This is a genomic window from Streptomyces sp. 3N207, from assembly GCF_052246355.1.
Classification (GTDB): Bacteria; Actinomycetota; Actinomycetes; order Streptomycetales; family Streptomycetaceae; genus Streptomyces.
Map to the genome: position 1 here is coordinate 1 of NZ_JBQQBV010000037.1, position 49,317 is coordinate 49,317.

At 67.7% G+C, this 49,317-nt stretch carries 45 protein-coding genes and 12 pseudogenes; 25 read left to right on the forward strand and 32 right to left on the reverse strand.

All coding sequences use genetic code 11. The features are described 5' to 3' along the window. Positions 1-124: 124 nt before the first annotated feature. Together ACTWP9_RS34395 and ACTWP9_RS34400 are read right to left on the reverse strand one after the other, a co-directional pair. A complete protein-coding gene (locus tag ACTWP9_RS34395) occupies positions 125-1,129 on the reverse strand; it encodes a metallophosphoesterase family protein (protein WP_443250265.1) in 1,005 nt (334 codons plus the stop codon). A 682-nt stretch (positions 1,130-1,811) separates the two neighbouring features. After that, the gene (locus ACTWP9_RS34400; protein ID WP_443250266.1) at positions 1,812-2,084 is read right to left on the reverse strand and encodes a hypothetical protein; all 273 of its coding nucleotides are present in this window, start codon (positions 2,082-2,084) and stop codon (positions 1,812-1,814) included. A 1,035-nt stretch (positions 2,085-3,119) separates the two neighbouring features. Here ACTWP9_RS34400 and ACTWP9_RS34405 point away from each other — a divergent pair. Further along, the gene (locus ACTWP9_RS34405) at positions 3,120-3,941 is read left to right on the forward strand and encodes an alpha/beta fold hydrolase (RefSeq protein WP_443250267.1); all 822 of its coding nucleotides are present in this window, start codon (positions 3,120-3,122) and stop codon (positions 3,939-3,941) included. Positions 3,942-4,414: 473 nt separating this feature from the next. After that, positions 4,415-4,954: pseudogene (locus tag ACTWP9_RS34410) on the forward strand (hypothetical protein). Here the strand turns inward: ACTWP9_RS34410 and ACTWP9_RS34415 are convergent. Beyond that, on the reverse strand, positions 4,911-5,702 hold the full coding sequence (locus ACTWP9_RS34415) for an IS5 family transposase (protein ID WP_443250268.1): 792 nt from the start codon (positions 5,700-5,702) through the stop codon (positions 4,911-4,913). The pseudogene ACTWP9_RS34410 and the gene ACTWP9_RS34415 sit on opposite strands and share 44 nt — an antisense overlap. Before the next feature lie 602 nt (positions 5,703-6,304). Here ACTWP9_RS34415 and ACTWP9_RS34420 point away from each other — a divergent pair. Further along, entirely contained in the window at positions 6,305-7,201 is an 897-nt protein-coding gene (locus tag ACTWP9_RS34420) for a hypothetical protein (protein WP_443250269.1), read from the forward strand. A 100-nt stretch (positions 7,202-7,301) separates the two neighbouring features. Here the strand turns inward: ACTWP9_RS34420 and ACTWP9_RS34425 are convergent. Beyond that, positions 7,302-7,370: pseudogene (locus ACTWP9_RS34425) on the reverse strand (transposase); the annotation flags it as partial. A gap of 681 nt (positions 7,371-8,051) precedes the next feature. After that, positions 8,052-8,195: a hypothetical protein gene (locus tag ACTWP9_RS34430; protein WP_443250270.1), complete on the reverse strand. Its 144-nt coding sequence runs from the start codon at positions 8,193-8,195 to the stop codon at positions 8,052-8,054. Positions 8,196-9,144: 949 nt separating this feature from the next. Here ACTWP9_RS34430 and ACTWP9_RS34435 point away from each other — a divergent pair. The 4 genes from ACTWP9_RS34435 to ACTWP9_RS34450 all read left to right on the forward strand — a co-directional run bounded on the left by ACTWP9_RS34435 (position 9,145) and on the right by ACTWP9_RS34450 (position 10,075). Beyond that, complete coding sequence (locus ACTWP9_RS34435; protein WP_443250271.1) at positions 9,145-9,300, forward strand: hypothetical protein; 156 nt, start codon at positions 9,145-9,147, stop codon at positions 9,298-9,300. A gap of 131 nt (positions 9,301-9,431) precedes the next feature. Beyond that, on the forward strand, positions 9,432-9,611 hold the full coding sequence (locus ACTWP9_RS34440; protein ID WP_443250272.1) for a hypothetical protein: 180 nt from the start codon (positions 9,432-9,434) through the stop codon (positions 9,609-9,611). A 39-nt stretch (positions 9,612-9,650) separates the two neighbouring features. Then, positions 9,651-9,854: a hypothetical protein gene (locus tag ACTWP9_RS34445; RefSeq protein ID WP_443250273.1), complete on the forward strand. Its 204-nt coding sequence runs from the start codon at positions 9,651-9,653 to the stop codon at positions 9,852-9,854. A gap of 35 nt (positions 9,855-9,889) precedes the next feature. After that, entirely contained in the window at positions 9,890-10,075 is a 186-nt protein-coding gene (locus ACTWP9_RS34450) for a hypothetical protein (RefSeq protein WP_443250274.1), read from the forward strand. A 311-nt stretch (positions 10,076-10,386) separates the two neighbouring features. Here ACTWP9_RS34450 and ACTWP9_RS34455 read toward each other — a convergent pair whose 3' ends face one another. From ACTWP9_RS34455 to ACTWP9_RS34470, 4 genes and pseudogenes are all read right to left on the reverse strand, one after another. Then, complete coding sequence (locus ACTWP9_RS34455; protein WP_443250275.1) at positions 10,387-11,628, reverse strand: PP2C family protein-serine/threonine phosphatase; 1,242 nt, start codon at positions 11,626-11,628, stop codon at positions 10,387-10,389. 52 nt (positions 11,629-11,680) lie between these two features. Beyond that, positions 11,681-12,450: pseudogene (gene istB, locus ACTWP9_RS34460) on the reverse strand (IS21-like element helper ATPase IstB). Between the two features lie 47 nt (positions 12,451-12,497). Next, positions 12,498-14,206: pseudogene (istA, locus tag ACTWP9_RS34465) on the reverse strand (IS21 family transposase). A 350-nt stretch (positions 14,207-14,556) separates the two neighbouring features. Continuing rightward, a complete protein-coding gene (locus ACTWP9_RS34470) occupies positions 14,557-15,030 on the reverse strand; it encodes a hypothetical protein (protein ID WP_443250276.1) in 474 nt (157 codons plus the stop codon). 107 nt (positions 15,031-15,137) lie between these two features. Between ACTWP9_RS34470 and ACTWP9_RS34475 the strand changes: the two genes are divergently transcribed. The 3 genes and pseudogenes from ACTWP9_RS34475 to ACTWP9_RS34485 all read left to right on the forward strand — a co-directional run. Then, entirely contained in the window at positions 15,138-15,770 is a 633-nt protein-coding gene (locus ACTWP9_RS34475; protein ID WP_443250277.1) for a DEAD/DEAH box helicase family protein, read from the forward strand. Positions 15,771-16,023: 253 nt separating this feature from the next. After that, positions 16,024-17,694, forward strand: coding sequence for a Helicase associated domain protein (locus tag ACTWP9_RS34480; RefSeq protein WP_443250278.1), 1,671 nt, complete (start codon positions 16,024-16,026; stop codon positions 17,692-17,694). 3 nt (positions 17,695-17,697) lie between these two features. Beyond that, a pseudogene (locus tag ACTWP9_RS34485) lies at positions 17,698-18,271 on the forward strand (transposase); the annotation flags it as partial. Between the two features lie 286 nt (positions 18,272-18,557). On the opposite strand, the gene ACTWP9_RS34490 reads toward ACTWP9_RS34485, so the two are convergent. Further along, positions 18,558-19,322 carry a hypothetical protein gene (locus ACTWP9_RS34490; protein ID WP_443250279.1) on the reverse strand — a complete coding sequence of 255 codons (765 nt, stop codon included), beginning with the start codon at positions 19,320-19,322 and terminating at the stop codon, positions 18,558-18,560. 485 nt (positions 19,323-19,807) lie between these two features. Further along, a pseudogene (locus ACTWP9_RS34495) lies at positions 19,808-20,160 on the reverse strand (IS701 family transposase); the annotation flags it as partial. A gap of 394 nt (positions 20,161-20,554) precedes the next feature. Between ACTWP9_RS34495 and ACTWP9_RS34500 the strand changes: the two are divergent. From ACTWP9_RS34500 to ACTWP9_RS34510, 3 genes are all read left to right on the forward strand, one after another. After that, positions 20,555-20,908, forward strand: coding sequence for a hypothetical protein (locus ACTWP9_RS34500; protein WP_443250280.1), 354 nt, complete (start codon positions 20,555-20,557; stop codon positions 20,906-20,908). A gap of 250 nt (positions 20,909-21,158) precedes the next feature. Further along, positions 21,159-22,118, forward strand: coding sequence for an immunity 49 family protein (locus ACTWP9_RS34505; RefSeq protein WP_443250281.1), 960 nt, complete (start codon positions 21,159-21,161; stop codon positions 22,116-22,118). Between the two features lie 399 nt (positions 22,119-22,517). Then, positions 22,518-23,339 carry a hypothetical protein gene (locus tag ACTWP9_RS34510; protein ID WP_443250282.1) on the forward strand — a complete coding sequence of 274 codons (822 nt, stop codon included), beginning with the start codon at positions 22,518-22,520 and terminating at the stop codon, positions 23,337-23,339. A gap of 37 nt (positions 23,340-23,376) precedes the next feature. Here the strand turns inward: ACTWP9_RS34510 and ACTWP9_RS34515 are convergent, their stop codons facing one another. The 4 genes from ACTWP9_RS34515 to ACTWP9_RS34530 all read right to left on the reverse strand — a co-directional run bounded on the left by ACTWP9_RS34515 (position 23,377) and on the right by ACTWP9_RS34530 (position 25,278). Then, complete coding sequence (locus ACTWP9_RS34515; protein ID WP_443250306.1) at positions 23,377-23,436, reverse strand: DUF6207 family protein; 60 nt, start codon at positions 23,434-23,436, stop codon at positions 23,377-23,379. After that, the gene (locus ACTWP9_RS34520; RefSeq protein ID WP_443250307.1) at positions 23,426-23,614 is read right to left on the reverse strand and encodes a DUF6207 family protein; all 189 of its coding nucleotides are present in this window, start codon (positions 23,612-23,614) and stop codon (positions 23,426-23,428) included. The genes ACTWP9_RS34515 and ACTWP9_RS34520 overlap by 11 nt, the downstream gene beginning before the upstream one ends. 76 nt (positions 23,615-23,690) lie before the next feature. Continuing rightward, the gene (locus ACTWP9_RS34525; RefSeq protein ID WP_443250283.1) at positions 23,691-24,119 is read right to left on the reverse strand and encodes a hypothetical protein; all 429 of its coding nucleotides are present in this window, start codon (positions 24,117-24,119) and stop codon (positions 23,691-23,693) included. Positions 24,120-24,495: 376 nt separating this feature from the next. Further along, the gene (locus ACTWP9_RS34530) at positions 24,496-25,278 is read right to left on the reverse strand and encodes a recombinase family protein (protein WP_443250284.1); all 783 of its coding nucleotides are present in this window, start codon (positions 25,276-25,278) and stop codon (positions 24,496-24,498) included. Between the two features lie 448 nt (positions 25,279-25,726). On the opposite strand from ACTWP9_RS34530, the gene ACTWP9_RS34535 reads away from it, so the two are divergent. Then, positions 25,727-26,617: a helix-turn-helix domain-containing protein gene (locus ACTWP9_RS34535; protein ID WP_443250285.1), complete on the forward strand. Its 891-nt coding sequence runs from the start codon at positions 25,727-25,729 to the stop codon at positions 26,615-26,617. Positions 26,618-27,252: 635 nt separating this feature from the next. Here ACTWP9_RS34535 and ACTWP9_RS34540 read toward each other — a convergent pair. Together ACTWP9_RS34540 and ACTWP9_RS34545 are read right to left on the reverse strand one after the other, a co-directional pair. Further along, entirely contained in the window at positions 27,253-27,462 is a 210-nt protein-coding gene (locus ACTWP9_RS34540) for a hypothetical protein (RefSeq protein ID WP_443250286.1), read from the reverse strand. Between the two features lie 11 nt (positions 27,463-27,473). Beyond that, the gene (locus ACTWP9_RS34545) at positions 27,474-27,983 is read right to left on the reverse strand and encodes a hypothetical protein (protein ID WP_443250287.1); all 510 of its coding nucleotides are present in this window, start codon (positions 27,981-27,983) and stop codon (positions 27,474-27,476) included. A gap of 37 nt (positions 27,984-28,020) precedes the next feature. Here ACTWP9_RS34545 and ACTWP9_RS34550 point away from each other — a divergent pair, with 37 nt between their 5' ends. Beyond that, on the forward strand, positions 28,021-28,656 hold the full coding sequence (locus ACTWP9_RS34550; RefSeq protein WP_443250288.1) for a GNAT family N-acetyltransferase: 636 nt from the start codon (positions 28,021-28,023) through the stop codon (positions 28,654-28,656). A gap of 44 nt (positions 28,657-28,700) precedes the next feature. Here the strand turns inward: ACTWP9_RS34550 and ACTWP9_RS34555 are convergent, their stop codons facing one another. From ACTWP9_RS34555 to ACTWP9_RS34565, 3 genes are all read right to left on the reverse strand, one after another. Further along, entirely contained in the window at positions 28,701-28,946 is a 246-nt protein-coding gene (locus ACTWP9_RS34555) for a hypothetical protein (RefSeq protein WP_443250289.1), read from the reverse strand. A gap of 314 nt (positions 28,947-29,260) precedes the next feature. Beyond that, entirely contained in the window at positions 29,261-29,602 is a 342-nt protein-coding gene (locus ACTWP9_RS34560) for a hypothetical protein (RefSeq protein WP_443250290.1), read from the reverse strand. Positions 29,603-29,900: 298 nt separating this feature from the next. After that, positions 29,901-30,398 carry a DUF6207 family protein gene (locus tag ACTWP9_RS34565; protein WP_443250291.1) on the reverse strand — a complete coding sequence of 166 codons (498 nt, stop codon included), beginning with the start codon at positions 30,396-30,398 and terminating at the stop codon, positions 29,901-29,903. Between the two features lie 138 nt (positions 30,399-30,536). Here ACTWP9_RS34565 and ACTWP9_RS34570 point away from each other — a divergent pair. Further along, positions 30,537-30,952 (forward strand): annotated as a pseudogene (locus tag ACTWP9_RS34570) (transposase); the annotation flags it as partial. A gap of 51 nt (positions 30,953-31,003) precedes the next feature. Here the strand turns inward: ACTWP9_RS34570 and ACTWP9_RS34575 are convergent. After that, positions 31,004-32,263: a DUF6973 domain-containing protein gene (locus ACTWP9_RS34575; RefSeq protein WP_443250308.1), complete on the reverse strand. Its 1,260-nt coding sequence runs from the start codon at positions 32,261-32,263 to the stop codon at positions 31,004-31,006. A 10-nt stretch (positions 32,264-32,273) separates the two neighbouring features. Beyond that, a complete protein-coding gene (locus ACTWP9_RS34580) occupies positions 32,274-32,756 on the reverse strand; it encodes a hypothetical protein (protein WP_443250292.1) in 483 nt (160 codons plus the stop codon). Positions 32,757-33,047: 291 nt separating this feature from the next. Here ACTWP9_RS34580 and ACTWP9_RS34585 point away from each other — a divergent pair, with 291 nt between their 5' ends. From ACTWP9_RS34585 to ACTWP9_RS34600, 4 genes are all read left to right on the forward strand, one after another. Further along, positions 33,048-33,479 (forward strand): hypothetical protein, encoded by a 432-nt coding sequence (locus ACTWP9_RS34585; protein WP_443250293.1) that lies wholly within the window; start codon positions 33,048-33,050, stop codon positions 33,477-33,479. Positions 33,480-33,871: 392 nt separating this feature from the next. Then, positions 33,872-34,126, forward strand: a complete 255-nt coding sequence (locus ACTWP9_RS34590) for a helicase associated domain-containing protein (RefSeq protein ID WP_443250294.1) — start codon at positions 33,872-33,874, stop codon at positions 34,124-34,126. A 263-nt stretch (positions 34,127-34,389) separates the two neighbouring features. Further along, positions 34,390-34,797, forward strand: coding sequence for a transposase (locus ACTWP9_RS34595; protein WP_443250295.1), 408 nt, complete (start codon positions 34,390-34,392; stop codon positions 34,795-34,797). A 103-nt stretch (positions 34,798-34,900) separates the two neighbouring features. Further along, positions 34,901-35,734 carry a hypothetical protein gene (locus ACTWP9_RS34600; RefSeq protein WP_443250296.1) on the forward strand — a complete coding sequence of 278 codons (834 nt, stop codon included), beginning with the start codon at positions 34,901-34,903 and terminating at the stop codon, positions 35,732-35,734. Between the two features lie 162 nt (positions 35,735-35,896). Here ACTWP9_RS34600 and ACTWP9_RS34605 read toward each other — a convergent pair. The 4 genes and pseudogenes from ACTWP9_RS34605 to ACTWP9_RS34620 all read right to left on the reverse strand — a co-directional run. Next, a pseudogene (locus tag ACTWP9_RS34605) lies at positions 35,897-36,079 on the reverse strand (DUF2071 domain-containing protein); the annotation flags it as partial. Positions 36,080-36,101: 22 nt separating this feature from the next. Beyond that, complete coding sequence (locus ACTWP9_RS34610; RefSeq protein WP_443250297.1) at positions 36,102-36,866, reverse strand: YqjF family protein; 765 nt, start codon at positions 36,864-36,866, stop codon at positions 36,102-36,104. 191 nt (positions 36,867-37,057) lie between these two features. Beyond that, on the reverse strand, positions 37,058-37,702 hold the full coding sequence (locus ACTWP9_RS34615) for a LysE family translocator (protein ID WP_443250298.1): 645 nt from the start codon (positions 37,700-37,702) through the stop codon (positions 37,058-37,060). 431 nt (positions 37,703-38,133) lie between these two features. Further along, positions 38,134-38,463 (reverse strand): hypothetical protein, encoded by a 330-nt coding sequence (locus ACTWP9_RS34620; protein WP_443250299.1) that lies wholly within the window; start codon positions 38,461-38,463, stop codon positions 38,134-38,136. A gap of 181 nt (positions 38,464-38,644) precedes the next feature. On the opposite strand from ACTWP9_RS34620, the pseudogene ACTWP9_RS34625 reads away from it, so the two are divergent. Beyond that, positions 38,645-39,889, forward strand: a pseudogene (locus tag ACTWP9_RS34625) (serine/threonine-protein kinase); the annotation flags it as partial. Between the two features lie 337 nt (positions 39,890-40,226). Further along, a complete protein-coding gene (locus ACTWP9_RS34630; protein WP_443250300.1) occupies positions 40,227-40,460 on the forward strand; it encodes a hypothetical protein in 234 nt (77 codons plus the stop codon). A gap of 365 nt (positions 40,461-40,825) precedes the next feature. Here the strand turns inward: ACTWP9_RS34630 and ACTWP9_RS34635 are convergent, their stop codons facing one another. Beyond that, a complete protein-coding gene (locus ACTWP9_RS34635) occupies positions 40,826-41,539 on the reverse strand; it encodes an AAA family ATPase (protein ID WP_443250301.1) in 714 nt (237 codons plus the stop codon). A 1,585-nt stretch (positions 41,540-43,124) separates the two neighbouring features. On the opposite strand from ACTWP9_RS34635, the gene ACTWP9_RS34640 reads away from it, so the two are divergent. After that, positions 43,125-43,472, forward strand: a complete 348-nt coding sequence (locus ACTWP9_RS34640) for a hypothetical protein (protein WP_443250302.1) — start codon at positions 43,125-43,127, stop codon at positions 43,470-43,472. A 41-nt stretch (positions 43,473-43,513) separates the two neighbouring features. Here the strand turns inward: ACTWP9_RS34640 and ACTWP9_RS34645 are convergent, their stop codons facing one another. Beyond that, entirely contained in the window at positions 43,514-43,678 is a 165-nt protein-coding gene (locus ACTWP9_RS34645; protein ID WP_443250303.1) for a hypothetical protein, read from the reverse strand. Between the two features lie 545 nt (positions 43,679-44,223). Next, a pseudogene (locus ACTWP9_RS34650) lies at positions 44,224-44,386 on the reverse strand (IS5/IS1182 family transposase); the annotation flags it as partial. A 119-nt stretch (positions 44,387-44,505) separates the two neighbouring features. Here ACTWP9_RS34650 and ACTWP9_RS34655 point away from each other — a divergent pair. After that, entirely contained in the window at positions 44,506-45,057 is a 552-nt protein-coding gene (locus ACTWP9_RS34655) for a hypothetical protein (RefSeq protein ID WP_443250309.1), read from the forward strand. Positions 45,058-45,413: 356 nt separating this feature from the next. Here the strand turns inward: ACTWP9_RS34655 and ACTWP9_RS34660 are convergent, their stop codons facing one another. After that, a complete protein-coding gene (locus ACTWP9_RS34660) occupies positions 45,414-45,908 on the reverse strand; it encodes a GNAT family N-acetyltransferase (RefSeq protein WP_443250304.1) in 495 nt (164 codons plus the stop codon). Positions 45,909-46,074: 166 nt separating this feature from the next. On the opposite strand from ACTWP9_RS34660, the gene ACTWP9_RS34665 reads away from it, so the two are divergent. Next, entirely contained in the window at positions 46,075-46,551 is a 477-nt protein-coding gene (locus ACTWP9_RS34665) for a DUF7919 family protein (RefSeq protein ID WP_443250305.1), read from the forward strand. A 13-nt stretch (positions 46,552-46,564) separates the two neighbouring features. On the opposite strand, the pseudogene ACTWP9_RS34670 reads toward ACTWP9_RS34665, so the two are convergent. Both ACTWP9_RS34670 and ACTWP9_RS34675 read right to left on the reverse strand, forming a co-directional pair. Continuing rightward, a pseudogene (locus ACTWP9_RS34670) lies at positions 46,565-47,338 on the reverse strand (IS5 family transposase); the annotation flags it as partial. Between the two features lie 229 nt (positions 47,339-47,567). Further along, a pseudogene (locus tag ACTWP9_RS34675) lies at positions 47,568-48,939 on the reverse strand (IS1380 family transposase). Between the last annotated feature and the right edge of the window lie 378 nt (positions 48,940-49,317).

Genomic DNA, 49,317 nt, shown 5'->3' on the forward strand with positions numbered 1-49,317 from the left:
GCGCCTCACCTCTGTCGGCGGGACAATCCGCCGGAACAGCGCCCATAACTCGTCCGGCACCAACCGCTCGACAAGATCCGTCATGCACGGTTCAACGAACGATCACGCCATAAGAAACGACGTCTTAGTTGGGCACATCGTCCAGTATCAGCCCCAATGTGGCTGCCAGTTCGATTGTCCTGCGAGGTGTCGGGCACTGCCTGGCCAGACTGGCCTGGTCGAGGCGGCCGTTACGGGCTTGGAAGAGAACCTTCGCAGCAGGATGCTGGCGCATTTCGTCCGTGGTGAGCTCGTCGGCGACTCGATGCGCTGTGGCGACCAGGGTGGGGAATGTCGACTGCAGACCCGCGGCCCACTCCAGGAGCGCCTCCAGCCACTGATGTGTCGCTTGGTCACATGTTGAGGAGAACCGCTCTATCGCCTGAGCTAGCTCCAGCCAGGTGGACTCGTGCCAAGGCTTGGTCTTCAGGACGGGCAACTGCCACTGGCGCTTGATGGCCGACCAGTGGTCCGCTTGCGCCTTCACCGAGTGGACCGTGAATCCTGGGAGACACAGTGCGGTCAGGTTCCAGCCGTGGCAGGCACCAGTGTCGAGTCCGAAGATCCTGCCGTCGCGGATCATCGGATCCCGGCCGGTTACGTGATGGCCGAACACCACCGGCTTGGCATCGGTGTAGTGCTCGTGCCAGTAGCTATCCGGGAACAGTGCCGTGAGCTCTCGTTCACCCCTCGTCGAGCCACAGAGGATCTCCTCCCGCTGGTCGGACAGCGGAATTCCGGACAATATCGCGGCGTGGACAACACGGACGTGCTCGTTCTCGAAGTAGTACGGCAGAGTCCGCATCCAGTCGACCGTTTCGGCGTAGTGGTCGCCAAGCTGCAAGCGCGTGATCTCCTGCGCGTAGGAGCAGATCCCGCGCACGTGCTTTCGCTCATGGTTGCCCATGACCACGACCGAGTTCGGGCGCTCACGGAAAAGCCTGACCACGGCACCGGGCGCTGGACCGCGGTCGACCAGATCACCGACGCTGACCAGCAGGTCGTCCGGCTGGATGTCGACTTCATCAAGCAGTTCGATCAGCTCGTCGAAGCAGCCATGGATGTCGCCGATGATGATTGTACGCCGCATGCGGGCGACCTATGGAGGCAGCGGTGCGGCATACAAAGGACTTTGCGCGGCAAGACGGCTCCCTTAGTTGTGAAGGTCGCCACGCATCACGCTCGCAGAAATGAGTAGTTCTGAGAGGTCGAGGATCCTCGCCGGACCGCGTCCGGTTTGCCCCTGATCTTCATTCTCATAACCTCTCGCAAAGCAGCTTTCGCACAATGCCCCTCGCGATAGGTTCTGCGACATGCCAGAGCTCGCCGAACCGGCCACCGCCGTGAACACGTGTGGACCAAACTGCTCGACCAGGCGAGGCTGGCACAGATCACCGCCGAGATGCTGCCCGGGGGAGAGGGGCCACGCGCTGCCGACACGTTGCTGATAACGGCCCACCGCCCGAGGTGAAGCGCACACCTGAACAGCTACGCCTCAGGCGCAGGAACTGGCCAGACAGCTGAACCGGACTGCTCCTGGGAGCTGATGGCGCGCTGGGGCCGTTGCCGCACGGGATGCCGGACCGTTGAGAAGCAGGTCTCCCGGAACCCGGCAACAGCTTGGATTGGAGCAGGTCCGCAAAGACGGGCGCTACACCCCGCACGAAGTCCTCGACGAACGCTCTCCACCGCCCTGGCCGACGCCTGCCTCCCCCCCCGCGGGAAGCGACCGACACGGCCGCACGCCGTCGGCGGGCCGTGACCGGTCGCGTTCACGCTGGCAGGTAGGCGTCATGCTCGGCGTAGTGAATCACCGCCTCGCACCGCTCCTGCGCACTGGGAGAGGCGCCATCGCGCCAGGCCGACCAGACCTCCAGCACGTCGCGGGCGAGCTCCACTTCCAGGAGATAGGCCAGCCCGCGGGGCGGCGCGTCCCAGCTCGCGACCACCACCGTGGAATCTGCCCTCCAGGGTGTGGCCGCGTAGATGGCAGAGTCGGTGGGCTGCTCCTCGAGGGCCATCAGCACCTCGTTCAACGACGGCATGGGGGAGAACGTATCCCCGTCGGTCTTGAGAGAGGCGGATGGACCCCGGCGGTCTTCATCTCGAACGAAACCAGCGCGGCAGCCGCTGATGAGCACGCCGAGCCACTCTTCGCCGGTACGCAACGGTCGGCCGCCCCGTGTCCATCCAGGCGACGCCCGCTTTGTGGTTGGTGACGCGGCAGGCGGCCGCGCCACCCGGGGCGGAGGCACGACTGGCTCCGTACTTCGCGGGTGACTGAATCGGCTGGTTCGGGGCCTGTGGGAGCGTCTGTTGGAGTCGTGGCCGCGTTGGTGGGGTGTGACGAAGTCTTCCCGGCCCCCGCGGCTACGGACGGTGCGTCCGCGCATGCAGTGCGTGGTCAGCGCTGCCGTGGTGGAGAGGTGTCTGGGCGCTCTGCCTATCGCTGCCGAGTTTCTGCGCCGGCTGGACGTGGCCGGGACCGTCGACCGGTTGTGCCCGGGCCGGCATCACCAGCAGCCCTCGCCGCTGGTTGTGCCGTACCACGGCGACCTGAACTCACCGTTCGGCCTCGGCAACGATCTCTTCTCGCAACCCCGCCTCAACCACGTCCGCCGGAACGTCCGCGCGGCCTTCGGCCGGCCACCGCTGCCGCAGCGTGACCTCGCCAGTCATCGTGCGCGCCTCCTACGGGTCCATGGGAACGGTGGCCGTGCCGAGGCCACGGGACCGTACGGACCTGACCCGCCACCCCTCTCATGCTCGCCGACGCGCCAGTGCGCCCCATCTGCTTTGTCGGAATCCGTCCCGTTTTTGAGGGTCCGCTTGGTCGCCGACCGGCTTGCGAGTCAGCTCGACCAGCGGCCTTGCTCAATGGCTTGATCATTACCTTGCTCATTGCCTTGTTCATACGCGCGCAACATGCCCTGAGCCGTGAACACAAGGGCTCGGCGATGTGACATCCAGCGGGCCCCGGAAACCTTGACGCCTACCAGCCAGTAAGTGACCATTCCGCTGCGGTTCGGCATTGTCGACCCCGGTTCGATTCACGGACCGTTGCGAGAAAGGTTCACGCCATGCGTCTGCGCACCCGCCTCCAGCTTCTGACCGCTGCCACCGCCGCAGCGAGCCTTGGCTTCATGGGCCTCGCCGCCACGGCTCACGCCGACGTCACCGATATCCCCCCGGCGGGAGCCAACGACTGGTCGTGCAAGCCGAGCTCGGCGCACCCCGAGCCGGTCATCCTGGTCAACGGCACGTTCAAGACCATGGCCGAGAACTGGGCCACACTGTCTCCAAAGCTCGCGGACGACGGCTACTGCGTCTTCGCCTTCAACTACGGGCATGCCGCCACCGACCCCATCCCCGACTCGGCGGCCGAGCTGCGTGACTTCGTGAACGCCGTACTCGGCTCGACGGGCGCCAAGAAGGCTGACCTCGTCGGGCACAGCCAAGGCGGGATGATGCCGCGGTACTACATCAAGTTCCTCGGCGGTGCGACCAAGGTCGACGACCTCGTCGGCATTGTGCCGTCCAACCACGGCACCTCGAACCCGCTGGCCCTGGCGGCCGGAGCCACCGTCTGCCCGTCCTGCGCGGACCAGACCACCGGCTCCGACCTGCTCAAGAAGCTCAACGCCGATCCCGAAACACCCACGGGCCCGGAGTACACGCAGCTCGCCACCAAGCACGACGAGGTCGTAGTCCCCTACACGAGCTCGTTCTTGAGCGGCCCTGCGGACCATGTCACCAACGTCCTCCTGCAGGACAAGTGCCCGCTCGACCCCACCGAGCACGACCAGGCCACGAAGGACCCGGTCGTCACGCAGTGGGTGGTGAACGCCCTGGGCCGCAAGGGCCCGGCCGACCCGGGCTTCCAGCCGCACTGCGTCGGATGAGCCGGCCGGCTCAGGTCTCCAACCCCTCGAACAGCAGCGCGACCCCGATGCGCCCCTGCCCCTGGCCTTCACCGAGTTCACCGCTGAGGTCCTGGCCTGGACGACCTGGTGGAACACCACCCACCGCCCTACCCAGATCGAAATCTTCGACCCTGCCGGCAACCACCTCGGCTCCGCCCACCTCGCCGACGCCGCCCCCCCCGAACGACTCGACGCCCTACGGCCCGCCCGCACAACCCGGGCCCGCCGCCCGCGCGAGTAGAGCAAGAAGGCACAAGCCCTGCTTGTCCTGGGATTACTGCAACATCCGTATTCGTGGCCATGGTCGCGTGTTGCGCTGGTCTGTGATGCCTTGAGGTTTTGAGAAGCTGTTGTCTTTCCGGACGTGATCGACGCGTTTCCGCTGGTTGGGGGTAGGGGGGGATCCGTGGGAGTGGTGGCCTGTCGGGTCGTTGCTCCCGGGGAGGTTGCGGATGCCATCGGTTGTTGGACTGCTGGAGCAGTACGAGCTCGCTGCCGGCGTCGAGTCGCGGGGCTGCGGGAGGAGGCTGACCGCATCCAGGCCGAGCTGGGCCGAGGCCGAGCAGGAATGGTGGGAGTGGGCGATTGCCCGCACGCGGGTCGATACGGTCCTGGCTCCAGACGACGTCACCACCCCCGAGGCGGAGGTCACCGAGGATCCGCGCGGGGAGACGGAAGCGCAGTCGGCGCCCCGGGGCGCGGCGAAGGCGAGGTCGCAGGTGCCCCTGTGGCGTCAGGAGCTGGCCTGGTCGGTGCTGTCGGTGGACTGCCAGCGCATCCTCACCGTGCTCGCAGACCGGGTCCGGCTCCATCAAGGCCCGTTGACCTGCCAGGAGATGGCTGCCGCGTTCGGTATGGACGTGGTGCCGGCGCGGGTGGAGGCACTGCGGTCGAAGGCGAAGCGCCTGGTTGCCCGCGGTTGGCTGGCTGAGCAGCAGCCGGGCCGGTTCACGCTGGCTGCGGGCGTGGCCGGGCCAGGCGGCGGGTCATGAGCGAGATCATCGACCAGTAGACCATCGCTTCGGCGCTGGCGGTGCGCCGTTCGAAGTCGCGCACCAGGCGCCGGGTGCGCATCAGGTGGGCGAAGAAGCGCTCGACGATCCACCGCTTGGGCACCACCACGAACCCCTCGACGTCATCGCTCCGTTTGATGATCGCCAGGACCAGGGCGAGCGTGGCCAGGCAGTACTCGACGAGGCTGCCGGTGTAACCGCCATCGGCCCAGACCAGAGCGAGCCGGTGATGCGCGCCTGCCACCTGCTCGAGCAGGACCTGGGCGGCGGCGTGGTCGCCGATGTCCGCACCCGTGACCACCACGCCCAGCAGCAGGCCATGGGTGTCGACCACGATGTGCCGCTTACGGCCGTTGATCAGCTTGCCTCCGCCGAACCCGCGGCTGTCACAGCCGACGACAGCGTCCGCCTTGACGGACTGCGAGTCGATCACACCCGCACTCGGCTCCACCTCGCGGCCCGCCCTCTGGCGGACCTGCCCGCGCAGCCGGTCGTGGAACTCCATGACCAGCGCGTTCTCGCGCCAGCGGCGGAAGAAGGCATAGACACGGTCCCACGGCGGGAAGTCAGCCGGCATCGCTCGCCACTTGATGCCGTTGTCGACCAGGTAGCGGATCGCATCGAGTATCGCCCGGTGGCAGTACGCCTCCGGCTGCCCTCCCCGGCCGTGCATCCAGCCCAGCACCGGCAGCAACGGCCGGACCGCTGCCCACTCTGCGTCCGCCATGTCCGTCGGATAACGCGGCAGCCGACAGCCGTTGTCGGCGGCGTTTCCGAACCGGTGAGCCAGGCAGTCACACTCCAGCATGATGGAACTGGACTGCCCGGCCATCGACACGGAACACTCGGCGCCAGGGCCTCCTGTTGCTGCTCGGTGATTCGACACCAACGAGCTGTTCAGGAGGCCCTGCTCGTTTGCACCGAACACCCCGCGACCACCCAATCGGGACTCACGTTCGACGGACATCGCTCAAGATCGGAACGACAGCTTCGTAACGTAGATGCTGGCTCCCTTCGCGAGATGGCGGCGGTTTCCTGACTGGGTCGACATTCGACTCAGCACCGTTCACGGTCGCCGTGTGCCCACGCAGGCCACCCGTGCGACCGCCTGGCTCCGGTGCGCGTGGCGTACCTGGATTCCTGGATGTCAGAGGGTGCTGACAAGATGGGGCATGACAAGCAATGAGCCGCTCAATCAGCAGCCTGTCCCCGTCCGGCAGTCACATGTACGACTTCGATCTCGTCACCCTCGACGGTCAACTGCTCGTCGTCGGCACCCCTGACGAGGACTGCCGTGCCTGCACCTGGGATCCGGGAGCAGACCGTTGGATGACGTACGAGCTCGACGCTCCGGACGAGGACGAGGGCACCGAGCTCACCTCGCTCTGTGCGGCGGTGGTGGACGGACGGATCGTCATCGGCGGTGGCGGTGAACACCAAGGCTTCGCAATGTGGGACTTGACGACTGGCAGGGTACGGCTGAGCCCACAGGAATACAGCACGAGCTCCGCGGTCAGGGCCGACTTCGGGGGGTATTCAAAATTCGTCGTGGCTTCGAACTACATGGAGGTAGAACTCTGGGACCCGTCCCTGGCCGAGCCTGACGACGACGGCAACGAGGGCGACGAGGACAAGCCGGAGCAGCCTTCACCGCACGACTCCCTGGTCAACATCAGGATGGAGTGCCAATCGAGAGCCAGTAGCGCTGCCGCGGCGGGGCTGCTGGACGGCCATCCTGTGGTGGTCGGCGGTCACCCGAGCGGAGTCGTGGCCCTATGGGATGTCCAGGGAAAGCCTCTGGCCGAGTTCGACAGCCTCGATCGCCTTGCCGGCTCCGAGGACTCGGATCGCTTCCCCGGGGCGACGCTCACTGACTTCGCCCTGGCGTCGGTAGACGGTCGTACCCAGGTCGTGGCGGCGGGCCTGCAGCGGCTCCTGGTGGGCGATCCGAGGTCCGGCGAGTGGGGAGAGGAGCTCACCGTGCCCGGTGACGAGATCGTGTGCCTCGACGCTGACACCGTGCACGGGGTCCCGGTCGCTGTCACCGGGGCCGAGGACGGCACCATCTGCGTCTGGGACCTGGCGGAACATCGGATGCTGGGCCGGCCGTTCCAGAAGTACGATGCCGAGGTGTTCGAGGTACGGCTGGCCGAGCTCCACGGTCGCCCTGTGGTCATCAGCAGTGCTAAGTGCAGTTCCGTCGACGTCTGGGAGATTCCGTCGTAGGAAGGTGGCGCTGCCCGGCCTCTGCCTCGAGCTGTCCCGTTCGCCTTCCCGGCTCAGGGGCGGTCCGTGGAACGCTGCCTCGGTGGACTGTGCGGCAGTTCCCCCGGCCGCGCCTCCAGCCCGGCACCGGCAGCAGCGACCGGACCTGGGCCCACTCCGCGTCCGTCATGTCCGAGGGATACCGCCGAACACGTTCCGGTGATCGGCCGCATTCCCGAACCGGTGAGCGACACAATCACACGTCGGTGCAGCCGAGTCCCTACGGCTCTCTCTGCCGCGTCAGCCTCCGATTTCGGTGTCCTCCAGTAGCTCGCGGGTGATGTTTTCGCTGCCGTCTTGGATGGCTGTCATGGAGGCCTGGCAGATGAGTTGAGACAGCAGCTTGAAGTAGCCGCCGGTGCGCTCATGCGGGTACTTCGCCTCGCTCGCCAGGGCGTGCGGGGAGAGGTGGTGCAGGGCGAGGTCGTCTTCGAAGCTGCGCAGGATCTTCGGCCAGGTCTCCTGGTCGCCGGCGTACAGAGGGACGGGGTCCGAGCCAGGTCACCGGCAGACGGCCGGGGTCGGACTGGGGGAGGAGCCGGTTCCACAAAAGAGCGTGGTGAGGCCGAGCTTCTCCCGCAGTTTCCCCAAGTCGGTGAGGAAGGGAAGGGGGCGAGTTGGCCGGGGTGAAGTCGCTGCAGGCCGTCGACCAAGAGTAGTTGGGGCGAGCTTCTCTCCATGACGCGCCGGACAGGCTGGGAGAGATCCGCCGGGCGCCGAGGCTGCAGCAGCTCGTCCAAGTCTTTGGGCCGGCCTCAGCCCGAGGAAGTCAACGAATTCCCAGACCCAGTTCAGTACATTCTCCGGGTCCTTAAGGGGCGGTGATGTGCACGACCGGGATACGGCTCTCGTCGTCGGGATACCGGTCTTCGACGGATCGCTGGAAATCCCTTCCGATGACCCGCAGCAGGAAGGTCTTGCCGGTGCAGGGAGGCCCGTCGATCGCCCGCTCCATGAGCCCCTCACGCCGGTCTCCGTTGGCCAGGCGTGACGTCCTCCTGGATGAGGCGGGCTGAGGGCCGGGCTTCCCGGCGGTTGACGGGACCTGAAGGCTCGGCGTGCCGCGTCGCCGGGGGCTGGTCGTTCTTCGAGACAGAGGGCTCGGTGCTGTCGTCGGTGGGCGGCGCTGGGGACTTTCCCGGCCGGCGAGAGGGAGCGACGGGTAGGCGCTGACGGCATCGACGTCGACGGATACGCCCCCGTGTAGGGGACCTTGGCGGCGGTGTGAATGTGTGTTGCTGTGGCAGTGGTTTGGATCGGCAGTGGGTTCCGGCGTGATGGGTGGTCTGCTGACCAGCATGTTGAGTGGTAGGTACTGCTGGATCTCGGCTGTCATGGAGTGACTAATTCACTGTCATGGCACGCGAGATCGGCCTATTACACCGGGTCTGTGGCTGTCATGGGGATGTCCAATCCTGTGTTCTGGGTCAGGACGGCGGGTGTGTGCAGGAGGGCATGACTGCTGATCCGTCATCTTCACCGTCGTCGCTGCCGGTGGTGGCCGAGAACTCGGCTACGACTTCTCGGGCGTGGGATCGGGCGATGGCTCGGCAGGTGGTGGTGCGTCGCCTGCTCGCACTCGATGAGGCGGGGACGCTGCAGACGGTGCATGTCCGGATCGCCGCATCGACGGCAGGGGTCAACGTACGGACGGTGTGGCGTCGGCTGGGATGTGGTGAAGGAGACGGGCCGGATCGAGCCTGCCGCACGACGTGGGGTGTTCACGTTGACGGATTCGTTGTGGGCCCAGCTGGGGGAGGTGGGCGGGAACGTGAAGGCCTTGCATCGCTGGATGGCCGAGCACACGCCGATGACGTGCTTCCCGCTCTGGACCGGGACCGACTGCCGTCGTTGACGACGCTGCACCACGCGGTGACCCGGGAACGACGTGCAGGGTGTGTCCCTTGACCTTCCCCGTCCCTGGCTACGCCCGGATGGATCCAGACCGCTATGACCGGGCGTTGGCCGAGCTGGCGTTGCCGGGCACCATCGACGAGTCCGGCCAGGCCCAGCCCGCGGTCGCCGACCCGGCCCCCGAAGGACGGCGCCGATGGTGCTGATACGCCCAGCACGTCTTCGTTCACCGAGGGCGTGCGTCTGTATGTGCCCAGCGCGCATGTCGTGGCGACGCGGCAAGTAGGGGAGGTGACCGAGGCGATCGGACACGGCCGACCGCGCCCTGATCGATGCCTTGAAGACGCCGGGTGTCCTGGTCATCGACGACGTGCAGCGCATCGCCGCGCCCGAGCTGGGCTACCTGCGCCTGCTCATCGACGCCCCTATCACCGAGACGGCGATGGTCTTGTGCGGCGCGGGCGCCGAGCGGACCCTCGCGCGTGCTCCCGCGCTGGCCTCCCGGGTGCTGATCTGACAGCAGACGCCACGCCTGGACACCGAGCAACTCCCCACCGTGCTGCGTCTGTTCCATCCGCTGTGGGACACCGCGGCCGAAGCCGGCTTGCTGCACGCTGATGCCACGTGCGCGAAGGGGAACTTCCGTACCTGGGCGAAGATCACCTCCCACGCGTACGCGGCTCTCGCCCGTAGCCCCGAGAGCGCGGTGGACCGGGCTCTGCTGTCGTGTGCTTGTTCCCGCCTCGGCCCCACCTCCTGACCAGCCACACTCCACCCCAGGCCGAAGGACCTCCCGTGACCGCGTCCACCTCCGACCACAGCGCCCCTGAGCCACCACGACCCGAACCCGTCCTGGACGCCGCGTCGTTGACCGCGCTGCGCACCCCGGCCGTACGGCGTCTGCTCGTGCTGCGCGCTCAGCGTCGTCGGCTCACCCGCGCCCACGTGCACACCAACGCCTGTTTTGGACAGGGTGGATGAGAGCCACTCGGGCAGGGGGATCGAGAGCCACGTTGCTCCATCCGTGATGGGGATGGACGCGACACAAGTCCTTGATCGGCAACGGGATTGGGAGCCACCCCGATCGGGTGACTTCTGGCTGTGGCTGTGACGGCTCGGGAGTGTTCGCGACAGCAGCGGGAGTGGAGCCGGACAGGCTGATGTTCCCGGGTCCCCTCGGGCCGCGTCCCTGACAGGCACGGCTTATGAGGACCCGGCTCCGTGTGGCCGCAGTCGACCGGGCTGCGGGGTCTGTGCCTCGTCGGCTCCGTCAGTGTGGTGCGGGTGTCGGTTCACTCCATGGTGGCGAGGTGGTCGGCGGCGCCGCCGCGCCACTCGATCAGGAAGAGTGTCGAGTCGTCGCTGGTGACCCCGCCCCGTTCCTGCTTCAGGGCGTGGGAGAGGGAGCGCACCATCGCGCGCACGCCTTCCTCGGTGTGCTCGATGCGGTTGACCCAGTCGATGAGTTGTTCCTCGCCGAACTGCTCGCCACCGGCTCCGCGCTCTTCGATGAGGCCGTCGGTGAAGCACAGCACCCGGTCGCCGCGTTGGAGTGTCTGCTCGCTGATCTTGGGCTCGTCGCCGCCGAAGCCGACCGGCAAGGTGGTCGGGGTGTGCAGTTGCTGGACGACCGCGCGATCGCGGATCAGCAGCGGCACCGGGTGGCCCGCGTTGACCCAGTGCAGCTGGCCCGTTGTGATGTTCAGGCGCATCATCTGCGCGGTGACGAAGTGGTCGGGCCCGAACTGCTCGGCGATGGCCCGGTCCATGAACGCGTAGATCTCGGCCAGGCCGATGCCGGCGCGTCGGGCGTGCCGGTAGGCGCCGATGGCGACGGTCGCCATCGTGGCGGCGTCCAGGCCGTGGCCCATCGCGTCGACAATGGCCATGTGCAGGATGTCGTCGTTGAGGGCGTAGTCGAAGCTGTCGCCGGCGACGTTGTAGGCGGGCTCGAGGATGCCAGCGACCGCGGCCTGCGGGACGGACATCGCCATCGGCGGCAGCAGGGACCACTGGATCTCCGCGGCCACGCTCATCGGTTCGCGGCGCCGGGCCAGGAAGAACTGGTCTGTGTAGTGGTGCTTGGTGACCAGCATGTCGGCGACCAGGCCGGCCAGCCTGCGCAGCAGCCGCCGGTCGTCGTCATCGATGGCGTCCAGGGTGAGGGTGAGCACGCCCACCTGGTCGCTTCCGTCCAGCAACGGCAGGAACATCCGGACGCCGTCGGCGTGCGGCACCTCGACGGGGGTCGCACGCAGGAAGGCCGTGCCGGCGTGGGAGTCACCGATCGGCTCGGGCTCACCGACGACCAGCCGCCTGCCGGGCAGCGGCACCAGATGCAGCTGCCCATAGTCCTGCAAGAGGATCGAGAGATCCCGGCCACCGATCCTGCTGACCTCCTCCGCGATCAGTGGGGCGATCAGCTGCGGCGGCATTTCGTGCGCGCGGTCCAGCAGAACCCCCAGCAGCCGCTCACCGAAGCCTTCCGACCGGTCCACCGCGCCCTTGTCCGGATGCCGCTCACCTTCCGTCATGGCCATGTCCTTTCCATCCTGCTGGCCTCATCTCGCATGACAGAGGGGTGATTCACCGGACGGTGTGGTGTTCGGCCTCTGTGGCCTGGAGTCGGTAGGACTCGGTGCCGGTCTGGATGAGGGGGCAGCGGAAGGTGATCCGGTCGGCGATGGCCGCGCAGAGCCGGAGCTCGTTGAAGATCGCCTCCCACTCGTTGAACGGGGCGTTTGTGGCGACTGCGGTCGCCTTGCGTTCCTCCCGCTCGGGAAGATCTGAAACAGCAGCTTGGCGCCCTTCTTGTCCAGGTTGAGATAGCCGAACTCGTCCAGACACAGAAGGTCGACCTTGCTGTAGCGGGCGATCACGGCGGACAGACGCTTGGCGGTGGCGGCCTCGGCGACCTCGTTCACCAGCGCGGCAGTGGTGGTGTAGCGGACCGACATGCCGGCCTCGGCGATCGCGGTGCCGATCCCGATCAGCAGGTGGCTCTTGCCGGTGCCGCTGTCACCGATCAAGACCAGGGGACGGCCCTCCTGGGCCCAGACCGGATGCTTCAACTCGCCGACAATCTCGGGCGGGACGTGGGGGTTCTTCTCGAACCGGAAGTACTCAAGCCGCTTCGGCCGGAGAAAACGCGTGGCCCGGATCAACCGCTGCTGGCGGCGAAGTTCCCGGTCGTTACGTTCGAGCTGGAGCAGATCCAGCAGGAACTGCTTGTAGGTCAGCTGCTCACGACGGGCAGTGGCGGCCACCTCGATGAACCGCTCGCGCAGAGCCGGCAGCCGCAGGTCCCGGCAAAGTTCGTCAATCGCGGCGTCCTGTGGATCGCCGGGCAGTGGCATCCTGCTGGTCGGGACCTCGGCCGCGTGCTGCTCGGTGGTGGTGGGAGTCATGCGCTGGTGCCCTTCTGCGGCTTCGTGGCCGTGCTCCTCGTGGCGGTGACCGGCTTGAGCAGCCGGTCGTACTTGCTCATGTCCGGCAGCCCGGACCGCAGGTCGGGAGGCAGCCGCTTGGTATGCAGGGAAATCACCTTCGTGCCGTCATCCCCAGTGTCCTCACCGCTGCTGCCGTCGTCCTCGTCGAGCAGATCGTCGGCCGGCTCCTCGTCCGGCTCCGCCCCGGCGTTCTCCAAGACCTTGCGGGCCTCGATGGCCACCAGATCGGTGCTGATCGCGCCGACCTTCAGCACCGTGGTCATCCCGGCGATGACCGCCTCGGCGGGCAGAGTCCGGTGCAGCAGCAACACCTCGATCAGCATCTGGGTACCCTCGCCGTTGCTGCGCTTCTGCTTGGCCGCTGACCAGAACGCTTCGTGCGTCTTGGTGAAGACCCCTTCCGCGCGGGACTGGGCCAGTGCCGCGGCCCCAGCGAATGCCCCCGGCTTGACCAGCAGGAACTCCAGGTAGTGGTCAAGGATGTCGTGCGAGGTGTAACGACGCGTCAGCCGCGGATGGCGGGCGACGACCTTCCGCCCGTCGAAGATCCACACCTCGTTCGCCTTCAGCTTCACCCGCACCTTGGTGCCGATGAACCGTGCCGGCACCGAGTAAAAACTCTGGCGGACGGTGACCCGGCCGTTGCGGTGAACCACCGGCGTCAGGTCGATCCCGGTGTCGTGCTCATCCGCCGGCAGCGGCCCAAGCAACGGCCGCTCCTGCTCGAAGTCGAAGCCGACCGAGGCGGGCCGACCATGGATGTGGCGGGCGTCCTCCTCGGCATCGATCCCCGCCAGGCGCTCGTTCAGCTCCGCCAGCGACTCCACCTCTGGCGGCGGGCCCAGATGCCGCCGCCTAAACCGGCCGCCCTCGTGCTCCACTCCGCCCTTCTCATGGGCGCCGGCCTCTCCCGTGGGGCAGTAGAAGGGCGAAAAACCGTACCAAGATCGAAAAGCGGTCCATCGTGCCGACTCAGTTCGGAAACGGCCGAACAACACCTGCGTCACCGCAGGCTTGAGGTTGTCATACCGGATGTGGACCGTGGGCACCCCGCCGAGCACGGTCAAGGCATCCACATGCCCTTCCAGGAAGGCTCCCTGCGAGGGTGTGGCGTAGACGCGGTGGACGGCCTTGCCCGAGTACGGCATCCGCAGGGTGAACAGCATGCACTTGCGCCGCTGCCCGGCCAGGTCCACCCACACGTCCGCGAAGTCGACCTCGGCCTCTTCCCCGGGCTGTTTCGCCTGTGGCACCGTGCCCTCCAGGAACCGCCTCCCCTCACGGGCCTCCAACTCGACCTCGGGTCGGCGCCGGCGCCCATAGTCGCGGATCGGGGAGTACGACGCCTGCTCGAAGTCCCGCTCGGCCGCGAGCCGCTGCACGATGCGGCTGGTCGTATGCCGCTGCTTGCGGGGTGCCTGGGTGTCCTCCCGCAGCATTTCGTCGATGAAGCCCTTCACCGGATGAAGCCCTTCACCGGCTTCAGCACACTGACCCTGGGCGGAGGCGGCTTCCGCACCGGTGGCACCGGATGGCTGAGGGCCTTGACGACAGTCTTGCGCGAGACCCGGTACCGCTGGGCCAGCGTCCGCTGCGACACCGAGGAATCCGGTCGGCGGTCCCGGCGGATCCTCTCGAAAATCCACTCACGCGATCTGTACATGAAAAGGTCTCCTGACACGACCTTGATCAACGCGCACAGCGTGACCGGCTAAACGGCCCAAGACCCCCATTACGCTGAAAGCGGCATGTCACACACCATCAGACCGAGTGGTCCCCATTCTCGTTGCCCGGACCGTGGTGCCCAATCTCACTGCCCAAGTGGTCCCCCTACGCCCTGTCGAAAACACCCCATCACGCCACCAGCCGGTGTAGGCAGGGCCGCCGGGCCGGAAGCGGCATGTCAGCCGGTAGAGCGGCGTCGGTGAGACAGTACTTTCCTCAGCGACAGGATCCACTGTGTGACTGTAAGCCTGACCAGACCCGGCGATGCCGGACAGGGGCCAGCCAACGTCAGCCTCCGGCGTATTCCGTGCCCTTGAATTTGTAGGGCCAGGTGGTGTCCCCTGCGATGCTGATGGGTGATCCGTCGGCCGGCACCTTCAGCACGGTCATCAGCATGGTGGTCTGGGTGAAGGTGTTCCACCGGGTGTTCCCGGTGTTGTCCCAGCCAGGCATCCTCATCTCGGTCCACTGCCCCGGCCCCATGTCGACGGTCAGCTTCTTCTCACCGGTACACGCGACGAGCGCTCCGCCGTCCTGGGTTCGCCAGGCAGGACCGATCGGCGTGCGCTGCACCGTCACCTCCCCCTTCACCGACTTGGGGTCGCCGAGCTGCTTGCGCACCGTCTTTGTGTCCCCGAAGGCGTGCCGGAACTTCTTGATCTGTGAGGACCAGTGCCGATCGTTGCCGGTGTCTTTGCGGGAGACGTAGTCGATGAACGCCTTGCATGCCTTGCCCGGTTGCACGGTCAGGTCTGCATTCATGGGGACGGTTGGTACCGCACCGTGCTTGTCCGCGGCCACCTTGGGCAGATCCTTCTTTCCCTGGGGATCAACCGTGAAGGCAGTCCGCCACGCACCGTTCCTAGGAGGTGCGGCGCCGGCAGAAGGAGGCCATCGACGCGGCGGTCTTCGCGCTGGAGACCCCGCCCGGCGGTATCCCCGAGCAGGGTCTGCGTACGCCGGTGATCGCCGCGCCGGGGTCGGGCAAGACCCTCATCGCCTACGAGGCCGCGCGCCGTCTGGAGCCCCGCGGCCGGGTGCTGGTGCTGGTGCCTACCTTGAATCTGCTGACGCAGACGGTGGCCAAGTGGCGGCAGTACGGCATGCGCGGCAATGCGGTGGCGGTCTGCTCCCTGGACCGCGACCCGGAGGTGCGCGCCTACCTCGCCGAAGAGTTGGATGTGCGGTGCACGACCAACCCGCTCCGACTCGCGCTGTGGGCCGGCACCGGGCCGGTGACCATCTTCGCCACCTACGCCTCCCTTGTCGGCAACCCCGGCCGTCGCAGTGCCGATGAGGACGAGGAGGACGTGGAGGCGTCGAGGAGCGGGCAGTCGCGGGTGTGCTGGAGCGGGCGCTGGCCGGGGCGTTCGGGCAGCAGCTGGACGGGTTCGGCCTGGCCATCGTGGACGAGGCCCACCGCACCGCAGGTTTGGCGACCAAGCCGTGGGCAATCGTCCACGACAACGCCCGCATCCCGGCCGACCGGCGCCTGTACATGACCGCCACACCCCGCATCTATGAAGGTGACGACACCGGGGGCGAGGTGCTGGTGGCCTCGATGGACGACGAGGCGGTCTACGGTAAGCCCGCCTTCACCTACCCCCTGGGCCAGGCCATCGAGGAGGGAGTGCTTGCCTCTTTCGAGATCGACGTGCTGGAGATCCGCGACCCGGCACCTCCCGGCGATGACGCCACGCTCGAGGAGCGGCGCGGGATGCGGCTGGGCGCGATCCGCGCCGCCACCTCGCCCACATGGAAACCGCCGGCGTCGTCAGCCTCCTCAGCTTCCACGCACGCCCCCAGGAGGCGCTCTCCTTCGCCCGCGGTCTCCCGGACGCTGCCGATGAGCTGCGTGCGGCCGGGCGGTTTCCGGGTGAGGTGTGGGGGGAGTGGCTGTGCGGCCTCCACCCGGCCTCCCACCAGCGCGCCACACTCGACCAGTTCGCCAACGGCATCGACGCCGAGGGCCGCAAGACGGAGTTCCGCATCCTGTCCACCTGCCGCCTGCTGGGCGAGGGCACCGACATCACGGGACGGTGTGGCCTCGACGGCGTCCTGTTCGCCGACGTACGCAGCTCACCCGTCGACATCGTGCAGGCCGTCGGCCGCGCCCTGCGCCAGAAGCCCCACGAGGGCAAGGTGGCCCGCCTGGTCGTGCCCGTCCTCCTGGCCGCCGAGGACGAGGGCCGGGACATGGCCGCCACCGCCGCCTTTGAACCCCTGGTGACCGTCCTGCGCGCGCTGCGCTCTTTCGACCCGCGCATCGTTGAGCACCTGGCGCTGCGACCGGCCGGGCGCAGCGGCACACCGGAGGACGTCCTTGCCGCCGATCCGGCCGGAGACCCCCGACAGACCGAAACTTCCCCCGAGGGCGGTGAGTCGGCCGAAGAGGACCACGACCAGGAGGAGAAGCCCGACGGCCATGAGCACGGGGCCGAGCTGGCGCTGCTGCACTTCTCCCGCCGCCCCCGCGAAGCGGAGGAGATCGCACGGCTGGTGCGCACCCGCGTCCTGCGCCCGGAGGCCACCGCCTGGCTCACCGGCCTGGAAGCCGTCCGCGCCTTCGCGGCTGAGCACGGACTCGCCAACGTGCCTTACACCGCCACCGTCGACCTGGGCGACCACAAGGTGGCCTGTCCGGTCGGCCAGTGGGCGGCCGAACAGCGCCGCGCCTGGCGACGGGGCGACCTGGCGGACTGGCGCACCGAGCTGCTGGCCGAGGAAGGGTTCGTCTTCGCCCCACGCGACCAGGCGTTCACGGAGTTCCTGGACGTGTGCACGCTCTACTTCGCCGAGCACCACACCCTCGCTGCACCAAGGGACGCCGTCGTGGCCGGTGTGGCGGTGGGGGAGCGGCTGCACCAGGGCCGAAAGCCCGGAGGGCTGGGTAAGAAGACCAAGCGTGCGAAGAGCCGGCGTGAGCGGCTGGAGGCCATCGACCCGGACTGGAACCCGGCCTGGTCGCTCTCCTGGCAACGGCACTACGCGAAAGCCCGCTGGCTCCTGTCCCAAGGGGCGACCCTCACCGAACTCCAGCCCGGCGTCAGCCTCGGCGGCGACGACATCGGCGCCTGGCTGGCCGAACAGCCAGCGGCCTGGCACACCTTTGAAGAGGGCCAGCAGCAGCGCCTCGCCGAACTGGGCATCCAGCCGGCCCTCACGGCGGCGGTCCCTGCCGCCCAGGCGGTGCCCGCGGGGGCAACCCGGTGGGAATTGAACCTGGCCGCGGCCCGTCAATTCAAAAACCGCGAAGGCCACCTACGCGTCCCACGCGGCCACACCGAAATCATCACCGACACCGACGGGCACGAACACCACATCCGGCTGGGCGTCTTCCGCAGTAACACTCGCAGCCAGCACAAGAAGCAGAAACTCTCCCCCGACCACTCCCGCGAAGCACATGAAGTCGGCCTACTCAACTGACCTCTCCGTGACCAGCTCCGCAAACGCATCCGCCGGGAGATGGGCCGGGCCCCGGGGCGGTCGCCACCGTCATCAACTCCCAGTCCGTGAAGGCCGCGGAGACCGTCGGAAAGGACTCGCGCGGCTACGACGGCGCGAAGAAAATCAACGGCCGCAAGCGGCACCTGGTCGTGGACACCAAGGGGCTGCCGCTGTTCGTCCTGGTCACTCCGGCCGATATGACGACCGTGAAGCGGCGAAGGAAGTGCTGTTCAGGCTGCGGCTGATGCACCCGGAGATCACGATCGTCTGGGCGGACTCCGGCTATGCCGGACAGCTGGTGACCTGGGCGAAGAAGCACCTGGACCTGACGCTCAAGACGGTCAGCCGCCCCAAGGACGCCACCGGGTTCGTCATCCTGCCCCGCCGCTGGGTTGTCGAACGGTCCCTGGCTTGGATCATGCACGCCCGCCGACACGCACGCGACTACGAACGGCTCATCCAACACTCGGAGTCGCTCATCACCTGGGCAGCCATCACGCTCATGACCAGGCGAATCACTCGCCGAAGCTCCCGTCCAAGCGGACAACCGGACTCTTGCGAAGCGCAACAGGACTGATCAATACGGCTGTGGCGGTCACCACCGCCACTCAGAGGCCACCCGATTCCTCGGGCCGAGTTGATGTCGTACTCGGTCGGCATGACCATCACCGACGTCATCCACTTCGAACGAGCAGAAAGGGTCCGTCAGCAAGCTGACGGACCCTTATACAGGATCGAGGCTTAGAAGGCCTTCGTCATGATCCCTGCGGTCTCCTCAGTATGTCTCCGGGGGCACCAAACGGTAGAGAGCCCGCTGGACTTCCAGACCCCTGCCCGGAGCGTCACTCGTTCACTTTCAGATACCCCCCCTTAAAGCCGCTGTAGTCGGCCCAGACGCGATGGCGCCCCGTGTCTTCGATGCCGGTCCACCACTCGAAACTCCATACTGTCTGAGAGTGCGCGTTGTCTGCCGGTTCAGCCGAGATCCACTCATCGACCACACCGTTGTCGAGGTCGGTGCCGGGGATGTAGTTCTCGTGCCAGGCGCTGCCGGGGTAGACCTTGTCGGTGTCCTTTCCAGTGACGTGATAGTCAGTCTTGACCGTGACCTTGGTAGCCTTGACTCCGAGATACTTGACCGTCACTGAGTGTGTGGCCCACAGGGTTCCGAGCGTCCGGCGTCCGCCTGGCTGGTTCGACGCGCTGCTGTTGCTCTGGCCCTCGATGACGACATCTCCGTTCGCCCGCTCGGACCGGAACGACCCTGTCCCATCAAGTGCCTTGGTGAATGCTCTGGCGTGGCTCGGGTCGTTGATGTAGTCGAGGAACTTCTCCTGCTTCTTCGCAGGAAGCGCCTTGAACTGTTTTTCCACCCTGGAAGCACTGGCGTCCCCGGAGGCCGCCTTCGACCTGAGCCAGGCGACATACGCCTCCGGGCTGGCGCTGTCTGCCGGGCGGCCGTCAGCCGTTTCGGCGGATGACGCGGACGTGGCCCCATTCGGGGCTTCCTCAGCGCTGGCCGCCGTGGCGGTAAGTGGCGCCAGGATGGCGGCCGCAGCGGTGGTGACGGCGATCTGGTTGAACTTGCGTCTCGTGGTGCTGGTCATCTTCACGCGATCCTCCACTTCGGTCCCGCGAACACGAGCTGTCCGCGATGTCGAGCCGGTCCATGACCTGCTCTTATGTCGACTCTCGCAACGACGCAGCGTTGTCTGTAAGGCCACTTCAAGGGGATAGACAAAGGGAGTTGGGGCAGAGGCTGCAGGGGCGGCTCTGGCGCCTTCTTCGACCTGTTGGGGAACCGTGCCGATCCGTGACTGTGCCGTCGTAGCCGTTGAGGGCACGCAGGCCGAACGAAGTCGCGTCATCCCACAGCGACTTCACGCGCAGCTCGCGCGCACGGGGGACGGGCGCGGCACCGTGGACGCAGGCGGGTTCGTCACTTCCCCCGTGGTGGCGGACCATGCCTGTCCACGTGGCCGACGGCAGCGGCGCATGCCGTGACCGTGGCAGATTTCATGCCAGGACAACGACTGGGCTGCAGACTCGGTGCCGTCGGGGCCGCACCTTCGAATCCGAGGTTCTGACACAGCTTCCAATGGCCATCGCGGGCTCGGGCCTGATGACGCCGCTGCCAGTAGGACCAGCGGAATCGGTGGGCTGAGTCGTGAACGGGTCGGACGGCCAAGGCGGTGAAAAAGTGCTGGATCTCGTTGCAGGTCAGCGGGATCAGTTGGTCAGGTGCCGGGTGCTGGGCGTGCTCGTCGGCGCGGACGGCGGTGAGGAAGGCGTGCGCGAGCATGGCGAGGGTGACCCACCGCTGCCAGGAGGTCCGCCGTCTGACCTGGTGTTCGTCCAGTCCGGCCAGGCCCTTTCCGGACTGGAAGGTCTCTCCTCCACCCGCCATCGTGATCCCGCGACCCGTACCAGCGTGGCCAAGGGCACCCGGCGCCGTAAGGCTGGGTCCGGGTGAGCAGGCAGTCGGCACGTGCCAACGCGGCGCGGAGTTCAAAGAGCGTTCTATCCTGGTGCGGGTGTTTGGTAAGAGGGCTGTCTGACCTGCCGGGCAGGCTGTGTGACCGTTGGTGGGGCCGGGCGGTTCAATGTGGGGATGAACGATTCTCTGTGGGGTCAACTCTCGGCCGAGGACCAGCGGGAGGTGGACCGACTGGTCGCTGCGGGTCGCAACATTCAGGCCATCGCGCTGATGCGTGAGCGTGCCGGCCCGCCGCGGCCACATCTCCATGACTGCGTTGACCTCCTGGAACAACGCGCCAATGTCCCGCAATAACTAGTGCTGTGACCGGGAAGGTTCACCGGGTCTCGTAGAGTCTGGTCTGTGTCAGTTGACCAGGGGCAAAGTCCGCGGCCGATCGACGAGTGCCGGGGCGTTCAGGATGTCCTGGACCAGATCCGGCTGCGTCCTTCCATGTGGGTTCCCCAGAGGGGCTTGCGGGACTTGCAGAACATCTTGATCGGCTATGCCACGGCTTTGTCTGTTCACGGGATCGACGAGCCGTTCGCCCTGTCGCCCGGTGGTCCATTCGCCGAGTGGTTGCGCGCTCGTCGAGGTTGGTCAATGTCTTGTGGCTGGGCCGACGCCATCGAGCGGCATGCCGATGGAGAGGACCCGCTGACGATGTTCTTCCGTCTGTTGGACGAATACCGGGCCGCATGCGGGTCTGAGCCCTGATCCGTCCGCTGTCGGAGCTGACCGGTTCCGGGATCAGGCTGCGGTTGCCGTGGCCCGTCCGCCCCAGGGGATGCCCTTCTCGCCGCGGATGCGGGCGCGTTCCCTGCGTCGGGCAGCGAGGACATTGGGGTGGCGGGCGTTGGAGTTGCGCCAGCGCAGGTAGCGGTGCAGTCCTTAAGCACCCCAGGGCCGCAGAACAGACACTCAGGCGGGTGCGGGGCTGTCAGTGCCGGCTGTCACGATGTCGGTCATGAAGACCAAGCACGTGGCTGGACACGAAGTTGACGACTGGCAGATCGACACGGTGCTGGAGCGCATGAGCGATGCCGCCGACCGGTATTGGGAGGGGATTCGCGACGGCGCTCTTCCGCTGCGGCCCACCCTGGCCCGGATGAGCGCCGATTTCGTGGACTACTACGCTGCCCGAGCGGCACGCGACGCACTGTTCCGCACTCACGATGCCCGCGCTGATCTGTGCGACGCGGCACGATGCGCGATGGGAGTGCTGGACCTGGGCGTCTATCCCGGCGGCGACTGGTCGGTGCGGATCGACTTCCTGGGGGAGACGCTCAGCAACCAGGACATCTCCTACGACGAAAGCCTCCAGCCGCCGCACCCGACGACCGCACGAACGTGGCTCGACGCCTTCGAACTGTGCCTCATCAGTGGCCACATCTGGCAGTGGCGCGACGCCATCGGGCTGGTACTGCGCGAAGACAGCGCGAAGGAGATCCGGACCGGAGTGCCGTACGCACAGCAGAAGTCGGTCTCCCGCCCCGCTGATCTGGCGCAGATGAACGCCCTGTCCGGCTATCTGGCACCCGCCCGCGGGCACCTGCCCCGGGACTGGCCGACCATACCCCTGCACAAGCCCGCTATTGACGAGCGCCTGGACGCCGCATTGGACCTGGACGCGGCCGGGCCCCTGACAGCCGACCAGACGCTCCTGCGTGTGCTGCTCAAGGACGATCAAGCCGGTTTCGAAGAGGCGCTGCACGAGCGCCTGGTGGCCTACCGGGCGAGCGTAGGCGAGGACCCCGCACCGGCGAGCCTGCTGCCGATCGGCACCATCACACTCGCCGTCCTGGCAGTGCAGGCCCACGGCTGGGACCTGGCCGTCGAGTCGGACTATCTGTTCCCGTCCATGCTGCGCGCGCCCGAGGGGGCGGGAACGGAGACCAACAACCTCGGCGGGTGGGTCGCGAAGTAGCTCATCGGGCTTGGAGCCGGCATCCCGGGGGCTTGCCGGCTACGGGAGGCCCCGGTCTCCGGCGTCCAGCTTGCTGGTACGTAGCGCTGTACCGGAATGGATACTTTCACGCGTACGCCGACAGCAAGTCGCTCAGCACAGTGCGAGCAGCAAACCAGTCGCCGTGCCGCTGGAGGATGTGGTGTCGGTGTCGCCCTGCGCGTCGCGTGGTCTGCCGTGTGTGGTCAGCTGCTGTCGCCCGGACAGGCCCGGGGACGGCCTGGAGGCGAGCGATCCGCCCGGGCGGAGTCGCAGATGTCCTCAAGTGTGGGATGCCCGGTCCCGCACCATGCGTTTCTCGGTGTCCGTGCAGGCTTTCCTCCACGGCTGCCGCCCGGAGGCAGCCGGAGCAGGAACCTCATGCCGCACACGACCGACAAGCGGATCAGCAAGGAACTCGCGAGCCTTCTGTACCTGGGGCGACTCCAGACCAAGGGCGGTCGCCCCACCCTGGATCCCATCGACCGCGGGCAACTCGCCTTCCAGGCCCTCCTCTTCGAGTGCCTGATGAGCAACCACGAGCACCCGCACCCCCTGGAACAGCCGCGCAAGAGCGCGATGGCCAGCATCAGCGGCTACCTGAACGCCATCTGCCACCAGCCCGGCCATCTGGAGATCCACACCAACACGGCCTGCCGCATCCTGCCCTTCCTCCACGAAGACCACGGCGTGTGTGGCATCCCGGGCCTCCGGATGATCGACCTCACCTGCCGGCGGGTGCGCCTGGCCCACCTCCCCACAGGGGCGCGCCTCGACCTCGTGGACGCGCAGCGCCGGCACGGCATGGATATCGCACGCATGGTCTTCCGGCAGGAGACCAGTTGGCATCAAAAAGACGAGCGCTCGCCGCTGTGGCAGCACAACGGCCTCACCGACGAAGAAGCCGCGCACCAGGCGTGCTGGACGTACACCGCCAGCACACCGCTGCGCAGCGCCCTCCTGATGCGCTCCATGCCGCTGTGGTACCGCTTCGACGTCAGCCCTGCCTGGGTCACTGGCCACCCCACCCGCCCGGACCGGCTCGTCTGGGACGCCCACTCCGACACTGAACACGCTCAGGTGGTCGAGCTGCTGACGCGTTCCGCGGCCCGCAGCCCAGGAGCCGTCTATCGCGAGAAAACGCCCTGCTCAGGGACTCTTCAGCTCGGCTCCGGCAGCGCGCAGCTGATCAGCAACTGCTAGGGCCCTCAGCCATCGGCCTTGTGTCCGGGGTGCTGTCCTAGTGCAGGTCCAGGTAGCAGCGCAGCCGGACACCAGGCTGGCCGGGGTCATGGGTGATGCGGGTCGGCGGTCGCGGTGGCCCACCGAGAGGCCAGCGCCTGATGGAAGGCGAAAGCGGTGCGGTCATCGGCGGCCGCGATGTCGACGACGACCAGCCCGGGTTCTGCCAGGTGCATCTCGTTGATCGGCTCCATGTCCGCCACGACGCGCTGACCGCTGGCAGGGTTCGCCGTCACACGGAGCTTCACCCGGACAGGGTGCCTCCCTGCGAAAGAGCGGTGGCACGACTCCGATCGTGCCACCGCCAGCACCTCAGCGCTCGGCCTGCTTGCGCAGGAAGCGGCGCTCCTTGATCCGTCGACGTATCTGCCACCAGCGGGCGGTGTAGGCAAGGTCTTCCCGGCAGACGTCCAAGAACGCATCACGGGCGGCCACCACAGCATCGGCCTGCTGCTGGAAGCGGTCGGCGCTCTTCGCGTTCAGGTCCAGGTCGCCGGTCGCGGCAACAAGGGTCTCCGCCGCGGCGATGACCTGCACGCTGCCGCACAGCCGCACGCTCTGCAGTGCGCCGGTGAGCTCCCACGCCTGGGGCAACTGGTCCAGCAACACCTTGTTGGCCGCCTGTCCGGCCTCACACCGGACGTGGGTGAACTGGTAGGCGTAGCCGAACGAGCGGGCGGAGGCGTCCAGCAGCCGTCGGTACGCCCCCGCGCGGTCCTCGTTGCTGCCCAGCCGGGGCACGGCCCGCGGGCCGGTACCGTCCGACCAGAGCGCTGGCCACGCTGCCCGTGGCCTTGATGCACCTTCTTCTGCGCCGGCAACCTCGACAACATCCCGATGAAGAATTCGCCCGGCTCTATCCCGTGCGGGACGAAGCCGAACAGCCGTCCCGGCCCTGCTCCCGTTGCGGGGTACCGAGCTGCTGTTGCTCTGGCCCGGCCCGCTGATGACCGATGTCTGGACGGAACTGGGGTCTCAGTAGTACTCGCCGAAAAAACAACGGAGTGGCCCCTGATCTGGAGCTTTGATCTCTTTTGGTCCTCGGGGAGTCTCGGAACCGATCATGGCGGTGGACTCCCCGGCCCTGTTCTCGTATAGGGGGATCGAACTGGCAAGCTCAAAAGGGGCCACGGGATGATCTTGGTACTGGTCGAGGGACGCGGTTCGCGTACTCGCGGCGCCTTGCGCTGTGCGGGAATCGCCGCGAAGCCGGCGACCTTGCCGGGCATGTCGAGGGTGACCGGCAGCTCCGGGGCTGGGGTGTCCTGGTGGGTGGCTGCGGTGTGCTCGGGCATGAGGTCGGCGACGGCCGTACGTACGGCGCCGCGGCTGACGCCGTGCTCGCGGGCGAGGGCGGCGATCGAGCGGCCTTCGAGGTACGCGCGGTACGGACGGCGTCGGTCTTCGCTGCGGTGATGGCCGGGCGTCGGCCGCCCTTGTGGCCCTTGGCCTCGGCGGCCCGTAGCCCGTCGTACGTCAGCTCGCGCTGAAGGTCGCGTTGGAGTTCGCCGGCCGCGGCGAGGGTCTGCACCATGAACTTCACGGTGGACAGCAGCTCTCCGGTGCGCGGGGGGCGGGCGGTGAGGTCCATCGCGGCGAATGCGCCGTCGTGGATGCGCAGGGCGAGGCGGCCGCGGTGCAGGACGTTGAGCACGTCGAGGATGTGCCCGGTGCCGCGCACGAGGCGGAACATCTCGTAGATGTGCACGGTGTCGCCCGGCCGCCCGTAGGTGAGCAGCTCGCCGAACTTCGGTCGTTCCAGCGGGTGGAGGCGGCTGGAGGTGCCGACGTCCTGCTCGAAGACGACCGGGTCCTCGATCCCGGCCTCGGCGAGGACGAGGTTCTGACGGTCGGTCGACTGCTGGTCGGCCGGCACTCGCTTGTAGACGAGATTGGCCACCCTGAGACTGAGCGGCTGAGCTGGCCCTTTAGTGCTTGAGTTGGCCCGGCTGAGCGTCGGGGTTGGCGCGCAGGTGCGACTTTTCGAGGTGGGCGACACCTGATCGAGGAGACTGCACCGGCAGCCGTGGAGCACCGAAACATGGGTGCGGTGGCTCGGGGTGACCAGCGAGGACGCCCCGAGCCGCGGGGGGGGGGGGGGGGCAACCGGGCCGAGCCGCCCGTGCAGGTGTCAACCAAGACGGCCACTTGGTGTCAACCACCGCTACCAACACGCAGGGCGTACGAGGTCAGCGCGCCGAGCAGGTGTCATCTATCCCGAATTGTCGCAGTACGTCCTCGCCAATGCCGAGGGGCCTTGGCGGGGCTTCGCTCACGGGTCGCGAGGTGAGGCGTGAGATGCCGTCGTGCTTGCAGATGACGTGGCGGAAGGTGCTGGGATGTACCTCATGAACGCAAATCGTTTCCGCGATAGGCCGCTGTCCATCGGTGAAGTCGCCGAGCTGACCTCCCTCACCCCCAGGACCATCCGCTACTACCACGAGATCGGTCTGGTGCCCGAGCCTGACCGGGATGGCGCGGGCAATCGGTCCTACCGCATGGAGGAGATCATCCGGCTGCTGTGGGTCCAGCGAATGACCGCGGCCGGGCTGAGCCTGGAGGCTGTCCGCGAGGCCGCTGAAGCCACCGACGACCAGCAGATTCAGACACTTCTGACCGAGCTGGACCGGATCCTGGCGGCCAAGGAGGAGCGGCTGAGGCAGCAGCGAGCGGTGGTGGCCAGGCTCCGCGAGTTCGGCAGCATCACAGGACTGTTCACCCCCGAGGTCGCCGCCGCCTACAAGGCAGCCGGCCTTGAGGCCCCCAGCAAAGAGGACCAGGAGTTCATACTGCTGCTGGAGGCGACCCACGGCACCGGCGCCGCGCTGGACATGGTGCGGGCCGAAGCCTTCCTGGAGAGCCGGCCCGACCTCAAGGCAGAAGGCATGCGGCTGGCCTCGCAGTTCGAGGAACTCGCTGACGCTGACGTCGACGACCCCCGCGTCGAGCAGTACGCCCAGGAGATGGCGGCGTACAACACAGCGGTGGAAGCCGCGGAGACGGAAGCCGGAGTGCACCAGCCGGAGCCAGACCTCAGTGAGGCCGACCAGCGCGGGATCATGCTCGGAGCCCAGGCAATGGGTGCTGCGACTGCCCAGCCATCGCCGGCCCAGGCCCGCGCCATGGAGCGATACCTGGACCTGACGATGGCCGACTACTTCGAGGAGAACGGCCGTTCGGGAGCCGAGCAGCCCAAGACCGGGTGCCGCTCAGCTGGTCGCGGCGCCGGCGGGCTGTAAGCCGCGGGGTGGTCCTCTCGTCGTACGAAACGGAGGGGCAACCGGGGGCCTCGACTCCAGCCGGGCCGCAATTGCCGGATCGATGACGTACGGCTACAGCAAGATCATCTAACCCGCAGCTGCGAAGGCTCCATGCAACAGCACAGCCCTCACGTACGGCGCTCGCACCGCACCACTTCAGCGAAACGGGTACCAATCTGGCCCAACCGCCACCCTGCCCATGCGGCAAGTCGGGATAGATGGCACCCGCTCGGCGCGCTGACCTCGTACGCCCTGCGTGTTGGTCGCGGTGGTTGACACCTGTACGGGCGGCTCGGCCCGATTGCCCCGCGGCTCGGGGCGTCCTCGCTGGTCACTCGAGCCACCGAACCCATGTTTCGGTGCTCCACGGCTTCCGGTGCTCCTCGATCAGGTGTCGTCGCCTATCTCGAAAAGTCGCACCTGCGCGCCAACCCCGACGCTCAGCCGGGCCGGCACCCCCGATTCTTTTCCACTCCCCCGCCCTCTTTCTTCCTGGAGAAACTGCGTTGACCAGTACCCCACCGGCCCCAGGCCGCCGCCACGCCACCTGATCGCCCCCGCGACCCAACTGTGGGCGAGTGCGCCCCTGGCCGCCGCAGCCGTCCACGACCCGATCAGCCAAGCCCCACGGTCAGGAAGAGGTGCCGGTCTCTCTCTGGCCGGCCCACACCCTCCTCCACACCGCACCCGGCCTCCTGGAAGCCGCACCTGCCCAGGACGACGCCCGCTGGCTGCCAGGCCCGCGACCACGAACAGCGCTCCCTACGGACTGTGGCGAGGTCGTGGGTGTCGTTGGGGAACGTCATCGCGTCTGTCGTGGGCATGGTGGCTCCCGTCAGGCGCGGGAAAGGTCGGTGCCTTGCGGGGCTTGGTAGCAGGGCGAGATGAGGGTGACGTCCATCTGTGGCTTGAGGTCACTTGAGCGTGTCTTCAGTGCCTCGATCACCACGTGGTGCCCGGAGGTAGTGTGTACCGCCTTGATCTCCGGATTGCGGAACATGCTGTTCATAGGCCCGTCCTTGGTGATACGCCACCCCATTTCGGGCAGTCGGGAGCGCAGGTTCTCCATGGCGGTGTCGAAATCGTCCGCGTCGGCTCGCCACAGCGCCCAGGGATGGTCCACTCTGTAGTAAGTGGTGAAATCCGGGTCGATGGCGCCACACGGTCCGGCGGCTGCAGGAATGTGACTTGGGGTGCTAGGGATGCCCATGGCATCCACCAGCCGGGACGACATCCGGTTGACCTCGTCCTCTGCCTGGCGCACCGAGCGCACCTCGGGTGCGTATCCGAGGATCTTGCGTACCTTCGACGGCTTGGCGACCCGCCCGGGCCCAGTGTTGCCCATGATCGAGCGTCCCCTCAGTGGAATCAGGATCAGCAGGGTGGCTGCAACGACCGTCGTGCTGAAGGGTGTAGCTCTTCTGCAGGGACGGGCTGATCTGGGAGAACGACCATGGCATGATGCGGCCATGACAGGAAGAGACCGCGAGGCCGGGCGTCGTGCCGTCGACGGGCTGATAGTGCGCACCGGACGCAAAGATGATCTTCCCGAGCTGGTGCGGATCTACAACCACTATGTCACTCACTCGATCATCACTTTCGATACCCAACCGGTCACGGTAGAGAGCCGCTTGCAGTGGTTCGAGAGATTCTCCGACACGGGCCCGCACCAGCTGTTTGTGGCCACTACCGGCGATCGGGTACTCGGGTGCGCCTCAAGCAGTCCCTACCGGACGCATCCGGCCTTCGATCAAACGGTGGAACTGGGCGTCTACGTGGATCCCGATGTGCGGGCCGCTGGGATTGGTTCGGCGCTGTACCGCACCCTCATCGATACGCTGCGCTCGCAGCCGGTCCATGTCGCGCTGGCTGGGATCGCACTTCCCAATGATGCTTCGGTGGCTCTGCACCGTAAGTTCGGCTTCACCGACGTGGGCACCTTCGACGAGTACGCCACGAAGAACGGCGGTTACATCAGCTCGGTCTGGATGCAACTGCGCCTGCCCCCTTTGGGCTGACCCTGGAGGGGTACTCCAGATCGTGCGGCGGTGTGGCTTTGACCTCAGGGCCGGTCGCACCAGGAGATCGCAGCGATCCGCCAGCCATCCGGGGTGAGTACGAACTGCATCGTCTTCGTCCCGCCGCCCTCGAAGGGCACTCCGTCGAGGATCCCGGATTTCCGGTACTCGCTGAACCGCGATGCGATGGCGCCGACGGTCTCGGTGCGCTCCGCAGCCTCCCACTCGTTGAAGTTCACCAGTCGGCCCTCGGCCAGTAGTCGTTGGCGTGGCTCGATGAATTCCTCCATGGTGTACACCGTGAACTCCGGCCCTGCCTTGATGAGGACGCCCCCAGGCACTACCAGTCGGCAGACCCGATCCACATCTGCCGCCTTGCCGCGCCCCTGTTGTCGAACGCACTGAAGAACTCGGCGGCGACGCTGCCGCCTTCGCGCCGTCGACCGGGCCGCCATCGTCGCTGCCACCGCGATGGGCAGTTCTCGCCGCCTCCGGCGATTCGTGCTGCCCTTCGCGTCACCCACCGGACCGCCGGCAAGGGCGGACCACCGTCGCCGGTCGGCACGAGGCCGCCGTCCAGCTGCTGAAGGAATCGGTCAGCGGGTCATGCGTGGCTGAGGATCTCCAGCAGGGCCGCGCACTCCGCGAGGACCTGGGTGGTGAGCGCCGCCTGCCGCACCCGTGCGACGGGCGCGGCCAGGGCGATGAGACAGGCAACGGTGCCGAGGCCGAGGCCCCAGGTGAACAGCCAATCGGGCAGTCCCGGCTCGCACTGCTCCCCGTATGTCAGGCAGCGCGAGGCTCGTTCGGAGGCCAGGGTCAGCACACCGGCTGCCACGGTCGCCGGCGCGAAGCCGATGGCGCAAAGAACGGACCAGAGACGCGAGCGGTCCCTTCGCGCAGCCACCCGGATCGGGGGTGCTGGAGAGTGGGCTGTTGCGTTCATGCCTCGATCCAACGCCGTTCAGCAGGCCCGGCACACTGAACCGGGTACTCAATCGCGGGTGCACACCGTACTCAGACTGCGCCCCCTTGGACGCCGCGGGCGTGACTGCGAGCGCGTTCCGCACCGAGCCGGCGGACAGAGCGGCCGTCCTGGGTGAAAATCCTGAAACGGCACTTTCCGCCCCAGCTGCCTGACCCCGGCCACACCACCGAGTAGCCCCGAATACCGCGGTACATGCCCCGATCTCGTTGCCGAACGGCTCCTCCACCTGGTCAGCCGGGTAGGGCGGGTGCCGGCGTCATTGGGCGGCGACGTCCTGGCGCAGTCCAGGTAGCACCGTAGTCGGACGCCAGGCTGGCCGGGGGTCACGTGTGGTGCGGTCGGTGGCAGCGGTGGCCCACCGGGAGGCCAGTGCCTGCTGGAAGGCGAAGGCGGTGCGGTCATCCATCTGGACGCCGGTGCGCAGCGCCTTGACCGAGAAGCGGAAGCCCTGGCTCGGTCCGTGGCAGATGAACCCCAAAGGCGTGGGAATGCCGACGCCGTCAGGAGAGAGGGTGAAGCCGAGCCCGGCATAGAAGTCCGTCAGCTCCGGCTCGTGCGTGACATACAGGACGGCCGCGCCGAACTTCCCCTCCTCGTGGGAGCCCACCGCCTTCTCCGTGTCAGCGACCAGGGCACTCGCGATGCCCTTGCCGCGCCACTCCTCAACCACCGCGAGAGAGTCAAAGGCGGCGACGAGGCCGGCGACGACTGCGCGTTGGGCGATCCCAAGAGCATGGGATGGGTGTAGGCCCACGTCCCTGGCAACGCCATCGCACCTCCGACCAGCGCGCAGGACGCGGTCTCCTCCACCACGCGGACGTGCGTGTACGTGTCGGGATCGAGACTCTGGCGGATCGCGGTAGGCAGCCGCCGCCAGGAGCCGTCGGGGTTGTCCATCGTGATCGACACCGGCGGCCTGCTGCTGTCCGTCCTGGTGACCGCCGCGAGCGTCCAGGACTCCGTCGTCGGCCAGACCCTGCTCGACCGGATCGCCACGGCCTACCCGACCATCCGCAAGGGCTGGGCCGACCGCGGATACCGCGAGTACCTCTGTCGACCACGCCGCCCGGCTCGGCATCGACCTCGAAATCGTCCGCCGCACCCCGGCACTCGCCTCGCGGCTTCTCCGTGCTCCCGCGCAGGTGGGCAGTAGAGCGCACCCTCGGCCGGCTGATGCACCACCGCCGCCTGGCCCGCGACTACGAAGCCCTCCCGGCCCGATCTATCGGCATGATCTACGTCGCGATGATCACGCTGATGACCCGCCGCCTCACCAGAGAATCCACACCAACATGGCGAGGCACTTGAAACGCCATCAATCACACAGAGCAGGACGAAACATAGGGAGAAAACGCCCTCTCAGCCTCCGCTCTGCTCACCGGCTACCGAGCCGCCGGTGTTCCGGTCTGACTGGTGCCCTTGTTCCTTCTCGGGGGCCTTGAGTTTCGGGTCGCCCGTCTCCTCGGAGTCGATCTGATCAGTGAACGCCAGACGGCCTCCGCCGTGGTCGACCACCACTAGGTCGCCGTCCCGCATGGCCTCCTCCACCAGGTCGGCCAGTTCGTCCTCGCTCGCATCGGGGTGCTCTTGGGCGATGCGCCTGCCGACCTCGTTGTTGTACAGGTCCATCGCTTCGCGCTCGCGATGGTTACGGGGCCTGGTCTCGTGGGTCGTGGCGTATTCCTTGGCCCACTCGGCGCCATACTTCTTTGTCATCAGCGAGTTCCAGTAGGCGTGGCGGAATGCGTCGTTGTGGTTGTCGTTCCAGTCGCCGGGACGAAAGCGGGCGTCAGCGGTGTTGAACGCCTTGTCCTTGACGCCCTGGAAGTCCTGCAGGCCACTGAGGCCCAGCTCGTCGAGCATGTCCGCCTCTCGCGCCGTGACACTCTGCTGGAGCTTCCTTACCTCCTTGGCGAACAAGGGGCCCACGAGCAGCTCCGGGTGGCGGGGATAGAGGGTGAGCCCGTCCGGGTCCGGGTCGACCTGGTAGTCGCGGAGGATCCGGTCCGCGTCCTTCTTGGTCCCCGGTGGCACATATTCGACCTTGTCGGGGTTGAAGCCGTGCGTCCCGGCCGCCCGGTCATCCGGTGGCTCGATTGCGGCCATAAGGGTTCTCTTGATCGCAGCGTCCGCGTCGTTGACGGCCTCGACTGCCTTGTCGATCCTGGACTGCCACGCCGCCACCTCCTCATCGAGGGCCTCCGCGTAGGTGGGGTCATGTCCCCGGGCCAGGCGCTCGCCCTCGTTGAGCTTGGCGGTGTCGAGCGTGACGCGGCCGTCGCCGTCCACGCTCATTTTGTCGTCCTGGGCGGCCTTCACTCGGCTCTCCAGGGTCTTCTTCCTGTCTGCCAGGTCGTGGTACGCACTGGTCAGCAGGGTGGCGATGTTCTTGGCCTGGCGCTTGGCATCGTCAAACTGACTGGAGGAGACCCGGGCCACCTCGTCGTAACTCACTTTCGCGATGCCTGCCCAGGAGCTGCCCGACAGCGCGCCGCGCACGCGTGTGTCGTAGTCGGTGTGCAGCTCGCCGAAACGCTTGCTCATGCGCTTGAACGCCTTGGCGGCGTCGTCTAGTTCGACGGGGTCGTCGGCCATGATGTCGCGGAACGAGAGTGTCATCGCCACGCCTTCAGCCTGCCGGCCGCAGACCGATGGGCTCGGTCCCCGCCAGGCGGGACAGGGAAGGGCCCGATACCGGCGTGAGGGAGTTGCGCACCAGACCATCCCGCGCCTGGAAAAGCACCCGTACCCCCCGCAGTGCATCCCGCTCGCACTCAAGCCTCTGTTCGAGGTTACGGACCTGCTTGCCCCACTCGCGCAGCACGTGCTCAACGCCCTGCCATGACTCCCAGTTCTGCATCATGCCGCCGGGCTGGGAACGCTCGCTGCCCAGCAGCCCCGGCGGAGGCTCCTCGGACGCCATGCGGCCCGCGCTGCGCAGATGCGAAAGCAGTTCCTCGTCGATGTACTTCGCCGATGCCTTCTTCGCCGCGGGGTCCGTGGCCAGCCGGTCCGCCCCGCCAGGCCCGGTTCCCCCGCCGCTCGCCGGGGGCGCGGAGGTTGAGCTGCGTTCGCGCGCCCTGCCCCTGGTGCGCCTGCGAGACCAGTGCATCCCACTCCGCCTGGAACGAGTTCAACGTAACCCCCAGCTCACCGTCCGTGACGTGAGCATGGTATCCCCGATCCACCGGATGACAGGCCGATCGCAGGAACACGTCAGCCTGCAACACACCTGGGCACAACCTGAGTACTTCGGCACTGCCCGCCGGAATTGCACAGCACCGGTATCACCGGCGACCGGCTGCGGCTACCCTCACCCATGCGACGCCTGGCTGAGCCGCCGAGACCCTGCCTTCGCAGAGCGAGGCCGGTGAGAACGCGCGAAGCAGGGAGAAGAGGGGCGATGACGCGGACCAGGGCAGGACAGGCGCCACAGCGGCGGGAAAGACTGGCGGTGGGGGCCGTGCTGTGGAGCCTCTCGGCAGTGCTGCTCCTCGTCTCGCTCGCCTTCGCCCTGACCGATGTCTACGCAAACGAAGACCCCGCCGACCCGACGGCGAGCGTGCATGAGGAGTGCGGCTCCCTTCTTTCCCTCACCACACGTCACGTGGACGACTACATCGATGCCCATGGTGGCCCTGCCGATGCTGAGGAGTCGGTCGCCTCGCACACACGCGTCTGCGACGCCGCCCGGAGCGCTCAGCAGGACTCGGCCCTCAAAATCCTGACAACGGGGACTGCCACCGCGGTAGTGGCCATCGGCTTGCACATACATCTGGGACGGCGGCGCCTCTCGGGCCGGGGCGAAGCGTCACGGCACGACTATGAGCACTGAGGTCGACGTCCGCCGCCTCGCCCACCGGTTGCCGGCCGGCAGCGACGCGCGGGTCCGTGCCGAGTTCCTCCTGGGCGAAGCCGACCGGCGGCTGTCCGCAAGCCCGACGGTCTGGGCAAGAAGCCCGAGCGCATTGAGAGTCGGCGCGAGCGGCTGGAGGCCATCGACCGGACTGGAATCCCACCTGGCCTCTGTCCTGGCAACGGAACCACGCGAACGCCCGCTGGCTTCTGACCCAGGGCGCCACCCTTGCCGAGCTTCAGCCCGGCGTCAGCCTCGGCGGCGACGACATCGGCACCTGGCTGGCCGAACAGCCCGCCGCCTGGCACACCCTCACAGCCGGCCAGCAGCAACGCCTCACAGCGCTAGGGGTTCAGCCTGCCACCCCGGCGGTGCTCACCGCCCCGGCCGTGCCCGCCGGGGCGTCCCGGTGGGAAATCAACCTGGCAGCAGCCCGTCAATTCAAAAACCGCGAAGGCCACCTTCACGTCCCACGCGGTCACACCGAAGCCATCACCGATACCGACGGATGCGAACACCACATCCGGCTGGGCGTCTTCCGCAGCAACACCCGCAGCCAGCACAAGAAGCAGAAACTCTCCCCCGACCAGTCCCGCGAAGCACATGAAGTCGGCTTACTCAACTGACCTCAAATGGAAGCCCCGCCTTTTTCCATGAGAGAGGAAAGGCAGGGCTTTGTGGATACCCGTCGTGCGTGCGCACCAGCACGCGGCCGGTGCTTGCACCGACCCGCCGCCGGCTCCCGCCTCAAAAGAGGACGAAGCGACATAACACCAGGCCGAGACGCCGCGGCAGAGCCTGCTCGCCCGGCTGGTGGAGGTGGTGCAGGAGGTGAGGGCCTGGGCCGCTCGGGCGGGTTCACCAGCAAGCTCCGCCTGAGCGCGGACGGGTGCTGCCGACCGCTGTCGCTGCTCGTCACCGCTGGCAGCGAGCGGACTGCACCCAGTTCGAGGCCGTCCTGGAGAAGATCCGTGCCCCCGTGGCGGGCCGGGCGGGCAGGCCCCGCACCAAACCCGACAGCCTCGCCGCAGACAAGGCCTACAGCAACGGCCCGTGCCGCCAGTACCTGCGCCGCAGGGGCATCCGGCACATCATCCAGGAAAAGACCGACAGCCAGCCGCTCGCCGACGCAAGGGCTCACGCGGCGGACGGCCACCCGGCTTCGACGAAGAGCGGTACAAGAAGCGCAACACCGTCGAGCGGGCGATCAACCGGCTCAAGCAGGCCAGGGCCGTGGCCACTCGCTACGACAAACGCGGCTACGTCTTCGGCACCCCCGCCGTCACAGCCCTCGTGATCTGGCTTCGCACACGATGGGGCGGACGGACCGTAGCAGGTACGGCGCACGGCGTCGGAGTAATTCGTTGCCGAGGAAGGCCCGCCGTGGCAACACTGATCCCATGGCCAGGGCGACGAGGGAACCACTGCCGGGAGGCGGAGTCGTCCTGGCCGTACCCGACGGCCGGCCGGGCCCGCCCGCACTGCGCTTCGAGCGGGTGACGGGCCGCCGGTGGGTCCTCCGGCAGGGCGAACGGCCGCTGATCCAGGCCCGGTCGGAGGGCGACGGCTGCTGCCGCGACCTCCACCTGCGCCGACTGCCCGGCCACCGCTCCCCACTGCCGCCCCTGTCCGCCGCGGCGATGCGGGCCGGCGCCAACTGGCCGCACCAGTACGCGTTGTGGTTGGAGGAGACAGCGCACGGTCCACTGCACCATGGGCGTTGGCGGCTGACCCGGCGCACCGCCTTCGCGCCGGGCATCTGGAGCTGCGATCTCGTCCGGGACTGGCCGGACGCCACCCTCGAACTGCTCTGCGGGGGTGGCTGGCACGGCGTCCTGCCGCTGCGCCCGCTTCCCGCACCGGACGCTCCACGCGTGAAGGCGTACCGCAAGCACGCCCGCGAGGGTGCCCTCGCTCCCGTCCTGCTGTGGTGGGTGTCCTTCCTGGACGGCTGGCTGCTCCTCGACGGCCATGACCGGGCCTCGGCCGCGCTGGCGGAGGGCACGGAACCGCTCTGCGTGGAACTGGTCCGCATACCGGACGACGCCGACTGGCGGGCGACCGCCGAGGAGATCACCCGCGCGCACGAGGAACGGGTGGCGCGACTGGCTGCGCGCCCCGCGGGCCCGCACACCGCACGCCAACGGCAAGCGCTGGACCGGGGCTACGCCGACGTGCTCTCCACCCTTCCGTACGACGCTGACGCCACCCCGGTGTTCGGGCCCGGCGACTGACTACCCCGTGCTGCGCGTCTTCTGCATGCCGAACGGCGGAAACGGCAACGAACTCGGCGTCGTCCCGGACGGCTCCACACTGCCGGACCCGGAGGAGCGCCAAGGGAAACCACGGTGCGAGCCTCGGAAGTCTCGACGATTGCGCTCTGCTGGGCCCGCTTATCACGGCGTCGGAATGCCGCCCCGGGCGGATGGGCCGTCCGAAACGAATGGCGACGCCGGGGAGTACAGGACGCTCACCGGGTCTCTTGCTGGCGCCGGGAGGCCTGCCGCGGCGATCAGGTTCTCGTCGCACTCCACCAGCTCAGCCTGGTGCAGCGGCCAGCGTGGGTGGATGTTCGAGAGGGATTCACGCGCTTGCCGACTGTCAGGGAGTCGGGACACCAGCCGGACGGGCGGGGCGGCCCAAACGCACCGGGACGCCAGGCGAGTACAGCACGCTCACCGGATCACCCACCAGTTCCGGCACCCCTGCCGCAGCCACCAGATCCTCGTCGCATTCGATCAGGTCGGCCCGATGCAATGGCCAACGCGGGTGGGTGTTGGGCAGGTACATCTGCCGACCGAAGAAGGCGTTGTGCATCCCCCACCGGGCGGTCAGGAAGTGTTCCAACTCGGTTGGTTCCGTGAGGCGTTCGCCTCTCCGCACGGTGATGCGACTGTGCGCACCGCGGGGGCCTGGCCAGCGCCGCGAGCTGGTGTAGGTGAGGGTGTCGCCATCGGAGCGGATGGCCATACGGGACCACAGATAAGGCAGCCGGAAGCCGATACGTGCCATCACCACGGGCACCAGGCGCGAGGCATCGAGCGAGCGGAAGACCACGCCACGGCGGCCGTACTCGTCCACCGAGTAGAGGCGAACATTGGTCTCGGGGAAGGTTCCCAGGTACGGGATCCCAGGAACGCGGAACCAGCCGACGCGGTGCATGCGGAAGGCGACCAGGCCGACGTATGTAGCGCCGTCGAGCGTGTCGGGCACGGTCCCGGCCGGGAGTAGTCCCGCCACATCTTTCGGGTCCACGGCCCAGTGGATGAAGGCCAGGTCGAGCCAGGACTGGGTGAGCAGCGGACTCTCTGTGGAGCCAGGTGGGTCGGCCGTTATGGGCTCCGGGGACAGCTGGGCGGCGGACACCGCGCCAGCATCGCATGGCACCGCAATCCCGCCGAAGGCGGGGCGCGTCCCACGGCATGCGAGGAGCCGGTGGCTACCCAGACGCCCGGAGAGAGGGTTCACCACCCTGCGAGCCACCTTCAACGCTCACGCGGGCCCAGTTGACTGCACCAATGTGAAGATGGCTCAACTTATCGGCTTGCGAGTCAGGGTCAGGCTGATGCCGGGGTACGGGACAGGGCAGTGCGCAGAGCGAAGACGCCGAGCAAGCCGCCTGCCGTGAACCGCTGGGCAGCCATGACGCGAGGCCGGGTGGCCAGAAACCCTGAAACCCGTGCTGCTCCCAGCATGATCAACGCGTTCACAGCGACCCCGACGATGATCTGCACACCACCCAGCTGGAGCAGCTGGGCCCAGGGCGGGCCTGCCTGCGGGTCCAGGAACTGGGGCAGCAGAGCTGCGTACAACAGCGCGATCTTGGGGTTGAGCAGGTTGGTCAGTAGCCCCATTGAGAACAGGCGGGCGTCGGAGATCGGGGGCAGGTCCTGGTCCGGGGCGAAGGGCGAGCGACCGCCGGGCTTGAGCATGTCCCAGGCGAGGTAGGCCAGGTAGGCGGCCCCGGCGAGCTTGACCACCGTGTACGCCACCGGCACCGCGGCGAACAACGCGGACAGACCTGCAGCCGCGGCCAGCAGGTAGCACAGGAACCCGACGGCGGTCCCACTGAGGCTGATCAGGCCCGCCCTGCGGCCTTGGGTGATCGCGCGGGAGGCGAGGTGAACCATGTTCGGTCCCGGAGTCAGGGCCATGCCCAATTCGACCAGGGCCACCCCGCCCACCGCAGTCAGCGTGATCACTGGTCAGCCTCCTGATCGTTCATGAGGCACCTGGCACCTCAGAGTGCGGGAGCCACCCGCGTCCGTTTATGGATGGCTACGGCGCATCAGCAATTCCTGACTCGCTGACTGCAGGTTACGTCCCTGGCGCTCGGGACCTGCATGCACCCCATGACCACATCCCTGAACACGACGTAGTGCCGAGAAGCTCGGCCACAAAGTGTCCATGCTCTTCGACCAGGCCACTTTCCTTGAGTGCAGCGATCTTCTCAGCCATGGCGTGCCGAGCGACCGCTGGCCAGAAGGCCGTGCCCCGCACGAGTCGGGACCGCAGGCCACCCGGCCGGACCAGCCGGTGCGCCGGAGGCGACTGCATACCCGCCTTCGAGTGCTACGCCGCGCGGGGCAGCGACCTCCAGGAATGGTGATCAGCCGTTGGTGCAGCTCGCCCGCTACGCAGCGGCTGCCTGTCGCAACTCGGGGAACCGGGCTTCCCACAGGGCCCGGGCGGGCGCCGGCAGGAAGAGGGACGGCCACAGGGTCCGCAGAGTCTCGGCGTCCAGGAAGGCGGCCAGGTCCGCGGGGTCGCGGGCTTCGCGGATCACTGTCTCGTACATCACGGCCACCTCGCCGGCATCCGCCAGGGCGTAGGTGTAGGGCGGCCCCCAGTCGAGCCGGTGGGGAAGGCGCACCTCGCCGCTCGTCGGGCCGTGCAGCTCGGCGAGTGAGTCAGCGACGGCGTACGGCCGCGCGGCGGCGTACCCGATTCCCTTCCTGCTCATGGCCCCAGTGTGTCGCAAAACGGTGATCCATGGAGAAAGCCCCCGCATCGGTTGCGCCGGGGCTCGTCAGCATGACCGCGAGAGGTGATCGGGGAGTCACTCCCTGGTCCCTCCAGCCGATCAGGCGCCCGGTACTGTCAGGTGGTCTTGAGGCGAACGAGGAAGGCAGGGGCGGGGTTTGATGACTGACGGAGCGGCAGCGGAGGTCTTCACCGCACTCGCGGAGGACGATCCCACCTCGGTTGCCGGGTACCGGCTCGCGGCGCGTCTGGGCGCGGGTGGCATGGGCAAGGTCTATCTCTCCTACACCCCTGGTGGGCGCCCGGTCGCCATCAAGGTGATCCGTCCCGAGTTCGGTGAGGATTCGGAGTTCCGGCGCCGTTTCCAGCAGGAGGTGCGGGCTGCCGAGCGGGTGCAGGGCCTCTTCACCGCGCCGGTGATCGACAGCGATACCGAGGGCTCCCATCCCTGGCTGGCCACCGCCTATGTCCCCGGGCCCTCGGTCGCCGAGGCGGTGGCGGCGCACGGACCGCTGCCGGTGGAGACCGTGCTGTTCCTGGTCGCGGGGGTCGCGGAGGCGCTCCAGGTCATCCACAAGGCGGGCATCGTCCACCGGGATCTGAAGCCTTCCAATGTGCTGCTGGCGGATGACGGGCCGCGTGTCATCGACTTCGGTATCGCCCGTGCTGCCGACGCCACGTCGCTCACCAGTACCGGGGTCTCCGTCGGCACGCCTTCGTTCATGGCGCCCGAACAGGCCGAGGGGCAGCGGGTGAGCGGGGCCACGGACATTTTCGCGCTGGGCCAGATCGCGGCGTACGCGGCGCTGGGGACCCCGGCGTTCGGTGAGGGCACCTCGCACGGTGTGCTCTACCGCATCGTCCACGCCGAGCCCGCGCTGGACGACCTCCCGGACGGGCTGCGGGAGCTGGTCAGCCGGGCTCTGGCCAAGAAGCCGGAGGACCGGCCGCAGCTCGATGAGATCCTGCGGATGTGCCAGACAGCCTCCGGCGACACGCAGCTGCGGCGGCCCGGCGACTGGCTGCCGGCCGCCGTGGCCGCGGACATCACCCACCGCGCAGCCGCACCCGCACCCTCCCAGACCCCGCCGCCCACCAGAGCTGACATCGCACAGAGCCCGACCCGAACCGCGGCCCCCGCCCCCGGTCCCGCCAGCGGCTACGGAACGCCCCCGTCCCCAGCCCCGCCGCTCGCCGCGGCGCCGACGATGGCGGCCCGGCCGGTGGGCCCCCAGCACCCCACCCCACCGCCCGGCGGCCCGTACCCTCCGGCCGGGCACTTCCAGCCCTACCCGCCGGGCCCGGTCGGGCCGTACGGACCGGCCTACCCGCGCCCGCTGCCGCCGCCCAGGAGGTGGGACCGGGGCAAGACGATCGCGGCCGTAGTCGTGGGTTTGATCGTGTTCTGGTTCGTACTCCTGCCACTGCTCGCTGCATCTTCGTCGTGATCCTCCCAGGCTCAACGGCTTGACGACGACGGTCAGTTCGGGCTGCATGACAACGACTGGACGGCCCGACCGTCGCGGCAAATGAATGGCCCTGACGACCTACTTGCGCTCCTTCGCCACTTTCAGAAGTGGTCGCTCAAGATGTGCCGCGAGGGGGCGTGCTTCACGAAACCGGCGCCTGGCTGCGCTATCGGTGCAGGCAGGGAGTGCGTTGCCTGAGTGTTGCCAGTTTCCCGGTAGCGGTTTCGTTGCCTACTGCGCCTTCGCGGCGTACGCCGTCACCCTGCTCACGGGTGTGCAGACGATCCGTGTGGCGGAGCGCAAGGACCTGGAGCCCTGTCCGATGCTCGCCGCCCATGTCCGCTCCGCCAAAAGCCAGGTGCTGGCCGAACTGGCGGCGACCCGGGCGTCGATCTTCGAGAGGAACAAGCGGCGCCACGAGCTGAAGGCCCGGTACTGGGCGGTGAGCCTCTGGTCGCTGGCCGTGGGGCTTGGCCTGTCGACTGTCGCACTGCTGCTGCACACTTGAGCACCAAGAGCAACGGACAGAACCAGGGGAGCGGCCAGCCCGCCCCCGCGCCAGCCTCTCCCGCCCGGCTCCGGCGCCCCAGCCGGACTTCGTCGACGCCTTCACCAACACGACGATGATCGCAACCGACAAGAAGAGCGACACCAACCCCACGTTGGACAAGGCGGTGCGGCCGCAGGGAACACCGAGAGCCGCTGAGACGTCGCCTGTGACAAATCCGCTAGCGATCACCCGGATGAGCATGCGCGCGGGCCCGGCCTGAGCTCGGCATGGTTGCTCTTGCGGCCCGCTTGAGATCTTGCTTCGGGGTCGATCACGCCGGGGTTTCTCCATCGCCCATGTGACGAGGGCTGAGGGGGAACCGCCTACGGTTCGATGATGTGCCGCAGATAGGTGTGCGGGTCGGCGAGATAGCGGCGCCAGTGATCCACGATGCCGAGCTCCCGCCAGGCGACCCTCCGCATGCCGTGCTCACCGACCTCGATGATGTCCGCGCCCGGCAGTGCGGTCAGCAACGGGGAGTGCGTGGCACAGATGACCTGGCCGCCCTCCTTGGCCAACCGGTCGATGTGCCCGATCAGCTCGAGGCACGAAGAGAAGGACAGCGCTGCCTCCGGCTCGTCGAGAACATAGAGCCCGGCGTGAAGGAACTTCCCGCGGAACGCCGCGAGAAAGCCCTCACCATGGCTGACATAGTCCGGCGAGAACCCCTCCCTGCCCAGGGCGTCCAGCGCGGTCTCGGCACGCAGGAAGAAGCCCTTGCGGGCTGACCAGCTGGTGACCATACGCCGCCCGCGCCCCGAGGCGGCGTCGAATTTCATACGCTCGCCGAGGGGCGACTTGCCGCGCGGGGAAGCGTAGCGCCAGTCGTGGGAGCCGCCGTAGGAGTCCAGGCCGAACCCCTCCGCCAGCGCCTCGACCAGGGTCGACTTCCCCGAACCGTTCTCACCGACCAGAAAGGTCACCGGGGCGGTGAACCGCAGCCCTTCGTTGAGCAGCTGTCGGACGCAGGGCACCGTCCAAGGCCAGGTTTCCTCGTCGTACGAGGGGATATGGACATACGCGCGTTCGATAATCACGCAACCAGTGTCGCCTGGACTCGGAAAGCGCACGTGCGCACAACCTGCGTCACTCCTGCCGACTACGAAGCGCCACAACCTTCTGGCCAGGGCAGTCCGGCTCTCCACCGCCCCTGGCCGGAGCCTGCCTCACCCTGGGGAAGCGACCGACACGTTCGCACGCCGTCGGCGGGCTGTGACCGGTCGCGTTCAGGCTGGCTGGTAAGTGTCATGCTCGGCGTAGTGAAGGACCGCCTAGCACCGCTCCTGCGCACTGGGCGAGGCGCCATCGCGCCAGGCCGACCAGACCTCCAGCACGTCGCGGGCGAGCTCCACTCCAGGAAACAGGCCAGCCCACGGGGCGGCACGTCCCAACTCGCGACCACCACCGCGGAATCTGCCCTCCAGGGTGTGGCCGCGTAGATGGCAGAACCGGTGTGCTGCTCCTCGAGGGCCATCAGCACCTCGTTCAACGACGGCATGGGGGGACGTACTTTCTCTCCGTCCCCGGCCCAGCCACCACCATCGGCCGGCGTCACCCTCTCGGCGCGCGCATTCGGCTCAGGAGCGTACGACGGGCCTTGCCGGAAGACAGCCGCCTGCGCGGGCTGCCGACGACTTCGCGGGGCGCACGCGGAGAACCGCAACGTACAGGCTGCCGCCTTCCGCCGTTGACCGGTTCGCCGTCGTCGTCCCCACCGGCAAGGGCAGTCCGCGCTGCTGCGATGGACCCAACCTCGTCCGCCCCGTGGCGTGTTGCCGTGCTGTCCGGGGCTTGTGACGACCTGTGAGTCGTGTGCTCGAAGGGGGTGGAGCGGTGCTTATGCGGGCTCGGGAGGGATTCCGGGTGTGAATCCAGCCTCATCGAGTGCCGAGATTTCACAGCGCACCACGGCAGAAGTCCAGGGTGGCAAAAAGTAGTTTCCCCTCAGCCCTCGCATATTTTCCGTCACCTCGCCAACCACTTTTCCGCTGTGACGCATCCGGGTTCTGATGAGCACCCCGACGACCCCGACGAGTTTTCGTCCCCCGTGCTGCCACACCCGAGCCGGTTGACCAGGCCCGCATCGGCCGGCGGCGGTCCGCCGCCGCGCGGAGGGCATAACCGGCGCTTGCACTGGAGGATGCCCGGTTCCTGGCACGCCAGGGCTCCGGCCACGAGGCCCTGGCTGGCGACCAGCACAGTCCGGCGGAGCTGGGGGAGTGGGAGGGCATCGCCCAGCTGCTCGCCGACGGCACTCCCTGCACCGTCTACAACCGGAGGCCGACCCGCAACCGCGCAAGGAACTCGCCGCGCAGACGGCGGCCGCAGCCGAGCGAGAAACCGCCGCACGGGATGCGGCACGGGCCGCTTCTACGAGGAGCTCACGAACACCGGCACCGTCGACAGCTGGCCCGAACCCCTTTCGGCGATCCCTCTATCCGGGAGATGACGAGCCCGACTACAACCTCTGTCTGTGAGTGCCTCTGTCGGCTCTGTACCTTCTGCAGCGACGAGTGCGTGGAAAGCTTGGGAGACGCAGCCCCCGGCACGGGAGCTGCATCAACCCTCCTGGAAGCTGTCCCAACCGGATTCCAGAGGCACCGGGCGAGCGAGGGGAAGTACATGGACCGAGAGTTCATCACTCCCGAGGACCTGGACGTCTTCGAGAGGCTCGATGCCTGGCCGGAGACGATGGACGACGGCTCACGGCTCCTGACCTTCTCCTACCCGAGCGGCGAACACCTCACCTTCGCCTACAGCCCGCTGGGCAGATCCATCCGCCTCCGGTGGACCAACAGCACGGGAGCCACAGTCCTCGACATGTTCCGCGAGAGCGCCACCGAACTGATCATCCGGGCCGACCCGGAGAAGAAATACCTCGTCACCCGCTTTGACATGGGCGAATGCAGTGGTGAACTCCGCGTACAAACCCACCCCACAGTCACGATCACCGATCGCCTGTTGCTCTGACACAGGGTCTGGCTCCCCGCACGGCTCGGGCTCCCCGGGGCCTACAGCGGGTCGGGGCCACAGATGGCACAGCGCCTCGTACGGCAGCCCTTCGCCCGCAACTCCTCCACGGTGAACAGCTCCGGCAACCACGGATGCGAGATGAACCGCCCCAGATCGCGTACCTCCGGCAACTGGGCCATCGCCTTGTCCGGGTTCTCCAGCAAGGGACAGTCCCAGCGGCGCAAACGCGTCCCGCTCCGGCCCTTGGCATCGGTGGCACCAGCCTCCCGCTGCGCCTTCCAACGGGCCCCATCCTGGCGCAGACGCGCCTCAGCACGGCCAGCATCGGCACACGGCTGGCACCGGCCGGGCACGTACCGGCACGAGCACTCACCGCACCCCTGGCACGGCACACAGGGGTGGCTGCGCCGCTCTTCCGGCAGAGGCTGCGGGTACACGGTGGTGGCAGGCGGCCGGCCCAGGTGCTCGCCGACGTCCACAAGGCCGACCCGGGCAAGCTCCTGGAGGAAGGGTTCCATCGCCTCACCGTCGGGCAACCCGACCAGCGCCGGGACCTGTTCGGACGGCCTTCACCAGCGGTTCCGGGCCCCACGCGCCGTAGAACCGGCAGGCCGTCTCGAACAGCGCCCACGCCGCCCGCATGTCCTCGTCCAGGCGGGGCCTCGACCGGCCCTCGGGGATGATTCCGATCCGCCGGAGAAGCTCCGTACCCAGTTCGGCACGGTCAATGACATCGCTGAGGTCCATGCAGGACGCGGTCTTCCAGCGGCAGGCTCCACGGCTGGCCCTTGCGCACCGGATCCGCACCCTCGTTGTCACAGCGCGGTGATCAGCTTGCCGAACTGACGTGGCCTCAGCGGCGTGGACGGAACTATCCAGGACGTCTGCGAGGCTGTGATCACTGCGGTCACATCAAGATAGTCCTGTCCGCCCGAAGCCCTGACGTACTGGAGATTGCTGCCTTCCGGAATTTCGCTGGGCGGTCTCGTCATCGGCCGGTACCGTGCGGGGCACGATCAAGGGGGATGAGCTGGTGCGTCCAGTGCTGTTGGTGGATGTGGACGGACCGCTGAACCCGTATGCCGCGAAGCCGCACCGACGGCCTGAGGGATACGAGACGCACCGGCTGCTGACGCCGCGCTGGGAAACCTATGAGCGGCGTCGGCTGACTGAGTGGGGGCTACCGAACAAGCCGGTGAAACCGCTGCGCGTGTGGCTCAATCCGGATCACGGCCCGGCACTGGACGCGCTTCCCTTCGACATGGTATGGGCGACGACGTGGGAGGAAGAAGCCAACGCCTTCGTCGCACCAGTACTGGGATTGCCCGAACTGCCCTTCATCGCCTGGTCCTCGCCGCGGGCCGAGCCCGGCAGCGGTGTGTTCTGGAAGACGCCGGACATCGTCGCGTGGGCGAAAGGCCGGGCGTTCGCCTGGGTCGACGACGAGATCACAGAGGCGGATCGCGCCTGGGTGAAGGAGCACCATGACGGTCCCGCCCTACTGCACCGGGTCGACCCCCGATGCGGCCTTGGCGTCGACGACTTCGCCGCGCTGACGGCATGGGCGACCGGCCTTGACTGACTCCACAGCCCATCGACCGTGAAGGGCTTCCCGGCAGCAGCATGTCGACCTGCCGCGACCGGAGACGACGGTCCCCGAAAAAGTAGAAGCGTGACGGTCCACGGAGCCGGAGCTGATCAGGCCGGGCAGGCGCGCACGCAGAGCCGTACAGACGTCCTGCTCACGGCGTGAGACACCCTTCGGCGCACCGAGGGCATCCCGTCACGACGTGCCTGTTCCTGCCTCAGCGGCCACTCCACCGCCGCCGTGCCGCCCTCCGGGGAGCGTGCCGAGGGGGACACGGCAGCGGGACGACACATCTATGATCAGCGGTGGCCGCAGCCTTCCCGCAGCCGACCCACGAGCAAGATCAAGGTCTATGGCTGGAGGTCGCGCTGGTACCAAGTGCCTGACTTGCCGCCGAGATCGGCCGGGGTGGCAGGGCCAACCGGGACGAACTCAGCCTTGGCCAAGACTTTCTGGGACGCGGCGTTGTCGTGGGAGGTGGCCGCCCGCAATGTGCGCAGGCCGTGCATCGCTGTCGCCATCCGGCACAGCTCCCGGACGTTCGTGGTCGCTTCTCCGCGGCCGGCGACCTGCTCCGCGACCCGGTAGCCGAGTCTGGCAGTGCCGTCCTCCAAGTCGTACAGGTTGAACCTGCCGAGTACCGAGCCGTCCTCGGCGACGAGCACGTAGAAGGCGCAGATGCCGGCCTCTTGCTCGGCCAGCGAGGCGTTGAACCAGTCGGTGAACTGGTCGAAGAAGTCGTCGCCACGGTCGGAAATCGAGGCAGCGAAGTAGCTGCGGTTCGCCAGCTCGAAGGCCAGGACCGCCGGGGCATGGCCGGCATGCAGCCGCTTCAGCTCGGGCATCGCCCGACTCTACCCAGATCGTGCGCTGAGGCCACCTGAGTTTCCGCCAGTGGCAGACAGTCCCAAGACCAGGCACATAACGATCTACGGCTGGAGGACTACGCCGTGTCCGATGGGTTGTGGGATCGCATGGGCGTCACCGAGGCGGTACGGCGATGATGTGCGGGTGTTCTACGAAGATCTCAGTGAGTACGACTACCAGGACGAGGATGCGTTCACGGACAGGGAGTCGGGCTTCTACGCCCTCTGGTACCGCCCGGCGTACTCCCGCCTGAGCATCGGCTGGCTGGAGGCCGGTAACCCGTACTCGACAGGAACGGTCCCCACGGTGTTCGTGGAGAAGCTGAAGGCCGTTAAGGAGGTCCAGTGGATGAACGTGTGCCTCGGGGTGCACGAGTGTGACCTGTGTCCTGAGGAAGTCGCTCCGGAAGGAAACGGGGAGGTGCGTATCCCGGGCGAGTCCGGCATCGCCTACGCCGCTCCGTTCCTGATCACCCACTACATCACCGCCCACGGCTACCGGCCGCCGCAGGTCTTCATCGACGCCGTTCTGGCCGTCGATCTCGACGCGTGGGCTGCCGCGCGATGGCCCGATGTCCCCTTCCCTTGGGTTCCGGATGACGCGGAACGCATGCTGGAGTAGGGGCAAGCAAACGTCACGTACGCAGCCAGAGGCGGATCGAGGCGACGGTGACCGTCCCGTGAAAGACGTAGGCCCTCTTGTCGTAACGGGTCGCGACCGCACGGAAGATCTTCAGCCGGTTGATCGTCCGCTCCACTTCGTTGCGGCGCCGGTAGATCTCTGTGTCGAACCCGGTCGGACGGCCGCCCTTACTGCCGCCCCGCCGGCGGTTGGCACGCTGGTCCTTGGGCTCCGGGATCGTGTGCTTGATCTGGCGCCGCCGCAGATAGCGTCGATTGCGGCGCGACGAATAGGCTTTGTCGCCGCCGAGGTGATCGGGTCGAGTACGCGGGTGTCCGCCGACCAGCGGCGGAACCCGGATCTGTTCCAGCACGGGGATCAACTGCGGGGCATCGCCCCAGTGGCCGGGCGTGATGATGAAGGCGAGTGGGCGACGTCCGCCCTCACCCGCCAAGTGGATCTTGCAGGTCAGCCCGCGCCTTGAGCGGCCCAGGGCCTCGTCGGGCCGCTGCCGGACGGGCGTGTTTCGTCTGCCGGGAACTCTTGGCGGGCGGGAGTGAGCTCCCGCCGAGTGCTGATGAGCCCGGCAGGAGGTGGAGTCCACGCTGACCATGCTCCAGTCGATCCAGCAGTCGGCATCGGCGTCGGCCTGGACGGCCCGCAAGATCCTCTCCCACGTGCCGTCCGCTGACCACCTGCGATGACGGTCATGAACTGTCTTCCACTTGCCGAAACGGGACGGCAGATCCCGCCACGGCAGACCAGTCCGCTGCCGGAACAGAATCCCGCCCCGCCCCACGCCGACCGAAACGATCCACCAGAGGGCGAGTCACACGACCCATCGGACACTGCCTAAGCCTCAATCCACCGGTCGGCTCCGAAGTCGGCTTTTGGCGCTCGTTGGGCTGGGCCTGGGGTCGCCGACTGGTCGTAGGCGCGGGGTATTTGCTGGTCTGCCCAGCTTTTCCACGATTTCAGTTCCGGTTGGGCCCGGGTGGGCGGGGTGGACAGGGAGGTCAGGCCGGTTCGGGTGGTGCGTGGATGGTTTCGAACAGGTGCGTCCACGCGTGCTGCCGGGGCCATCGCCGGGGCAGGTGCAGGATGAGAGGCCGGACGGAACGCGCGATCCGGGCGGGGAGGCTGACCAGGTGGGCGCGGAGGGTGGCGGTAGTGGCCTTGGCGTGGAAGCCGGAGGCCAGTGCACCGGTGGCCCGGAGCAGGTTGCAGGTGATCGCCCACAGGGTGAGCCAGGCGGTGTTGGCGTGGAAGTGGCCGGAGGGCAGGTGGGCGAAGGCTCCGGCTTTGCTGTCCGCGATGACCTGCTCGATGACGGCGTGGTGGCGGTGTTCGCGCTCCGCCTGAAGGGTCGGGGCGGGGTTGTCGGTGAAGAAGGGGTGATAGCGCCATGCGGGGAACAGTTCGCCCTGTTCCCCGATGGCGGCGGGTTGGGCCAGGTCGCGGACCCGGCGCACGATCAGGCCGGGCCGTGACCCGGTCGGCTTTCTTGCGGCTGGCGAACGCGGTGTACGCGGGGATCTCGGCGACCTCGGCGTCCGAGATGAGCTCGCCGGTCTCGGGATCGGGCACGGCGGTGGGATAGGTGATCTGCTGCCACGCCTCTTCCGGGATGCTCAGGACGGCGCGTTTGACGGCAGGATTCATGCCGCAAGTGAGGGAGAAACGGGCCCCGGCCCGGCGGCACGCGGCGATCACACCGGCGTTGTAGAACTGGGAGTCCGCCCGCAGGATGCGCAGGCCGGAGCAGCCCGCTTCCACCGCGGTGGCCAGGGCGTGGCTGACCAGTTTCGGGGCGCCACGGGAGTCGGCTGCCTTGCCGCGGCGCAATCTGACGGTGGCGATCACGGGGCGCGAGGTGGGGGTGCAGATCGTGGCGAGCAGGGGGTGCAGGGTGCGGATACCCTTGAACCGCCCGTATTCGGCGCCTTGCTTGGCCCGGCCGTAGACGCGCTTGTGGGTGGAGTCGACATCGATGAACGCCTTCTCGCCCGAGCCGGGCAGCAGCGGGGTGCGCGCGGCCAGCGCGGCCAGGAACCTGCGGTGCACAGCGTGCAGTTGGAGAGCATGACCGTGGGTGAAGGAGCGCAGGAAGGTACCCAGGATGGACGGGGCACGAACCTCACCGAACACCGTGGCCATCGCACCGTGCCGCAGCACGTCCAGGTCGTCAATACTGTCCGCACCCGCGACCATGCCGCCCACGATGCTCATGGCTTTGGCATCCGCCGCCGCACCCGCGCCGTTCCTCGCTCCGCCCAGCTTCACCTTGTCCGCTACCAGCTCGGCGAGTCCGCACCGCTCGGGCAATCGCATCACTGGGACCAGCCCGGCATGCGCGACCAGATTCGTCTCATCGAATGCGGCGGACACTGCCGGCGCGGCATGGGAAGATTACATCTCGCGGATGCACTCCGATTCTGTGGAAATGGAACCTAGGTCCGGACGCCGCCGGGCTCCGGATCGGACGCGGAACGGGCGAGCTACGGATCGGGACCGGCCGGAGCGAGACCCTTCTCCCATCGCCTCCTGCAGCCGCGCCGCCGATCAGTGGGCGCCCAGCAGGACGCCAGAACGCGGTCGTCACTCAAAAGTAGTCGCCGGCCTCGATGTTGCGGTCCGATGGGTGGGGGCTGGTTCGATACTTTTCGGGCTGCTGCTCGGACAGGTCCACCCGTACGCCCGCGGGTTCGAGAGCGTCCCAGACCTGCAGCATCATGGCGTCGCTGAGGTAGTGGTGGCTCAGGTTCA

What these genes read in the sequence shown, in the direction of transcription:
- ACTWP9_RS34395 (WP_443250265.1), bottom strand. Translation starts at nt 1,129, where the DNA reads ATGCGGCGTACAATCATCATCGGCGACATCCATGGCTGCTTCGACGAG.
- ACTWP9_RS34400 (WP_443250266.1), bottom strand. Translation starts at nt 2,084, where the DNA reads ATGCCGTCGTTGAACGAGGTGCTGATGGCCCTCGAGGAGCAGCCCACC.
- ACTWP9_RS34405 (WP_443250267.1), top strand. Translation starts at nt 3,120, where the DNA reads ATGCGTCTGCGCACCCGCCTCCAGCTTCTGACCGCTGCCACCGCCGCA.
- ACTWP9_RS34415 (WP_443250268.1), bottom strand. Translation starts at nt 5,702, where the DNA reads ATGGCGGACGCAGAGTGGGCAGCGGTCCGGCCGTTGCTGCCGGTGCTG.
- ACTWP9_RS34420 (WP_443250269.1), top strand. Translation starts at nt 6,305, where the DNA reads ATGACGTACGAGCTCGACGCTCCGGACGAGGACGAGGGCACCGAGCTC.
- ACTWP9_RS34430 (WP_443250270.1), bottom strand. Translation starts at nt 8,195, where the DNA reads ATGGAGCGGGCGATCGACGGGCCTCCCTGCACCGGCAAGACCTTCCTG.
- ACTWP9_RS34455 (WP_443250275.1), bottom strand. Translation starts at nt 11,628, where the DNA reads ATGACGGAAGGTGAGCGGCATCCGGACAAGGGCGCGGTGGACCGGTCG.
- ACTWP9_RS34470 (WP_443250276.1), bottom strand. Translation starts at nt 15,030, where the DNA reads ATGAATGCAGACCTGACCGTGCAACCGGGCAAGGCATGCAAGGCGTTC.
- ACTWP9_RS34480 (WP_443250278.1), top strand. Translation starts at nt 16,024, where the DNA reads ATGGAAACCGCCGGCGTCGTCAGCCTCCTCAGCTTCCACGCACGCCCC.
- ACTWP9_RS34490 (WP_443250279.1), bottom strand. Translation starts at nt 19,322, where the DNA reads ATGACCAGCACCACGAGACGCAAGTTCAACCAGATCGCCGTCACCACC.
- ACTWP9_RS34505 (WP_443250281.1), top strand. Translation starts at nt 21,159, where the DNA reads ATGAAGACCAAGCACGTGGCTGGACACGAAGTTGACGACTGGCAGATC.
- ACTWP9_RS34510 (WP_443250282.1), top strand. Translation starts at nt 22,518, where the DNA reads ATGCCGCACACGACCGACAAGCGGATCAGCAAGGAACTCGCGAGCCTT.
- ACTWP9_RS34535 (WP_443250285.1), top strand. Translation starts at nt 25,727, where the DNA reads ATGAACGCAAATCGTTTCCGCGATAGGCCGCTGTCCATCGGTGAAGTC.
- ACTWP9_RS34540 (WP_443250286.1), bottom strand. Translation starts at nt 27,462, where the DNA reads ATGCCCACGACAGACGCGATGACGTTCCCCAACGACACCCACGACCTC.
- ACTWP9_RS34545 (WP_443250287.1), bottom strand. Translation starts at nt 27,983, where the DNA reads ATGGGCAACACTGGGCCCGGGCGGGTCGCCAAGCCGTCGAAGGTACGC.
- ACTWP9_RS34555 (WP_443250289.1), bottom strand. Translation starts at nt 28,946, where the DNA reads ATGGAGGAATTCATCGAGCCACGCCAACGACTACTGGCCGAGGGCCGA.
- ACTWP9_RS34560 (WP_443250290.1), bottom strand. Translation starts at nt 29,602, where the DNA reads ATGAACGCAACAGCCCACTCTCCAGCACCCCCGATCCGGGTGGCTGCG.
- ACTWP9_RS34575 (WP_443250308.1), bottom strand. Translation starts at nt 32,263, where the DNA reads ATGACACTCTCGTTCCGCGACATCATGGCCGACGACCCCGTCGAACTA.
- ACTWP9_RS34580 (WP_443250292.1), bottom strand. Translation starts at nt 32,756, where the DNA reads ATGCACTGGTCTCGCAGGCGCACCAGGGGCAGGGCGCGCGAACGCAGC.
- ACTWP9_RS34585 (WP_443250293.1), top strand. Translation starts at nt 33,048, where the DNA reads ATGACGCGGACCAGGGCAGGACAGGCGCCACAGCGGCGGGAAAGACTG.
- ACTWP9_RS34600 (WP_443250296.1), top strand. Translation starts at nt 34,901, where the DNA reads ATGGCCAGGGCGACGAGGGAACCACTGCCGGGAGGCGGAGTCGTCCTG.
- ACTWP9_RS34620 (WP_443250299.1), bottom strand. Translation starts at nt 38,463, where the DNA reads ATGAGCAGGAAGGGAATCGGGTACGCCGCCGCGCGGCCGTACGCCGTC.
- ACTWP9_RS34640 (WP_443250302.1), top strand. Translation starts at nt 43,125, where the DNA reads ATGGACCGAGAGTTCATCACTCCCGAGGACCTGGACGTCTTCGAGAGG.
- ACTWP9_RS34660 (WP_443250304.1), bottom strand. Translation starts at nt 45,908, where the DNA reads ATGCCCGAGCTGAAGCGGCTGCATGCCGGCCATGCCCCGGCGGTCCTG.